At 72.1% G+C, this 56995-nt stretch carries 53 protein-coding genes (2 of these 53 running past the window's edge); 19 read left to right on the top strand and 34 right to left on the bottom strand.

The genetic code is table 11. The features are described from left to right. Positions 1-106, top strand: partial view of a quinone oxidoreductase family protein gene (locus P4R38_RS16675; RefSeq protein WP_277193145.1) — the 3' portion only. It extends 860 nt beyond the left edge of the window; 106 of the gene's 966 nt are visible here — the last part of the coding sequence; the start codon falls outside the window, past its left edge; it ends in the stop codon at positions 104-106. On the opposite strand, the gene P4R38_RS16670 is transcribed toward P4R38_RS16675, so the two are convergent. From P4R38_RS16670 to P4R38_RS16630, 9 genes are all read right to left on the bottom strand, one after another. After that, entirely contained in the window at positions 96-1463 is a 1368-nt protein-coding gene (locus P4R38_RS16670) for a DNA polymerase IV (protein ID WP_409201280.1), read from the bottom strand. The two genes, P4R38_RS16675 and P4R38_RS16670, sit on opposite strands and share 11 nt — an antisense overlap. Positions 1464-1510: 47 nt before the next feature. Beyond that, a complete protein-coding gene (locus P4R38_RS16665; RefSeq protein WP_277193143.1) occupies positions 1511-2557 on the bottom strand; it encodes a glucose 1-dehydrogenase in 1047 nt (348 codons plus the stop codon). Positions 2558-2619: 62 nt separating this feature from the next. Beyond that, positions 2620-4731, bottom strand: coding sequence for a RecQ family ATP-dependent DNA helicase (locus P4R38_RS16660; protein WP_277193142.1), 2112 nt, complete (start codon positions 4729-4731; stop codon positions 2620-2622). 100 nt (positions 4732-4831) lie between these two features. After that, positions 4832-5593 (bottom strand): lysophospholipid acyltransferase family protein, encoded by a 762-nt coding sequence (locus P4R38_RS16655; protein WP_277193141.1) that lies wholly within the window; start codon positions 5591-5593, stop codon positions 4832-4834. Positions 5594-5641: 48 nt separating this feature from the next. After that, a complete protein-coding gene (locus tag P4R38_RS16650) occupies positions 5642-6811 on the bottom strand; it encodes an alpha/beta hydrolase family protein (RefSeq protein WP_277193140.1) in 1170 nt (389 codons plus the stop codon). 19 nt (positions 6812-6830) lie between these two features. Then, positions 6831-7631 (bottom strand): carbohydrate ABC transporter permease, encoded by an 801-nt coding sequence (locus P4R38_RS16645; RefSeq protein ID WP_277193139.1) that lies wholly within the window; start codon positions 7629-7631, stop codon positions 6831-6833. Then, positions 7628-8563 (bottom strand): carbohydrate ABC transporter permease, encoded by a 936-nt coding sequence (locus P4R38_RS16640; RefSeq protein WP_409201279.1) that lies wholly within the window; start codon positions 8561-8563, stop codon positions 7628-7630. The genes P4R38_RS16645 and P4R38_RS16640 overlap by 4 nt, the downstream gene beginning before the upstream one ends. 1 nt (position 8564) lies before the next feature. Continuing rightward, positions 8565-9923, bottom strand: a complete 1359-nt coding sequence (locus P4R38_RS16635) for an ABC transporter substrate-binding protein (protein WP_277193138.1) — start codon at positions 9921-9923, stop codon at positions 8565-8567. Between the two features lie 22 nt (positions 9924-9945). Next, positions 9946-11046 (bottom strand): carbohydrate kinase family protein, encoded by a 1101-nt coding sequence (locus P4R38_RS16630; RefSeq protein ID WP_277193137.1) that lies wholly within the window; start codon positions 11044-11046, stop codon positions 9946-9948. Positions 11047-11191: 145 nt separating this feature from the next. Here P4R38_RS16630 and P4R38_RS16625 point away from each other — a divergent pair, with 145 nt between their 5' ends. Next, positions 11192-12529, top strand: a complete 1338-nt coding sequence (locus tag P4R38_RS16625) for a 6-phospho-beta-glucosidase (RefSeq protein WP_277193136.1) — start codon at positions 11192-11194, stop codon at positions 12527-12529. 4 nt (positions 12530-12533) lie between these two features. Here the strand turns inward: P4R38_RS16625 and P4R38_RS16620 are convergent, their stop codons facing one another. Next, entirely contained in the window at positions 12534-13619 is a 1086-nt protein-coding gene (locus P4R38_RS16620) for an ATP-dependent DNA ligase (protein WP_277193135.1), read from the bottom strand. 88 nt (positions 13620-13707) lie between these two features. Between P4R38_RS16620 and P4R38_RS16615 the strand changes: the two genes are divergently transcribed. Beyond that, positions 13708-14772 (top strand): ATP-dependent DNA ligase, encoded by a 1065-nt coding sequence (locus P4R38_RS16615; protein ID WP_277193134.1) that lies wholly within the window; start codon positions 13708-13710, stop codon positions 14770-14772. Positions 14773-14779: 7 nt separating this feature from the next. Here the strand turns inward: P4R38_RS16615 and P4R38_RS16610 are convergent, their stop codons facing one another. Genes P4R38_RS16610 through ligD form a run of 3 tightly spaced genes read right to left on the bottom strand, consistent with a single transcriptional unit; the run spans position 14780 to position 17257 of the window. Further along, positions 14780-15625 (bottom strand): P-loop NTPase family protein, encoded by an 846-nt coding sequence (locus P4R38_RS16610; RefSeq protein ID WP_275239415.1) that lies wholly within the window; start codon positions 15623-15625, stop codon positions 14780-14782. Further along, complete coding sequence (locus P4R38_RS16605) at positions 15622-16203, bottom strand: GNAT family N-acetyltransferase (protein WP_277193133.1); 582 nt, start codon at positions 16201-16203, stop codon at positions 15622-15624. The genes P4R38_RS16610 and P4R38_RS16605 overlap by 4 nt, the downstream gene beginning before the upstream one ends. A gap of 7 nt (positions 16204-16210) precedes the next feature. Continuing rightward, positions 16211-17257, bottom strand: coding sequence for a non-homologous end-joining DNA ligase (ligD, locus tag P4R38_RS16600; RefSeq protein WP_277193132.1), 1047 nt, complete (start codon positions 17255-17257; stop codon positions 16211-16213). Between the two features lie 146 nt (positions 17258-17403). On the opposite strand from ligD, the gene P4R38_RS16595 reads away from it, so the two are divergent. After that, positions 17404-19806 (top strand): lamin tail domain-containing protein, encoded by a 2403-nt coding sequence (locus tag P4R38_RS16595; RefSeq protein WP_277193131.1) that lies wholly within the window; start codon positions 17404-17406, stop codon positions 19804-19806. A gap of 85 nt (positions 19807-19891) precedes the next feature. Beyond that, positions 19892-20308, top strand: a complete 417-nt coding sequence (msrB, locus tag P4R38_RS16590; protein ID WP_275239410.1) for a peptide-methionine (R)-S-oxide reductase MsrB — start codon at positions 19892-19894, stop codon at positions 20306-20308. Between the two features lie 6 nt (positions 20309-20314). Here the strand turns inward: msrB and hemQ are convergent, their stop codons facing one another. Genes hemQ through P4R38_RS16570 form a run of 4 tightly spaced genes read right to left on the bottom strand, consistent with a single transcriptional unit; the run spans position 20315 to position 23665 of the window. Continuing rightward, positions 20315-21040 (bottom strand): hydrogen peroxide-dependent heme synthase, encoded by a 726-nt coding sequence (gene hemQ, locus P4R38_RS16585; protein WP_275239408.1) that lies wholly within the window; start codon positions 21038-21040, stop codon positions 20315-20317. A gap of 4 nt (positions 21041-21044) precedes the next feature. Next, positions 21045-22442 carry a protoporphyrinogen oxidase gene (gene hemG / locus P4R38_RS16580; protein WP_277193130.1) on the bottom strand — a complete coding sequence of 466 codons (1398 nt, stop codon included), beginning with the start codon at positions 22440-22442 and terminating at the stop codon, positions 21045-21047. 43 nt (positions 22443-22485) lie between these two features. Then, on the bottom strand, positions 22486-22638 hold the full coding sequence (locus P4R38_RS16575) for a hypothetical protein (protein WP_277193129.1): 153 nt from the start codon (positions 22636-22638) through the stop codon (positions 22486-22488). Positions 22639-22648: 10 nt separating this feature from the next. Further along, positions 22649-23665, bottom strand: coding sequence for an ABC transporter permease (locus P4R38_RS16570; RefSeq protein WP_277193128.1), 1017 nt, complete (start codon positions 23663-23665; stop codon positions 22649-22651). Between the two features lie 64 nt (positions 23666-23729). On the opposite strand from P4R38_RS16570, the gene P4R38_RS16565 reads away from it, so the two are divergent. Beyond that, positions 23730-24347: a TetR/AcrR family transcriptional regulator gene (locus P4R38_RS16565; protein ID WP_277193127.1), complete on the top strand. Its 618-nt coding sequence runs from the start codon at positions 23730-23732 to the stop codon at positions 24345-24347. A 26-nt stretch (positions 24348-24373) separates the two neighbouring features. Here the strand turns inward: P4R38_RS16565 and yczR are convergent, their stop codons facing one another. Next, entirely contained in the window at positions 24374-25798 is a 1425-nt protein-coding gene (gene yczR, locus P4R38_RS16560) for a MocR-like transcription factor YczR (RefSeq protein ID WP_277193126.1), read from the bottom strand. Between the two features lie 61 nt (positions 25799-25859). Here yczR and yczE point away from each other — a divergent pair, with 61 nt between their 5' ends. Continuing rightward, positions 25860-26654 carry a membrane protein YczE gene (gene yczE / locus P4R38_RS16555; RefSeq protein WP_277193125.1) on the top strand — a complete coding sequence of 265 codons (795 nt, stop codon included), beginning with the start codon at positions 25860-25862 and terminating at the stop codon, positions 26652-26654. Here yczE and hemE read toward each other — a convergent pair. Then, positions 26547-27596: a uroporphyrinogen decarboxylase gene (gene hemE, locus P4R38_RS16550; protein ID WP_409201282.1), complete on the bottom strand. Its 1050-nt coding sequence runs from the start codon at positions 27594-27596 to the stop codon at positions 26547-26549. The genes yczE and hemE overlap by 108 nt on opposite strands. 131 nt (positions 27597-27727) lie before the next feature. On the opposite strand from hemE, the gene P4R38_RS16545 reads away from it, so the two are divergent. From P4R38_RS16545 to P4R38_RS16520, 6 genes are all read left to right on the top strand, one after another. Continuing rightward, positions 27728-28318, top strand: a complete 591-nt coding sequence (locus P4R38_RS16545) for a DUF3000 domain-containing protein (RefSeq protein ID WP_277193123.1) — start codon at positions 27728-27730, stop codon at positions 28316-28318. Continuing rightward, a complete protein-coding gene (locus P4R38_RS16540; protein ID WP_277193122.1) occupies positions 28315-29610 on the top strand; it encodes an HRDC domain-containing protein in 1296 nt (431 codons plus the stop codon). Before P4R38_RS16545 ends, P4R38_RS16540 begins: the two co-directional genes overlap by 4 nt. Before the next feature lie 52 nt (positions 29611-29662). Beyond that, entirely contained in the window at positions 29663-30904 is a 1242-nt protein-coding gene (locus tag P4R38_RS16535) for a thiolase family protein (protein WP_277193121.1), read from the top strand. Then, positions 30904-33003, top strand: a complete 2100-nt coding sequence (locus P4R38_RS16530; RefSeq protein WP_277193120.1) for a 3-hydroxyacyl-CoA dehydrogenase NAD-binding domain-containing protein — start codon at positions 30904-30906, stop codon at positions 33001-33003. Before P4R38_RS16535 ends, P4R38_RS16530 begins: the two co-directional genes overlap by 1 nt. A 79-nt stretch (positions 33004-33082) precedes the next feature. Beyond that, the gene (locus P4R38_RS16525; protein WP_275239394.1) at positions 33083-34612 is read left to right on the top strand and encodes a helix-turn-helix domain-containing protein; all 1530 of its coding nucleotides are present in this window, start codon (positions 33083-33085) and stop codon (positions 34610-34612) included. A gap of 11 nt (positions 34613-34623) precedes the next feature. Then, complete coding sequence (locus P4R38_RS16520) at positions 34624-35394, top strand: glycerophosphodiester phosphodiesterase (protein WP_277193119.1); 771 nt, start codon at positions 34624-34626, stop codon at positions 35392-35394. Here the strand turns inward: P4R38_RS16520 and P4R38_RS16515 are convergent. The 5 genes from P4R38_RS16515 to P4R38_RS16495 form a co-directional block, all read right to left on the bottom strand. Beyond that, entirely contained in the window at positions 35391-35663 is a 273-nt protein-coding gene (locus P4R38_RS16515; protein WP_277193118.1) for a hypothetical protein, read from the bottom strand. The two genes, P4R38_RS16520 and P4R38_RS16515, sit on opposite strands and share 4 nt — an antisense overlap. Beyond that, positions 35648-35935, bottom strand: a complete 288-nt coding sequence (locus tag P4R38_RS16510; protein ID WP_277193117.1) for a hypothetical protein — start codon at positions 35933-35935, stop codon at positions 35648-35650. Before P4R38_RS16510 ends, P4R38_RS16515 begins: the two co-directional genes overlap by 16 nt. A gap of 42 nt (positions 35936-35977) precedes the next feature. Next, positions 35978-36979, bottom strand: coding sequence for a phosphotransferase (locus tag P4R38_RS16505; RefSeq protein ID WP_277193116.1), 1002 nt, complete (start codon positions 36977-36979; stop codon positions 35978-35980). 14 nt (positions 36980-36993) lie between these two features. Continuing rightward, positions 36994-38892, bottom strand: coding sequence for a 1-deoxy-D-xylulose-5-phosphate synthase (gene dxs / locus P4R38_RS16500; RefSeq protein ID WP_277193115.1), 1899 nt, complete (start codon positions 38890-38892; stop codon positions 36994-36996). Positions 38893-38990: 98 nt separating this feature from the next. Then, on the bottom strand, positions 38991-39383 hold the full coding sequence (locus P4R38_RS16495) for a hypothetical protein (RefSeq protein WP_275239389.1): 393 nt from the start codon (positions 39381-39383) through the stop codon (positions 38991-38993). A gap of 87 nt (positions 39384-39470) precedes the next feature. Here P4R38_RS16495 and P4R38_RS16490 point away from each other — a divergent pair, with 87 nt between their 5' ends. Together P4R38_RS16490 and P4R38_RS16485 are read left to right on the top strand one after the other, a co-directional pair. Beyond that, complete coding sequence (locus P4R38_RS16490) at positions 39471-39800, top strand: ArsR/SmtB family transcription factor (RefSeq protein ID WP_277193114.1); 330 nt, start codon at positions 39471-39473, stop codon at positions 39798-39800. Then, positions 39797-40231: an SRPBCC family protein gene (locus P4R38_RS16485; protein ID WP_277193113.1), complete on the top strand. Its 435-nt coding sequence runs from the start codon at positions 39797-39799 to the stop codon at positions 40229-40231. Before P4R38_RS16490 ends, P4R38_RS16485 begins: the two co-directional genes overlap by 4 nt. Before the next feature lie 22 nt (positions 40232-40253). On the opposite strand, the gene P4R38_RS16480 is transcribed toward P4R38_RS16485, so the two are convergent. The 4 genes from P4R38_RS16480 to P4R38_RS16465 form a co-directional block, all read right to left on the bottom strand. Further along, on the bottom strand, positions 40254-41582 hold the full coding sequence (locus P4R38_RS16480; RefSeq protein WP_277193112.1) for a C39 family peptidase: 1329 nt from the start codon (positions 41580-41582) through the stop codon (positions 40254-40256). Between the two features lie 245 nt (positions 41583-41827). Continuing rightward, positions 41828-44617 carry an aconitate hydratase AcnA gene (acnA, locus tag P4R38_RS16475; protein ID WP_277193111.1) on the bottom strand — a complete coding sequence of 930 codons (2790 nt, stop codon included), beginning with the start codon at positions 44615-44617 and terminating at the stop codon, positions 41828-41830. Between the two features lie 77 nt (positions 44618-44694). Then, complete coding sequence (locus tag P4R38_RS16470; RefSeq protein WP_277193110.1) at positions 44695-46014, bottom strand: class I SAM-dependent RNA methyltransferase; 1320 nt, start codon at positions 46012-46014, stop codon at positions 44695-44697. Then, a complete protein-coding gene (locus P4R38_RS16465) occupies positions 46011-48014 on the bottom strand; it encodes an APC family permease (protein WP_275239434.1) in 2004 nt (667 codons plus the stop codon). Before P4R38_RS16465 ends, P4R38_RS16470 begins: the two co-directional genes overlap by 4 nt. A 72-nt stretch (positions 48015-48086) precedes the next feature. On the opposite strand from P4R38_RS16465, the gene P4R38_RS16460 reads away from it, so the two are divergent. Both P4R38_RS16460 and P4R38_RS16455 read left to right on the top strand, forming a co-directional pair. Beyond that, positions 48087-48752 (top strand): potassium channel family protein, encoded by a 666-nt coding sequence (locus P4R38_RS16460; protein ID WP_275239380.1) that lies wholly within the window; start codon positions 48087-48089, stop codon positions 48750-48752. Positions 48753-48767: 15 nt separating this feature from the next. After that, entirely contained in the window at positions 48768-49460 is a 693-nt protein-coding gene (locus tag P4R38_RS16455; protein WP_275239378.1) for a potassium channel family protein, read from the top strand. An 18-nt stretch (positions 49461-49478) separates the two neighbouring features. On the opposite strand, the gene P4R38_RS16450 is transcribed toward P4R38_RS16455, so the two are convergent. The 3 genes from P4R38_RS16450 to P4R38_RS16440 form a co-directional block, all read right to left on the bottom strand. Beyond that, positions 49479-49883 (bottom strand): OB-fold nucleic acid binding domain-containing protein, encoded by a 405-nt coding sequence (locus P4R38_RS16450; RefSeq protein ID WP_409201278.1) that lies wholly within the window; start codon positions 49881-49883, stop codon positions 49479-49481. 18 nt (positions 49884-49901) lie between these two features. After that, positions 49902-50690: a DUF3710 domain-containing protein gene (locus P4R38_RS16445; RefSeq protein ID WP_277193109.1), complete on the bottom strand. Its 789-nt coding sequence runs from the start codon at positions 50688-50690 to the stop codon at positions 49902-49904. A gap of 306 nt (positions 50691-50996) precedes the next feature. Further along, a complete protein-coding gene (locus P4R38_RS16440; protein WP_275239375.1) occupies positions 50997-51296 on the bottom strand; it encodes a DUF4193 domain-containing protein in 300 nt (99 codons plus the stop codon). A 299-nt stretch (positions 51297-51595) separates the two neighbouring features. Here P4R38_RS16440 and P4R38_RS16435 point away from each other — a divergent pair, with 299 nt between their 5' ends. After that, positions 51596-51787, top strand: a complete 192-nt coding sequence (locus tag P4R38_RS16435; RefSeq protein WP_275239374.1) for a hypothetical protein — start codon at positions 51596-51598, stop codon at positions 51785-51787. Between the two features lie 10 nt (positions 51788-51797). Here P4R38_RS16435 and P4R38_RS16430 read toward each other — a convergent pair whose 3' ends face one another. Together P4R38_RS16430 and P4R38_RS16425 are read right to left on the bottom strand one after the other, a co-directional pair. Beyond that, positions 51798-52634, bottom strand: coding sequence for an inositol monophosphatase family protein (locus P4R38_RS16430; protein WP_277193108.1), 837 nt, complete (start codon positions 52632-52634; stop codon positions 51798-51800). Continuing rightward, a complete protein-coding gene (locus P4R38_RS16425; protein ID WP_277193169.1) occupies positions 52634-53722 on the bottom strand; it encodes a ferrochelatase in 1089 nt (362 codons plus the stop codon). Before P4R38_RS16425 ends, P4R38_RS16430 begins: the two co-directional genes overlap by 1 nt. Before the next feature lie 426 nt (positions 53723-54148). Here P4R38_RS16425 and sepH point away from each other — a divergent pair, with 426 nt between their 5' ends. Next, entirely contained in the window at positions 54149-55333 is a 1185-nt protein-coding gene (sepH, locus tag P4R38_RS16420) for a septation protein SepH (RefSeq protein WP_277193107.1), read from the top strand. Between the two features lie 29 nt (positions 55334-55362). On the opposite strand, the gene P4R38_RS16415 is transcribed toward sepH, so the two are convergent. Then, positions 55363-56995 carry the 3' portion of an MFS transporter gene (locus P4R38_RS16415; RefSeq protein ID WP_277193106.1) on the bottom strand. It continues 197 nt past the right edge of the window, so the window shows 1633 of its 1830 coding nt (coding positions 198-1830); the start codon falls outside the window, past its right edge; the stop codon is at positions 55363-55365.

Below are 56995 nucleotides of genomic sequence, written 5' to 3'. Positions count from 1 at the left end.
CCTGCACCCGCGCGTCGGTCAGGAGGTCGCGATGGAGGACGCGCACACGGCGTTCCGCGCGATGCTGGACGGGCGGACCGCCGGCAAGATCGTCCTCACCCGCTGACGTCCGGGCGCTCGCGCCAGTCGGGCGGGTCCGCCGGGTGCAGGGCGGGGTCGTCCGAGGCGAACGTCCGTACGGCGCCGGGCCCGGTCCGGGGACCCTCGAAGCGCACGCTGACGCGCCCGCGTCCGGCGCCCCAGACCCATCCGGCGCCCAGCTCGTCGTGGCGGACGTCGTGGCCGGTCCGCCACGACGGCGCGCTGGGACGGCTCTCCGGGGCAGGCTCGCGTGACGCGCTCGGTTCCGGGGTGGCCGGGACGTCCGGCTCGTCGACCTCGTCGAAGGCCAGCTGGTCCTGAGCGTGGCTGGTGAACCCCGAGACGCCGACGCCCAGCAGGCGCAGGCCGTCGCTGACGTCGACCTCCGCCAGCAGCCGGCGCGCGGTGTCCAGGACGACCGCCTGCTCCCCCGTCGCGTGGGTCAACGTCGCCGAACGGGTGTGGGTCGTGAAGTCGTGGTGACGCACCTTGATGGTCACCGTCCGCGCGAACGAGGCGCTCTGCCCGAGCCGACCGCCGACGCGCGTCACCATCGCCGCGAGCTCGGAGTCCAGGCGCGCACGGTCGGGGACGTCGACGTCGAAGGTCTCCTCGGCCGAGATGCTCTTGGTCTCCCGCTCCACCTCGACCTCGCGGTCGTCCTGCGCGCGGGCGAGCCGGTGCAGGCCGTGCCCGTGGGACTCACCGAAGATGCTCACCAGGTCCGGCAGCGTCATGCGCTGCAGGTCAGCGACCGTGATGACCCCGAACGACTTCAGCCGCTCGGCCGTCGCCGGACCCACTCCGCCCAGCACCCGCACCGACAGCGGCTCGATGACCTGCAGCTCGCGGCCGGGCTCGACCACCACCAGGCCGTGCGGCTTCTCCAGGTCCGAGCCGATCTTGGCCAGCATCTTCGAGCTCGCGACCCCGGCGGACGCCGTGAGTCCCCCTGTCGCGGAGGCGATCCGGTCGATCAGGTCGGCGACCAGCGCGCGGACCCCGGCGACGCTCAGGTCGTGGGTACCGGGAGCCGCGAGGTCGACGTACGCCTCGTCGACCGAGACCTGCTCCACGACGGGCGACAGGTCGTGCAGCAGATCCATCACCACCCGCGAGGAGGCGCGGTACGCCTGGAACCGGGGGTGGAGGAACGCGGTGCCGGGCGGGCAGCGACGCCGCGCCTCCGAGGTCGGCATCGCCGAGCGTGCGCCGAACGCCCTGGCCTCGTACGACGCCGTCGAGACGACACCGCGCGTCCCGATGCCGCCGACGATGACGGGCCGGCCGCGCAGGGAGGGCTTGTCCCGCTGCTCGACGGCGGCGAAGAAGGCATCCAGGTCCAGGTGGAGGATGCTGGCCCGGGCACGCACACCCACCATTGTGTCCCGGCGTGCCGACAGCCCCCGCCGGGACCCGGCTCCGCCGGTCAGGTGAAGGTCAGCACGACTTTGACGTCGCCGTCCTGCCGCTCGAAGGCGTCGGCGAACTTCTCCAGCGGCACCCGCCGGGTGATCAGCCGCTCCAGCCAGTCGTTGTCGGCCTCCGCGAGAACCTTCGCGCCGGCCTCGTAGTGGCGCATGTTGGCGTTGACCGACCCGACCACCGCTCCGTTGTCGAGCACCAGGTCGCGGTTCACCGCACCCAGGTCGAAGGACACCTTCTCCGGGTTGGAGATACCGGTCAGGACGACGATGCCGTAGGGGACGTTGTCGGCCAGGACCGCCTGGATGACGGGTACGGCGCCCGTCGCCTCGATGATCACGTCGGGCTTGACCTTCTTCATCACCGCGTCGGCCGCTGTCGTGTGGTACGTCCCGCCGAGCTCGCGGACCAGCTTCGGCTTGAGCCCGGTCTTCGTCTGGTCGAGGACGTGCACGTCAAGCCCGCGCTGGGCGCCGATGAGCGCGCCGAGCAGACCGATCGGGCCGGCGCCGGTGACCAGCACGGACTTCGGCTCGAACCAGCCGCGGTCGCCGATCCGGTCGACCTGCTCCCAGGCCTTGGCGACGACCGTGGTCGGCTCCAGCAGCACGCCGACCTCGCGCAGGCCGGGGTCCAGCTTGGTGGCGTGCTGGGCATGCACCCGCCACTGCTCGCTGCCGAAGCCGTGGATCTCCTTGATGCCGTGCTCGGTGTACTTCCCGTTGCGGCACATGTCCCACTCCCCGTGGGCGCACGCGCCGCAGGGCTCCGGGTCGGGCATCCGGACGACGCCGACGATCAGGTCGCCCGCGGCGAAGTCGCTGCCCTTCGGTGCCTCGACCACGGTGCCCAGGGACTCGTGGCCCAGGATCAGACGGTCCGACCCCTCTGGCGCGTCGCCGTAGAGGCCCTCGACGATCTCGTGGTCGGTGCCGCAGACCCCGAGAGCGAGCGCCTGGACCAGGACGTCGCCGTCCTGCTCGGCCGGATCGGGCATGTCAGCGACGTCGAGGGAGTTCTTCTTCTGCGGAGTCACGGTGAGTGCGCGCATACCCCGAAAGTAGACCTGCCGAGGCACGGCGCGTCCAGTGCGACACCCGACGGATCCGCCGCTCACACCCGGCGATGGATCAGCAGCGGCAGGACGCGCCCTGCTCCCGCCTCCCGGAGCGCGGCCGCCGCCACCGTGACGACCCAGCCGGATGCGGAGGCGTCCACGACCAGCAGGACGCACCGGCCGGCCACCGCATCCGCGACCGGTGTGGGGTCCAGGACGCCACGCCACGCGGCCGCCTCGTCCGCTGAGGTCAGGTCGGTGTCGACGTCGCCGGCGGGCGACCAGTCCGCGCGCTCGAGCCGGCCGACCTGTGCGAGGTGGTCGGCGAGCCCACGGACCAGGTGGGTGAGACCCGCCGCCGGCAACGACACGGCGACCTCGGGGCGCTGGGCCCAGTCGTCCTTCCACCCCGCGAGCGCGCGGACGGCCGCGTCGCGCAGCTCCTGCGGTGGCTTTGCGTCGTGGGTGAGCACGCCCTGGACCACCTCGCGCCACTCCGGTGCGTCCGCGTGCACGATGACCCGTCCGGGCTCGGCCGCGAGGTGCGCAGGGATGCGCCCGCGAGCTCCGAAGGCGCCGCCCGGCCACATCTTGCGTGTCTCCAGGACGTGGGTCTCACCGCGCAGCACGCCTCGTACGGCGGCGATCGCGTCGTCGGACGCGGTGGGCCGCAACGGCTCGGGCAGGTGGCCGAGGCACACCGAGCAGCGCCCGCAGGGAGCGGCGTCGGGGTCGTCGAGCGACTCCTGCAGCAGCTGCATCAGGCAGGACGCGCCGTCGACGTAGCGGCGCATGATGTCGGCCTCGCGCCGCCGCACCGCCAGCACCCCGTCGTAGTGCGCCTGGTCGCACTCCCACGGCTGCCCGCTCGCGACCCAGCCGTCCTGCGTCCGCTCGACGGCACCGTCGACGGCCAGCTGCTTGAGCATCAGCTCGACCCTTGTCCGGCGCAGTCCGGTCTCGGCCTCAAGGGCGGGCACGGAGACGGGCTCGTCGTGCTCCCCCAGCGTCGCGAGCAGCTTCTCGACGTGGTCGCGTCGCGGGATGGTCGCTGTCGCGAAGTACTCCCACACACCGTCGTCGCCGGCCGAGGGCAGCAGCACCACGGACGCGTGGTCGATGGCGCGGCCGGCTCGACCCACCTGCTGGTAGTAGGACACCGGCGACGGAGGGGCGCCGACGTGGATGACGAACCCGAGATCCGGCTTGTCGTAACCCATTCCGAGCGCGGACGTCGCGATGAGGGCCTTCACCTGGTTGGCGCGCAGCGCGTCCTCCCACCGCTCCCGCTCCCCCGCGTCGAGCTTGCCGGTGTACGCGGCGACCCGCAGCGCCGGGTCGTCCCCGTGCCGTGCTCGGACCGCCTCGGTGAGTCGCTCGGCGTCGGCCACGGTCAGGGTGTAGACGATGCCGGAGCCGGGCAGCTCGGGCAGGTGCTCCACGACCCAGGCGTAGCGGGACAACGGGTCCATCCGCGGCAGCACGGCGAGCTGCAGGCTGGACCGGGCGAGCGGTCCGCGCAGCACGGTCGTCGACGTGCCGAGCTGGCGGGCGAGGTCGTCGGTGACGCGGGCGTTGGCGGTCGCCGTCGTCGCCAGCACCGGTGTCTGCGGGTTGAGCCGCTGCAGCACGTCCGCCACGCGGCGGTAGTCGGGCCGGAAGTCGTGGCCCCAGTCCGACACGGCGTGGGCCTCGTCGACGACCAGCAGCCCGAGCCGGCCGGCGAGCGACTCCAGCACCCGCCGTCCGAACCCCGGGTTGGCCAGGCGCTCGGGCGAGACGAGCAGCACGTCGACCTCGTCGTTCGCGAGTGAGGCCTCGATGGCCGACCACTCGCCGATGTTGGAGCTGTTCAGAGTCGCGGCGCGCAGGCCGGCGCGCCCCGCCGCCGCGACCTGGTCCCGCATCAGCGACAGCAGCGGCGACACCACCAGCGTCGGACCACCACCCCTGGCCCGGGACCAGGCGGTGGCCACCCAGTAGACCGCCGACTTGCCCCAGCCGGTCGCCTGCACGACGAGCACGCGCGAGCCGGGCTCCGCGAGCGCCCGGACCGCGGTCTCCTGGTCGGGGCGCAGGTGCGCGCCCGGACCCGCGAGCGCGCCGAGCACCCGGTCGGCGACCGCGAGGAGGTCGGCGGACTCGGTCGTGACAGTGGGATCGGTCATGGGCTCGACGGTAGTGAGTGGTCCGGACAGCGAGCCGGCGGCCGCATCGCCGCTGTGGACGACGCAGCCGCCGGGCGCCGGGGTGTGGACAGCCGGCTGGTCAGGCGGACCGCTCGGCCCGGCGAGCCGCTCGCGCGGCGGCTTCCTCCTGGTCCAGCCGGGCCGCGTCCTCGACGGTGGGGGCGGCGCCGCCGATCCGCGCGGGCGCGTACTTCGCGTTCTCGCCGGTCAGCGGCTCGTACTCGTCCTGCGCCCGATGCAGCATCTCCTCCATCACGGCGCGCAGCCGGGCAGTCGCCTCGACCGGGTCGGTGCCGGGTGCGACCTCGACGGGCTCGCCGACGGTCAGCGTGATCGGGGTCCGGCTGCGGCCGAGCTGCTTGGGGTGGTCCTTGGTCCACACCCGGTGGTTGCCCCAGGCGATGGTCGGCAGGATCGGCACGCCGGCCTCCATCGCCATGCGGACGGCGCCGGTCTTGAACTCGCGCAGCTCGTAGGAGCGGGAGATCGTGGTCTCGGGGAAGACCCCGACGATCTCACCGGATCGCAGGGCCGTGACCGCCTCGTCGAACGCCGCCGCACCCGCCTCCCGGTCGACCGGGATGTGCTTCATCCCGCGCATCAGGGGACCCATCACCGCGTGGTCGAAGATCTCCTTCTTGGCCATCCACCGGACCAGCCGCCTGGAGTCGAGCGCGGGCAGGCCGGCGTAGGCGTAGTCGAAGTACGACAGGTGGTTCATGGCCATGACGGCGCCGCCGGTGCGCGGTACGTGGTGTGCGCCGGAGATGGTGAACCGCAGCCCCTGCGCGGCGAACAGCGTCCGGGCGAACCCGATGACTGGCGTGTAGACCGGTTCCATGGACCGCAGGCTAGGCGACCGCACCCCCGGCCCGCCGCCTCGTCCAGATCAGCTGCTGCAGAAGTCGCGGACCGCGCTCTCCCACCGAACCGGGTCGACGTTCCACTCCCGGCAGTGACCCGCGAGCTTCCAGTGCTCGAACGTCACGAGGTCCGGGCGGGCGTCCGCGAGCGCTGCCGAGGGGCCGTACGGGACGAAGTCGTCGTCCTCGGAGTGGATCACCAGCATGGGGTGGGTCAGCTCGTCGGCGCGGGCGACCCAGTTGGTCTCGGCGACGTCGACGGGCTGCGCGACGCCGATCAGCCGGCGGCCCGCCCGTCCGGAGAGCAGGTCGCGGCCGAGCGTGGCGATCGCGTCGGGCACCCGGTTGACCCGGGCCTGGTGCTCGATGACGTCGCCCCAGTCGATGACTGGGGAGTCCAGGACGACGCGGCTGACCCGTTCGGAGGTCCAGGAGCGGTCGAGGGTCTGCAGGACGATCGCGGCGCCCATCGACCAGCCGATCAGGACGACCTCGGTCGCGCCGCGCTCGAGGGCGTGCACGATGGCTGCCTCGACGTCCTGCCACTCCGACAGGCCCAGGTTGTACCGACCGTCGGCGCTCGGTGGTGCGTCCAGGTCGTTGCGGTAGCCGACGACCAGCGAGGTGAGCCCGAGCTCGCGCAGCACCGGCAGGGCGCGCAGGCACTCCTCGCGCAGCGCGCCGCGGCCGTGCACGAGGACGGCCCAGCGCTCGGCGTGCTGACCGTGGCCGGGGACCAGCCACGCGGGGAGTGCACCGACCTCGCTGCGCACGACGATCTCCTGGCACGGCAGCCCGAGGGACTCGCCGGGAGGACCGGCGTAGAAGTACTGGCTCCAGCGCGCCGGACCGGGGCGCAACGTCCCGCTGTCGGGGCCCAGCAGCTCGCGGGTCACCGTACGGGCCCGGTCGTCCTGGGTGATGACCTCGCCGATGCGGGCGTGCCCGGCCCCGCGGTCGAGCCACAGGCCGTACCGGCCGGGCGCGGTGGACGGCTCGTCCGCGGTGAAGGTCACCGTCGCTCCGGTCACCGAGAGGACCTGCGCGTCGTCGGGCTGGTCGCGCTCGGGCGTCACGATCCGGCGCATGAAGTAGGCGGCGGTGCCCAGTCCGGCGAGCCCGGCCGCCAGCGCGGCACCGCCCGTGACGGCCGCACACACCCCGAGAGCCTTGGTCAGCCGCGATGTCCTGAGCACCGGACCATCTTCTCAGGAACTACTCCCGAACGGCGCCTTCGAGCATGCCCGCGATGAAGTGTCGCTGCAGGAACAGGTAGACGAGGACGACGGGGAGCGCGACGAGCACCGCACCGGCAGCCAGCAGGGTGAACCCCTGGGTGTACTGCCCCTGGAAGAAGGCCAGGCCGAGCGGTGCCGTCCGCAGCGAGTCGTCGGTGACCATGACCAGCGGGATGAGGAACTCGTTCCACGTCCACATGAAGGTCAGCACCACCAGCGTCGTGATCGCCGGGCGCGCGGGCGGCACCAGGACCCGCCACAGGATCGTCCAGCTCGACGCGCCGTCCAGCCGGGCCGCCTCGACCATCGAGCGGCTCGAGGTGCGGAAGTACGCGCGCAGCCAGAACGTCCCGAAGGCCACCGTCTGGGCGATCTGCGGCAGCACCACCGCCCAGAGGGTGTCGGTGAGACCGACGCTGCGCAGGTCGAAGTAGAGCGGGACGACGATCGCCTCCGCCGGCATCATGATGCCGAGCAGGAACAGGTAGAACAGCGCCGTCGAGCCGCGGAACCGCAACGCCCCGAGGGCGTACCCGGACGCGATCGAGAGCAGGGTCGCGACGACGACCACGATCGCGGAGACCAGCAGGCTGGTGCGCAGGTAGGTCGCGAAGTGCCCCGCGTCCCAGGCCCGGTGGAAGTTCGCCAGGCCCCCGGGTGCGTCGCCGTCCTTGCCCAGGGCGGACCCGACGATGGTCAGCACCGGCCACACCGCGACGACGGCGAAGGCCAGCAGGATCAGGTAGTTGGCGGTCTGCTCGCCGCGGCCGACCCTCACGGCTCGCTCCGGTCGCCGACGCGGGTGATCAGGAACGAGATCAGGAAGATGACCGCCGTGAGGACGACGCCGATCGCGCACGCGAGCCCGACCCGGCCGAGCTCGAACGCCTGGTGGTAGACCTCGTACGACGGCACGCTCGTCTGGTTGCCCGGGCCGCCCTTGGTCGCGACGTACACCAGGTCGAAGGTCTTCAGCGCGGCGATGACCGTCAGGGTCAGCGCGACCGCGATCTCGCCCCGGATCGCCGGGAGCGTGATGGCGAGCAGCTCGCGCACCGGGCCGGCGCCGTCCAGCCGGGCCGCCTCGTACAGCTGGGTGTCGATCCGGCCCATGCCGGCCAGCAGCAGCACCGTGACCAGACCGGTCTCGAACCACGTCCCGATCAGCCCGACCGCCGGCAGCGCCAGCGTGTAGTCGCCGAGCCAGGCCCGGGCGAGCCCGTCCAGCCCGATCGCGCCGAGCACGTCGTTCAGGGTGCCGTCCGGGGCGTAGATCCGCCGCCAGGACACCGCGACGACGACCATCGCGACGACCTGCGGGAGGAACACCACGGTGCGGAAGAACCCCAGACCCCGCACCCGCGCCCGATTGAGGATCGCGGCCAGCGCCGTGCCGATCACCAGGGGCAGCACGGCGAAGAACAGCATCAGCACGAAGGCGTGCCCGAACGCCTGCCGCAGCCCCTCGTCGCGCAGCACCTCGCGGTAGTTGTCCAGACCGGCCCAGGTCCCGACGCCCAGGCCGTCCCAGTCGTAGAAGGAGAACTGCACCGAGCGCACCAGCGGGTAGAGCAGGAACGCGCCGTAGACGAGCAGGGCCGGAGCGACGTACAGCCAGCCGATGGCACGCGGCTCCCCCGGGGGTCCGGACCGCCGGGCCCGGCCCGTCCGCGTCGTCGGCGCGACCTGCGCCCGTGTCGTCGTGGCCACCTCAGCCCTGGCCGGTGAACGCCGCGTAGTCCTTCTGCAGCCGCTGCAGCGTCTGGTCCGGAGTGGCCTTCTTGGCGAGCAGGTCCTGCAGCGCGGCGCCGATGGTGTCGCTCATCGTCGGTGTGGCCCAGTCCAGGTACGGCAGCAGCGCGTTGTTGCGCGTGGTCGTGTCGAACGCCTGGAAAACCTGCTGCCCCAACGGGTTCGGTGCCTTCTGCGCAGCCGTGTCGACGACCGGGAGGTTCTCAGTGCGGGCGATGACCTTCATCGCCTCCGGGGTGGTGATGAAGTTGATGAACGCCGCCGCGGCGTCGGGGTTCTTGGCCTTGTTGGTGATCGCGAACGGCTGGCCGGACGCGCCGGTGGTGTACGTCGTGCCGCCCGTGCTCGCCGGCGGCGGCACCATGAACTCGACGTCGGACCCCATCGCCTTGGAGATGTCGGCCTGCAGCCAGGTGCCGGCGATCAGGTACACGCCCTGGCCCTTGGTGAAGGACTGCCAGGCGGGGTCGTACCCCTGCCCGTTGAACCCCTTGTTGAAGTAACCCTTGTCGACCCAGTCGACCAGCGTGCTCGCCGCCTTGGTGTTCTCCGGCGTCGTCCAGGAGGCGCCGGGGTTGCCGAACCCGAGGGCGCGCACCTGGTCGGCCTTGACGTACTGGCCCTGGACGACCCCGAACACGTGGACCGCGGGCCACTTGTCCAGGTTGCCGAGGACCAGCGGCGTCTGACCCTTGCCCTTCGCCGCGGCGAGCGAGCTCTCGAAGGACGCCCAGTCCTTCGGCGGCTGCAGACCCAGGCTGGCCAGCTTGGCCTTGTTGACGTAGAGGCCGACCACCTCGCCGACCTGCGGGAGGCCGTACAGGTTGCCCTTGCCGAAGGTCTTGCCGTCCGGGGAGTAGGAGACGACCGAGCGCACCGACGCGGGGTAGCGCTGGTCCCAGCCGTACGCCTTCATCCACGGGTCGAGCGGGATGAGCTGCTTGGCCTTGACGAACTGACCCATCTGGGAGCGGGTGTTGTTGGCCTGCACGATGTCCGGCGCGTCCTTGCCGGACAGCCCCAGCCGCAGCGTCTTGGTCAGGTCGTCGAAGGAGCGGGAGACGCGCTTGATCTTGATGTTCGGGTACTTCTTCTCGAACGCCGCGATCTGCTGGGTGAACTGGGCGTTCCCGCCGCCGCGCACCTCCTGGTCCCACACCGTCAGCGTGACGTTCCCGAGGGCGCTCGCGTCGGTCTTCACGCTGCGCGCCGTGGCAGAGCCGGAGGACCCGCCGTCGTCGTCGCCCGAGCCGGGTGCGCACGCGCTGAGCGCGAGAGCGGCGGTCGCGGTGAGGGCCAGCAGGCCGTGGTGCTTCATGAGCGGACTCCTTCGGTCGGGCTCAGACATCGGAGCGACGGGCGATCGTGGCGGCCGCGCGGCGGACCGCGGACGGCGGGATGGCAGGGACGAGGTCGTCCAGGAACTCGAACCGGCGCCGCACCGCACGCTGCAGCGCGGTCCCCTCCTCGGCCGCGCACTGCGCGTGCCACCAGTCCGCGATGTCCCCCCAGCCCGGCGCCGCCAGCGAGCCCCCGAACTCCTGCACCGCCAGCGAGGAGCACAGAGCCGCGAAGTTCAGCCGGTGGCGCAGCTCCCAGCGCGCGAGCGTGCCGAGCGTCAGGGCCGCGCAGAACACGTCGCCGGCGCCGGTCGGGTCGATGCTCGCGACCCGCAGCGCCGGGACGGTCGCCTCCTCACCGGTGGAGCTGTCGATCGCGAGCGCGCCCTGGGAGCCGTTGGTGACGACCGCCAGCGGCACCAGGTCGGCGAGCGCGTACAGCGCGTCGTACGGGGTGTCGGTCCGGGTGTACGCCATCGCCTCGACGGCGTTCGGGGTGAAGGCGTGGCAGCGGTCCAGCTGCCCGAGCGTGGCGGGGTCCCAGACGCCGCTGCCGTCGAAGCCGACCTCCGCGAACAGCAGGGCGCCCTGGTCGCGGGCGGTCCGGATCCAGGCGACGTCCTCCTCGCGCGGGTTCGGGGTGAGGTCGAACAGCACGGCCCGGCTGCGCGGTGGAGTGCCCATCATCGTCGTGGCGGGCTCGGGTGCCTCGTGGCCGTGCGTGACCATGCGGCGGTCGTCGTCCACCGCGATCGACACGGTGACCGGGGTGTGCCAGTGCTCGAACCGCTGGGAGGTGCTCAGGTCGATGTGCTCCTGCTCGGCGAGGGTGCGCCAGCAGAAGTCGCCGTAGTCGTCGTCACCGAACGCGGCGGACAGCGACGTGCGCAGCCCGAGCCGGGCCGTGGCGACGGCGAGGTTCGCCGCGCCGCCCGGGCAGGACCCCATGCCCTCGGCCCACAGCTCCTCGCCGCTGCCCGGCATCCGCGAGAGCCCGCTGAAGATGATGTCCAGGAACACCATGCCCTGGAGGAGGACGTCCACCTGCGGGTCGCCCGGCGCGCGCAGGTCGGCCAGCGGGTCGAACGGTGGCGCGGGCACGAGCGGCTCCTCGGACGGGTGGAGCCATCATCGACCGCACCGCCGACGGGCACAAGGAGACCTGCGGAGAACGGCACGCCTGTACGCCGGTTGGTAGCGTCCGCGAGGTGAGGCAGACGCATCCCCGACGCCGGACGGTGACCGGATGAGGCTGGCGATCCTCGGCGGCGGCGGCTTCCGGGTGCCGTTGGTGTACTCCGCGCTGCTGCGCGACACCCACGAGCGGCGCGTCGACGAGGTGGTCCTGCACGACGTCGCACCGGACCGGCTGCAAACGGTCGAGCACATCCTGCGGCAGCAGGCGCACGGTCGCCCGGACGCGCCGTCCGTCTCGGCGACGACCGACCTGGACGCCGCCCTCGACGGTGCCGACTTCGTGTTCTCGGCGATCCGGGTCGGCGGGCTGGAGGGTCGGACCCAGGACGAACGGGTCGCGCTCGACCTCGGCGTGCTGGGGCAGGAGACGACCGGCCCGGGTGGGATCGCGTACGGGCTCCGCACGATCCCGGTCGCGCTGGACGTGGCCGAGCGCGTCCGCCGGCTCGCGCCGACCGCGTGGGTCATCAACTTCACCAACCCCGCCGGGATGATCACCCAGGCCATGCAGTCCGTGCTCGGCGACCGGGTGATGGGCATCTGCGACTCCCCCATCGGGCTCGGTCGGCGGGCGGCGACCGCCCTCGGGATCGACGCCGACCGCGTCCGGCTCGGCTACTCCGGGCTGAACCACCTGGGCTGGCTGCAGCGCCTCGTCCACGACGGGCGCGACGTCCTGCCGGACCTGCTGGCCCGGCCGGAGCTGCTGGAGTCCTTCGAGGAGGGACGGCTGTTCGGGGCGCAGTGGCTGCAGACGATCGGGGCGCTGCCGAACGAGTACCTCTACTACTTCTACTTCACCCGGGAGGCGGTCGCGGGCATCCGCGGCAGCGCGGAGACCCGGGGCGAGTACCTCCTGCGCTCGCAGGCCGAGTTCTACCGGGCCGTCGGCGCGGCACCGGAGCAGGCGTACGCCCTCTGGCAGCAGACCCGACGAGCGCGCGACGAGACGTACATGGCCGAGGCCCGCGAGGAGGGCGAGGAGCGCGACGACACCGACGTCGCCGGCGGCGGGTACGAGGGTGTCGCGCTGGCTCTGATGGCGGCGATCGCGCGCAACGAGCGCGCCGGGATGCTGCTCAACGTCCGCAACCGCGGCGCCCTGCCGGGCGTGCCCGAGGACGCCGTCGTCGAGGTGCCGTGCACGGTCGACGCGAGCGGTCCGTCCCCGCTGGCCGCGGAGCCGCTCACCGGTCACGCGCTCGGGCTGGTCCAGCAGGTCAAGGCGGTCGAGGAGCTCACCATCCGTGCGGCGCTCGAGCGGTCACCCCGTCTCGCGCTGGAGGCGTTCGCGCTGCACCCGTTGGTCGACTCCGTCGGGACGGCGCGCGCGCTGCTGGCCGGCTACCGCGAGCGCATCCCGAGCCTGGCCGCCGTCCTGGGCTGACTCCTCACCGGGCGCTGCCGAGGCCGGGGACGATGTCGCCGAGCGCGTACGCCACCGGCTGCTCCAGCTGCTCGTAGGTGCACGACTCGGGCGTACGGTCCTCGCGCCACCGGACGAAGTGCGCGAGGTGGCGGAAGCGGTGGCCCTCCATGTGCTCGTACCTCACCTCGAGGACGCGCTCGGGGCGCAGCGGGACGAACGACAGGTCCTTGCCGGTGTTCCACCGCGACACGGCACCGGTGGGGCGATGGCCCTCGCGGGCCTGCGCCTCCACCCAGTCCGACCACGGGTGCCGGTCGCCCTCGCGCGGCCGCAACGGCTCCAGCTCCTCGACCAGCTCGGCGCGACGTCGAGCGGTGAACGAGCCGACGACGCCGACGTGCTGCAGCCGGTCGCCGTCGTGCAGGCCCAGCAGCAGCGAGCCGACGAGCGGCGCCTCCGGCGTGGACGCCTTGTGCCAGCGGAACCCGGTGAGCACGCAGTCCGCAGTGCGAGTGTGCTTGATCTTGAACATCACTCGCCGGTCCTGCTCGTACATCCCGTCGAGCGGCTTGGCGATCACCCCGTCGAGGCCGGCGCCCTCGAACGTCGTGAACCACTGCTGCGCCTTGTCGCGGTCCCGCGTCGCCGGGCACAGGTGCACCGACGTGCCGGCTCCGGCCAGCGCCTCGACGAGGGCCGCTCGGCGCTCGACGAACGGTCGACCCGTGAGGTCCTGGTCGCCCAGCGCGAGCAGGTCGAAGGCGACGAACGACGCCGGCGTACGCCCCGCCAGCAGCTCGACCCTGGACCGGGCCGGGTGCAGCCGCAGCTGCAACGCCTCGAAGTCCAGGACGCCGCCCGCTGCCACGACGACCTCGCCGTCCACGACACACCGCTGCGGCAGCTCGGCCCGGACCGCGTCGACGATCTCAGGGAAGTAGCGCGTCATCGGCTTGCCGTTGCGGCTGCCCAGCTCGACCTCGTCGCCGTCCCGGAAGACGATCGTGCGAAAGCCGTCCCACTTCGGCTCGTACGACGCCTCGGGCGGGATCGTCGGGACGGCCTTGGCCAGCATGGGAGCGACCGGAGGCGTGACGGGCAGCTGCATCACCCCATTGTCCCGTCGCGGGCGGCTCGGTGGGCCGCACGAGGAACAGGCGCCTGCGGCCGTCACCGGGACTGGCCATGATGGGCGCATGGACCTGCCCCTGGAGCTGCCGATCACGCCGATGCTGGCCAAGGCGGTGAAGAGCGTGCCGGCCGCGGACTCGGTCCCCGGCGGGCTGTCGTACGAGCCGAAGTGGGACGGCTTCCGAGTCCTGGTCCTGCGGGACGGGGACGAGGTCGAGCTCGCGTCTCGCGGGTCCCGCCCCCTCACCCGGTACTTCCCGGAGATCGTCGAGGCGGTCCGGTCGCACCTGCCGAGCCGGTGCGCGCTCGACGGTGAGATCGTCGTGCGCTCCGGCCCGGCGGGCTCGCAACGACTGAGCTGGGAGACGCTCAGCCAGCGCATCCACCCGGCGGCCTCACGGGTCGAGAAGCTCTCGGCGGAGACACCCGCCGAGGTCATCTTCTTCGACGCGCTCGCCCTCGACGGCGACGGGCTGCTCGCCGAGCCGTTCAGCACCCGGCGCGCGCGGCTGGTCGCCTGCCTCGACGGACTCGCCGACGACGCGCCGTTCCACCTCACCCGCGTGACCCAGGACGCCGACCTGGCGACCGACTGGTTCACCCGCTTCGAGGGCGCCGGCCTGGACGGTGTCGTCGCCAAGCCGCTCGACGGCACGTACGAGCCCGGTAAGCGGACCATGCTGAAGATCAAGCACTCCCGAACCGCCGAGGCCGTGCTCGTCGGCTACCGCATCCACAAGAGCGGCGAGGGGGTCGGCTCGCTCCTGCTCGGGATGTACGACTCCGACGGCACGCTGCGCAACGTGGGCGGCATCTCCGCGTTCACCATGGCCCGCCGGCGCGAGCTGGTCGAGGAGCTGGCCGACCTGGTCGTGCGGGGCGACGACGGAGAGGCCGTCACCGGCGAGACCGACCGGTCGCGGTTCAGCTCCAGCAAGGACGTGTCCTTCGTGCGGCTGCGACCGGAGCGGGTGGTGGAGGTGAAGTTCGACCAGCTGGAGGGCGCCCGCTTCCGGCACGCCGTCGGCTTCCTGCGGTGGCGACCGGACCGCGACCCCGAGTCGTGCCTGCTCGAGCAGGTCGAGCGGGCACCGGCGTACGACCTGGACGACGTCCTCGGGGCGCGCTGAGGTCGACTCAGACGGCGACGTGGTCGATGGCGAGCACCGGCCCGCGCAGGGCGGCGCGCTGGTACCCCTCCGGCGTGCCTCGTCGGCTGGCGACGCACCCCGATCGCCCGCACTCGCAGGCGAACTCGGCCGACGGCAGGGTCCGGATGCCCTCGGCCCGCTGCCACAGCAGACCCTGGTGGGCGAGCGCGGCGTTCTCGTACGCCCGCTGCCGCCGTAGGGGCTCGCCGGCCTGGAGCCGAGGCGCTGCGGCGAGCGCCACGGCGAGGGCCTCCTCGACCTGAGCGACGACCAGGCTCCAGTCGGGACGGTCGGCGACCTGGACGTACACGCTCCCGGCGGCCTCCAGCGCGGCGCGCAGCTGACGGAGGACGGCCTCGTCCCGGCGTGCGAGCTGCTCGACCCGTGCCTGCGCCGCGGCGTCCTGCGCCGCGACCGCGCGAGCCCGGCGTACCTGCTGGGTGCGCGCCGGACTGGCCAGCAGCCACACCGCACCCAGCACCGCGAGCGAGCCGGCCGTACTGGGTGTCAGCTGGGGGCCCTCCACCAGCGTCGGCACGCCGCCGACACCGCGACCGTGGATGTCCTCGATCACCAGGGGGACCCGCTCCGCCGAGACCCGGTGCCACATGGCGACGGCGTGGTCGGTGCCGCGGGCGAGCTGGTCGTGCAGCTGCGGCACCGGGTGCATGCGGGGCAGGTGGGCGTAGGTGAACGCGTCGACGTGCTGGCAGGGCAGGTCCCACCGGCGGGCCAGCTGCTCGGCGATGGTCGACTTGCCAGCCCCCTGGATGCCGCCGATCCAGAGCATCGGGGGTACGGGTCGCGCCGGCACCGCTCCGGCCGCGCTCACAGCACCAGCTCCATCACGGGGCGGGTGGGCGAGGTGCGGCCGATCTCCCGGAAGCCTTCGGCGACGAACATCGACATCGTCCCGTGGTAGAGCTCGTCTCCCCCGACACGACCGGTGCGGGCGTCCACGTCGACCGGATGTCCCTCGAGCGACCGCGCCCCGTGCTCGCGCGCGAACCCGATCGCGGACCGCAGCAGCGCGGTCGACACCCCCCGGCGGCGACGCCCGACCTTCACCACGAAGCAGCTGGTGCGCCAGACGTCCTCCACCGGTCGGGAGCCCCGGACGTCGTCGAGGCTCCTGCTCGCGGTCAGTCGCTGGTAGGACCCGAGCGGCCCGAGGGCGACCCACCCGATCGGCACGCCCCCGCCGTACGCCAGCAGGCCGAGGGGACGCTGCGCGCTGACCATCTGGGCGCGCAGCGCGCGCTGGTTGGCGTCCCGGTCCATCGAGAAGTCGCGACCGGTCTGCACGAAGTACTGGCACCAGCACCAGGAGGCGCCGCCACGCGTGCCGAACAGCGCCACCAGGTCCTTCCACCGCTCCTGCGTCAGCGGCTGGATGGTCAGGTCGTCCACGGCAGGCTCACCGGTCGGCCGGGTCGGGGAGGTCGTTCCGCTTCTTGCTGGGCTGCACCCGGCGCGGCTCACCGGGCATCTTCGGGTAGTCCGGCGGGAACGGCATCTCCCCCAGGCCACGCTCCTGCACGTCCTCGTCCCAGAGCGCGAGGGCGGTGGCGACGTCGCCCACCGCGTCGTCCATGCCGGCCCAGGCGTCACCGTCCGCGGCGAGGATCCCGGGCGCGGTCCGTACGGTGTAGTCGCTCACCGCGACGTCCCGCAGGCTCGACCACGGCACCGGCATCGACACCGGTGCGCCGGGCAGCGGCCGCGCGGAGTACGCCCCGGCGATGGTGCGGTCCCGGCACGCCTGGTTGAAGTCGACGAAGATACGCTCGCCCCGCTCCTCCTTCCACCAGGCGGTGGTCACCAGGTCCGGCAGTCGCCGCTCCAGCTCCCGGGCGATGCCGATCACGCCGTGGCGGACCTGCAGGATCTCGTGGGTCCGCTCGATCCGGGCGTACACGTGCAGACCACGGCTGCCGCTGGTCTTGACCCACGGCGTCAGCGAGAGCGACTCCATCAGCTCCCGCAGCGCCAGCGCCGCCTCGACCACGTCGGCGAACGCCCGGCCCGGCTGCGGGTCCAGGTCGATGCGCAGCTCGTCGGGGTTGTCGTTGTCGTCGCTGCGCATCGGCCACGGGTGGAAGGTGATGGTGTTCATCTGCACCATCCACACGGCCGAGGCGATCTCGTCGATGACCAGCTGCGGGTGCTGGCGGCCCGAGGGATAGGTGCACATCGTCGTGCGGGTGTAGTCCGGGACGCCGCGCGGCGGGTTCTTGGAGAAGAACTGCTCGCCGTCGATGCCGCCGGGGAACCGTTGCAGCGCCACGGGCCGGTCGGCGTTGGCCCGCAGGAACGGCTCCGCGACCGCCACGAGGTACTGCGCCAGGTCGAGCTTGGTGACGCCGTCGTCGGGCCACAGCACCCGGTCGGGGCTGGAGACCCGGACCTCGCGCACCCCGTCGGGACCCGGAACCTCGAGGACCTGCGCCTTCGCTGGGCTCATGTCAGGACTGTATAGAGCAGCACCGACCCCGCACGGGCCGTTCGCGGGAGTGAACAGTTGCCAACCGTTACGTACGTTGACCCACTCGGGCCGCTCCTGAGTCCTAGAGTCGCTGAGTCCACCGACGTCACCGCAAGAAGGTCCACATGCAGCCTGCTCCGCGCCGACGGCTGGCCGCGACGATCACCACCTCGTCGCTCGCCCTTGCCGCTCTCGCCCTCACCCCGTCGGCCCACGCCGCATCGCCCGATCTCGTGGTCGCCGAGGCCTACGGCGGCGGCGGCAACTCCGGCGCCCCGTACGCCTCCGACTTCATCGAGGTGTTCAACCGCGGCTCCGCCCCGGTCGACCTCACCGGATGGTCGGTCCAGTACTGGTCGGCGAGCGGCACGACCGCACAGCGCACCCCGCTGACCGGCACGATCGCGCCCGGCCGGCACTACCTGGTCAAGGAGGCGGACGGCGCGAACACCTCGGCCGCGCCGCTGCCGACGCCGGACGCCACCGGCACCATCGCGATGTCCTCCAGCGCGGGCCGCGTCGCCGTCGTCAACCCGGCCGGCCAGGTCGTCGACCTCGTCGGGTACGGCAACGCCAGCGCCTCCGAGGGCGGCACCGCCCCGGCGACCAGCAACACCACCTCGGTGTCGCGCACCAACCCGTGCGTCGACACCGACAACAACGCCGCCGACTTCACCGCCGGCACCCCGGCCCCGCAGACCTCGGCCACCGCCGCCGTCACCTGCACCGACGGCCCGCCGCCCCCCACGGGCGTCGTCGCCACCGTCGCCGAGGTGCAGGGCGCCGCGCACATCTCGCCGCTGAACAACCAGCTGGTCCGGGACGTCGCCGGCGTCGTCACGGCGGTGACCTCGAACGGCTTCTGGATCCAGTCGACCACCCCGGACCAGGACCCCGCGACCAGCGAGGGCGTGTTCGTCTTCAGCCGTACGGCTCCGACCGTGGCCGTCGGCGACGCCGTCACCGTGGCCGGGACCGTCACCGAGTTCCGCTCGGGCGGTTCCGGTGGCAACGACAACCTCACCACGACCGAGATCGCTTCGCCGAAGGTCACGACGACCTCCAGCGGCAACCCGCTGCCGACGGCCGTCGTCCTCGGTGTCGACCGGGTCGCGCCGGCCCAGACCGTCGAGGCCGGCAACCCCGGCTCGGTCGAGAAGCCCGGCGTGCCGTTCGACCCCGCGACCTCCGCGATCGACTTCGACGAGTCGCTGGAGGGCATGCGCGTCGGCGTCCGCGACGCCGTCGCCACCGGCCCGACCAACGAGTCCTACGGCGAGCTGCCCGTCGTTCCGGGCCAGCAGGTGCAAGCGCAGCGCAGCCGCAGCGGTGGCGTGGTGTACGGCGGGTACGACCAGCCGAACTCCCAGCGCATCATCCTGGACGACCCGCTGCTGCCCAAGGGCGCGATGCCGGTCGTGAACGTGGGCGACACGCTGACCGGCGACACCGTCGGCGTCATGGACTACGGCTTCGGCAACTTCAAGCTGCTCGCCACCCAGGTCGGTACGGCTTCCTCCGCGGGTCTGCAGCGGGAGACCACTGCGACCCAGACCAACAACCAGCTGGCCGTCGCGACCTTCAACGTCGAGAACCTCGCCCCGAGCGACCCGGCGACCAAGTACGAGCGGCTCGCCGGCCAGATCACCCACAACCTGGCCTCCCCCGACGTCCTGGCGCTCGAGGAGATCCAGGACAACAGCGGTGCCGCCGACGACGGCACGGTCGACTCCTCGGCCACCGTCGACAAGCTCGTCACCGCGATCAAGGACGCCGGCGGCCCGGCGTACGAGGCGCGCTGGATCGACCCGCAGAACGACACCGACGGCGGGCAGCCGGGCGGCAACATCCGCCAGGTCTTCCTGTACCGCCCGGACCGTGACGTGGAGTTCGTCGACGTCACGGGCGGCGACGCGACCACGCCGACCACCGTGGTCGGCACCGGGAAGGGCACGACGCTGTCGGCCTCGCCCGGCCGCATCGACCCGGCGAACCCGGCGTGGAACAGCTCGCGCAAGCCGCTGGTCGGCCAGTTCCGCTTCCGCGGCAAGTCGGTCTTCGTGATCGCGAACCACTTCGCGTCCAAGGGCGGCGACGACCCGCTGTTCGGTCGCTGGCAGCAGCCGACCCGCTTCTCCGAGGCGCAGCGGCACGAGCAGTCCCGCGCGGTGCGTGGCTTCGTCGACAAGCTCCTCTCGGCGGACGCCCAGGCCAACGTCGTGGTCCTGGGTGACCTGAACGACTTCGAGTTCAGCGAGACCGCGAACATCCTGGTCGGCTCCGGCTCGACGGCGCTGACCGACCTGCCCCGCACGCTGCCGGCGAACGAGCGCTACTCGTACGTGTTCGACGGCAACAGTCAGGTGCTGGACCACATCCTGATCAGCCCGGCTCTGCTCAAGGCGCCGGCCGGGTCGCACGGCCCGGCGTACTCCTACGACATCGTGCACACCAACAGCGAGTTCCACGACCAGGACTCCGACCACGACCCGCAGGTCGTGCGGCTGCAGCTGCGCGGCGGCAGCTGACACCCGACGCAGGGCAGCATGAACGGCCGGGCGGGAACGACCGCCCGGCCGTTCGTGTTGACCACTGTGACGAGAAGGAGGACGCATGACCGAGCAGACGTCGTACCCGGTGACCCGTTCCGAGCAGGAGTGGCGCGAGCAGCTCTCTTCCGAGGAGTTCCACGTGCTGCGTGAGGCGGGCACCGAGCGCCCGTTCACCGGCGAGTACACCGACACCGAGACCGAGGGCGTGTACAGCTGTCGCGCCTGTGGTGCCGAGCTGTTCCGCAGCACCACCAAGTTCCACAGCCACTGCGGCTGGCCGTCGTTCTACGCCCCGTCGGAGGACGACAACGTCGAGCTCATCCAGGACCGTTCGATGGGGATGGTCCGGACGGAGGTGCGCTGCGCCAGCTGCGGGTCGCACCTCGGCCACGTGTTCGAGGGCGAGGGGTACGCCACGCCCACCGACCAGCGCTACTGCATCAACTCCGTCAGCCTGCGGCTCGAGCCGCAGGCCTGAACGGCCTCAGCGCAGGCGGGCGACCAGGTCGGCGAGCTCGACGCGGGGACCGGTGAAGAACGGGATCTCCTCGCGCACGTGCCGCCGGGCCTCGGTCGCCCGCAGGTCGCGCATCAGGTCGACGATGCGGTGCAGCTCGTCGGCCTCGAACGCCAGGATCCACTCGTAGTCGCCCAGCGCGAACGACGCGACCGTGTTGGCCCGCACGTCCGGGTAGTCGCGGGCGGCGACGCCGTGGTCCTTGAGCATGGTGCGCCGCTCCTCCTCCGGCAGGAGGTACCAGTCGTAGGAGCGCACGAACGGGTAGACGCACACGTACTTGCGGGTCCGCTCCTCGGCGAGGAACGCCGGGATGTGCGAGCGGTTGAACTCCGCCGGCCGGTGCAGCGCGGCGTTGGACCAGAACGGCTCGAGGTGACGGCCGAGCTCGGTGGCCAGGAACGCGCGGTACGCGGCCTGCAACGACTCGATGTCCTCGGCGTGCCACCAGATCATCAGGTCGGAGTCGGCCCGCAGGCCACCCACGTCGTAGACGCCACGGACGACCACGCCCTGCTCGGGAAGCCCGTCCAGCAGGCGCTGCGCCTCCTCGAGGAGCGCGCCACGGTCGCGCGGCAGCTCGCGCGCGACCCGGAAGACCGAGTACATCGTGTAGCGGATCGTGTCGTTGATCTCGTTGATCTTCTTCGCGCCCGGCCGCAGTGCGGTGGCCTGCTCGGTGTCCTCGGTCATGCGCTCATTGTCCGACCCGCTCGGCGCGGACCCGCAGGCGGGTGATGGTGCGCTCCGCGGCGGAGCGGCCGGAGGCGATGCACGCGGGGATTCCGACGCCCTCGTACGCCGCACCGGCCAGGGCGAGCCCGTCGACGCGAGCCACGTCCTGCTGCACCGAGGCGATCCGGTCCAGGTGACCCACCGCGTACTGCGGCAGACCGCCGCCCCACCGCTGGACGTGGGTGTCGACGGGGTCGGGCAGCGAGCCGAGCGCGGACCGCAGGTCAGCCAGCCCGAGCCGTACGAGGTCGGCGTCCTCCCGCTGCAGCACCGCCTCCTCGCCCTGCCTCCCGAGCGAGACGCGCAGCACGAACAGGTCGGCGGCGGCGGCGGACAGCCACGGCCACTTGCCCGAGCTGAAGGTCGCGGCCTTGATGGCGTGCCCGTCGACAGGAGGCACCAAGAATCCGGAACCCACCGGGACGGCCCCCAGGGCGGACCGCTCGAACGCCATCGTCACCACGGCCATCGAGGCGTACTCGATCTCTCCCAGCAGCCGCGCGGCGTGAGGCGCGACGTCCGTCAGCAGGCGACTCGCGGGACGGGCCGGCACCGCGACGACGACCGCGTCGGCGGCCACGGCTTCCGGCAGCGGGACGGGTCCGGTGACGACGTCCCATCCGCCCGGCGTCCGCTTGATCTCGCGCACGGTGACTCCCGTACGGACGACGCCGCCGCGCGCGGTGAGCGCATCGGCGAGCAGCTGCGGCAGCCTGCCCACGCCGCCCTCGATACCGGCGAAGACCGGACGCGCAGGGCCGCTGGCCGCTCGCGCGCCCGCCTCGGCTGCGGTGGCCGTCAGGGACCGGCCGTGCCGTGCCGCCTCGAGCAGCGTCGGGACGCAGACCTGGGCGGACAGTCGACGCGCGTGCCCGGCGTAGACCCCGCCGAGCAGGGGCTCGACCAGCCGGTCGACGACGGCCGGTCCGAGCGCGCGGTCCACGAGGTCACCCACCGAGACGTCACCGGTCACGTCGAGTGGCTGCTCGTCGAGCGCTCGCTCGATCTCGTCCGGCAGCAGGACCCCGGTCGCGTCCGTGGGCCGGGACGGGACGCCCATCAACGTTCCTGCCGGCAACGGCACCAGGGCCTCGCGTGACCACAGGCGGGCGCCGCCGGGCGCCGGGTGGGTCGGCGCGACGCCGAGCTCGTCCAGCAGCTCGACGGCCTCGGGCCGGCGGGCGAGCATCGACTCCGCGCCGACGTCCACCTGCACTCCGGCGACCTCGTCGGTCCGCAGCCGGCCGCCGACCGCCGCCGAGCCCTCGAGCACCGTGACCTCGTGCTCGCTGTGGGTGCGCAGGTGCCAGGCCGCGCTGAGTCCCGCAACTCCCCCACCGACCACGACCACCTTCGCCATGCCGGTCAGCGTCTCACCGGAAGCGGGTCAGGTGGGGACGGGGTCAGGCGGAGCAGCCGTTCGGCGGGATCAGCGATGCCGGCTCGTCGAACCACAGCCAGTAGCGGTTGTTGCCGCTGACGTTGCCCGGGTCGGCGATGTACGCGTGCTTGCAGGCGGGGGGCCAGCAGACGCGACGTCTCGGCCCGGCGGGCACGGTGGGTGGGCTAGGCGCTGACGAGGTGTGCGGGGTGCGCATCCGTCACCGAGCGACGAGGAGAGCGCAGGTGCGCGGCCCAGCACGCGACGAGCCCGAGCACCGCCCAGGCGAGCAGGACCAGGAGCGGGCCACCGGACCCAGCACCGTCGAAAGCACTGACCGATCGGAGCAGCGAGACGAAGGCGCCGGGCGGCAGCAGCTGACCCACGGTGGACCAGCCGTCGGGGAGCATCTCGGGAGCGGACGCGGCCGCGGACAGCGGGTTGCCGAGCAGCATCATGGTGGCGGCTCCGACCCCGAGCCCCCGGATCCCGAACAGGCCGTGCAAGCCGGTCAGGGTCAGGGCGATCGCTCCGACGCCGAGCGCCGCGACGGCGCTCAGGACCCAGAAGTCGCCGCCCACGGCGCCCAGCCAGGTGTGCAGGACGAGTGCCATCACCACACCCGCGGACAGCGCCAGGACCACCACGGCCACCGCCCGGCGCAGCTGGTGGCCGGTCAGCAGGTCCAGCACGGTCGTGGCGAGAGTGCCGCCGATGATGAGGGGCAGGACGCTGGTGGACACGGCGGCTCCGCGCGGGTCGTTCGCCGGAGCCGCCACCAGGTCGTGGACGTTCCGGGTCGAGCCCGCCGCGCCGGTCGTCCCGAGCTGCTGGCCGAGCTGGGTCAGGATCTGGGCGACGGCGGGCGAGGCGGCGGACGCCGTCACCACCCGAGGTCCGTCGGTGCCGTCCAGCTCGACGACGCCGTACACCTCCCGGTCTCGCACCGCCTGCTCGGCTGCGGACGCGCTGGCGAAGTGCTCCAGGTCGAAGCCGCCGGGCTGACGTGCGTCCAGACGCTCCTGCACCTGGACGGTCGCCGCGGCCGGCCCCGTCACCGCGACCGGCAGGTCCCTGGGGTGGGAGCGTGCGCTCGGCCAGGAGAACGCGACGAGCACCAGTCCGACGACGAGGGACAGACCCAGGGCTGCCCCGAGCAGCCGGCCCCAGCGTGCCAAAACCGAAGATTCGTTCGTTTTCATGCGCTCACCATGCGCCGCCCCGCGAGTCGCTGTCAAGAACGAACGTTCGGTTTAGGATGGCGACATGCCGAAGGTCACCGAGGAGCACCGCGCGGCTCGGCGCCGCCAGATCATGCGCGCCGCCTGGGTCTGCTTCGCGCGCAACGGGTTTCACGCGACGAGCATGGCCGACGTCATCGGCGAGTCCGGACTGTCGGCCGGCGCCGTCTACGGGTACTTCCGCAACAAGGAGGACCTCATCCAGCAGGCCGCGGAGGCGACCGTCGGCAGCATCGGAGATCCCGTCGCCCGCGACCTGGCCGCGCTCGACCCTCCGGACCTCGGCCGCGCGGTCGTCATCGCCGTCGAGCACGCCACGTCCTTCCTGGTCGAGGAAGGCTTCGACAAGTCCCCGGTAGCCGTGCAGGCGTTCGGGGAGGCGCTGCGGTCGCCGGCCCTGCTCGCGCTGGTCCACGGCGCCCACAGCGCGATCCGGACCGAGCTGACGTCGGTCGCCCGACGGGCGCAGCAGCAGGGCTTGCTGGCCGCAGACGCCGACCCGGAGCACGTGGGCGCCGCGATGTTCGGCCTCCTGCCCGGCCTGCTCATCCAACGAGCCATTCTCGGCGTGGACACCCAGGACTACTGCGACGGCATCCGCGCCCTCGTCGGTCTGCCGGCGCATCCCGCTCCGCCGGCCTGACCGCGAGCGCCGGCCGGGAGGTGGCCTCAGCGCGTCCCGTCGTGCGCGACCACCTCGCGCCACGCGGCCACGATGCGTTCGACCGCCACCTCCAGCTGCTCGGCCGGCAGGGCGTACGGCGTCCGGACCCATCGCTCCAGGCCCTGGCCCTCGACGGCGAACGCAGACCCCGGGGCGAGCAGGACGCCGCGCCGCTCGGCCGCGGCGGACAGTGCGGACGAGCGCGCCACCGGCAGCCGCCACCACAGCGAGAGGCCACCGGAAGGCGACAACGCCCGCCAGCCCGGCAGCTCCCGCGAGATCGCGCCGTGGACGAGGTCACGACGCTCCCGCAGTCCTCGTCGCGTGTCGTCCGACAGGCCGGGCCGCGTCTGCAGCAGGTCGGCGACCACCAGCTGCTCCAGCACCGGCGGCGCGAGGTCGAACGTCGTGCGAGCCCTGGCGACCGCGCCGACCAGGTCGCGCGGCGCCCGTACCCAGCCGATCCGCAGCCCGCCCCAGTGGGACTTGCTCACGCCGCCGACGGTGATCGCACCGGGCGCGTGCGCCGCCATCGGCCGGACGGACGGCTCGTCCTGCAGCCACAGCTCGCAGAGCGTCTCGTCGACCACGCCGACGACGCCGTGCCGCTCCCAGATGCCGGCCAGCCGAGCGCGTTCGTCGTCGTCCATCAGGGTGCCCGTGGGGTTGTGGAAGTCCGGCAGCGCGAGCATCGCCCGCGGGCTCGACGCAGCCGCCCGCTCGGCGATCGCCTCCAGGTCGGTCCGGCCGCTCTCGGCCGGGACGGCCAGCAGCCGGACGGCGTCCTGGCGCAGGCTCGCCAGCGTCCCCGGGTAGCTCGGGCTCTGCAGCAGCACCCGGTCGCCGCGGTGCAGCACCGCCCGGAAGGCGGCGACGCAGCCGGCGAGCGCGCCGGTGGTCACGACGACCTGGTCCGACCGGGTGGGCACGCCCCGCTCGCGGTACCGCTGCGCGACGGCCTCCCGCAGCTCGGGGACGCCGAGCGGGAAGTAGCCCATCCCACCGGTGTACGCCCCCAGCCGCTCGACCGCCCGCTCGAACGCCGCAGCCAGACCGGGCTGCCCGCTGGGCGCGGCGCTGCGCAGGTCGATCACGCCACTCGCGTGTTCACCGAGGTCGTGCAGCGGCAGCGGCTCGGCCGCGCCGGAGACCGGACCGCCCGGGATCTGCACGAGCGTTCCCGACCCGTGCCGGGCGCGGGCGTACCCCCGTTCCCGCAGCTCGGCGTACGCGCGCGAGACCGTCGTCCGGCTCAGCCCGGTGGCGGTGACCAGCTCTCGCTCGCTCGGCAGCCGGGTCCCGTGCAGCAGTCGGCCGTCCGCGACCAGGAGGCGGACCGCGTCGGCGAGCCAGGCGTACGACGGCGTCCGCGCGTCGGGCGGGCCGGCCATGGCGACGAGGCGGTGGGCACTGATCCGAGGTTCGGGCACGAGGCCACTCTGCTCGAAGTGGCACTCGACAGCAAGGCCACTTCGACGCGAGGCTGGTCTGGTGCCTTCACTTCCGCGGACATCCAACCGCTCCGCCACCCCCACGCTGATCCGGCTGACGCCCGGTGAGCAGCTGCGCGCCGGCCGGCTGCCGCAGCGGCTGGTCCGGCTCATGGTCGGCCTGACCCTCTACGGCACGGCGATGGCGATGATGGTCCGCGCCGGGCTCGGCCTCGACCCGTGGGACGTGCTGCACATCGGCATCGCCGAACGGACCGGCCTGTCGATGGGCACGGTCGTCATCGTCGTCGGCTTCGCGGTCCTGCTCCTGTGGATCCCGCTGCGCCAGTGGCCGGGCCTGGGGACGGTGGCCAACGCCGTGTGGATCGGCATCGCCACCGACGTCGGCCTGCGGCTGATCGGCGAGCCGGACCCACTGTGGGCGCGCATCCTGCTGATGATCGCCGCCGTGGTGGTCAACGCCGTCGGCGGTGCCCTCTACATCGGCAGCCAGCTCGGCCCGGGTCCGCGAGACGGTCTGATGACCGGCCTGCACGCGCGTACCGGTCTCAGCCTCCGGCTGGTCCGCACCTCGCTGGAGCTCACGGTGCTCGCCGCCGGCTGGCTTCTCGGCGGCGTGGTCGGCGTCGGGACCGTGCTGTACGCCGTGCTGATCGGACCGCTCGTGCAGCTGTTCCTGCCGTGGTGCACGGTCCGCCTGGACCCCGAGCGCGTCCGGCGCGTGCGCTCAGCCGGCGGACCGCTCGTGGACGCGGGCGACGACCCGGGTGAGGACGTCGGGATCGGTGCTCGGCAGCACGCCGTGCCCCAGGTTGAAGATGTGACCGGGAGCTGAGCGCCCCGACTCCAGGATCTCGTCCACCGCTCGGGCCAGCGGCTCCCAGGGCGCGAAGAGCAGGGCCGGGTCGAGGTTGCCCTGGACGGCGTACCTGCCGCCGGTCCGGGCGACCGCCTCGCTGAGCGGGATCCGGAAGTCGACCCCCACGACCTCTGCACCGGCAGCGCCCATCGCTGCGAGCAGCTCGCCCGTCCCGACGCCGAAGTGGATCCGCGGCACGTCCAGGTCGGCGACCGCGCCGAGCGCCGCCGCGGAATGGGGCTGGACGAAGCGCTCGTAGTCGGCCAGGGACAGCGCCCCGGCCCAGGAGTCGAACAGCTGCAGGGCGGACGCGCCCGCCTGCGCCTGCACCCGCAGGAACTCCCCGGAGATCTGGGCCAGCCGCGCGCACAGGGCGTTCCACAGCTCGGGGTCGCCGTGCATGAGGGCCTTGGTCTTCTCGTGGTTGCGCGACGGGCCGCCCTCGACGAGGTAGGAGGCGAGGGTGAACGGCGCCCCCGCGAACCCGATCAGCGGCGTCCCACCGAGCTCGCGCACCAGCATCCGCACCGACTCGGTGATGTCCGGGACGTGCTCGGGCGTGAGCTCCGGGATCCGATCGAGGTCGGCGCGCGTGGCGACCGGCGACGCCACGACGGGACCGACACCCGGGACGATGTCCAGGTCGATCCCGACGGCGGCCAGCGGCACGACGATGTCGCTGAAGAAGATGGCCGCGTCCACGCCGTGCCGGCGGACCGGCTGCAGGGTGATCTCGGTGACGAGCTCGGGCGTGCGGCACGCGGTGAGCATCGGCACTCCCTCGCGCACCTTCCGGTACTCCGGCAACGAGCGCCCCGCCTGCCGCATGAACCACACCGGCGTGTGCGGGACGGGAAGTCCGCGGGCGGCTCGCACGAGGGCGCTGTCTCGGGGATCGGTCGACGTCACGGCGTCGATCGTAGGTGGCGAGCCGTCCCGAGGCGTGCGGCGGCCACGCGGGCAAGACGCCGATCACAGGTGAACGGTGACGACACACCCGGCGGCGTGGCTGGCCACCGCGGCCTGTCGTGCGACATACCCTGTGGTGAGTGAGCAATCGCAACATCTCCGGCGACCCCTCCTCCGCCGAGTTCGATGCCGTCGTGCAGGCACTGTCGGCGGTGCGGCTGCGCCCGGAGGTCAGGCTCACCGAAGTGCCGGCCCCGAGCCGCATCGCCCCGTACGCCATCGCGATGACCGCGGAGGTCGTCCCGACCCACGGCGACCAGGACGAGGAGCTCGCCTCCGGTCGTTTCGTGCTGCTGCACGACCCCGACCGGCCGGAGCCGTGGGAGGGGACCTGGCGCATCGTGACGTTCGCCCGGGCCGAGCTGGAGCCGGAGACCGCCACCGACCCGATGCTCGGTGCCGTCGGGTGGAGCTGGCTCACCGACTCGCTGAGCACGGCGGGTGCCGAGTACGTCGCCGACGCGGGTACGGTCACCCGCGTGGTCTCGGAGAGCTTCGCCGGGCTGGGTGACCGGCCGTCCAGTGTCGAGATCGAGGTGCGCGCGTCGTGGACCCCGGTCGACGACGACATCACCTCCCACCTGCACGCCTGGGGCGCGCTGCTCTGCACGGTCGCCGGTCTCGAACCGCTGCCGGACGGGGTCGTGGCCCTTCCGGGACAGCGCCGATGACCGAGACCTCCACCCCCGACGCCGGCCAGACCTCGGACCCACCGCAGTACCCGGTCCTGGCGGCGCCCGCCGACGGCGTCCCCGACATCGTCGAGGACGAGCGCCGTCTGGTCGCGGCCGCGGAGGCCATCGCCGCGGGGACCGGCCCGGTCGCGCTGGACGCCGAGCGGGCGTCGGGCTACCGCTACGGCGGGCGCGCCTACCTCGTGCAGATCCGGCGGGAGGGCGCCGGCAGCTGGCTGATCGACCCGATCGCCTGCCCCGACCTCGGGCCCGTCCAGGACGCGATCGGCGAGGCCGAGTGGGTGCTGCACGCCGCGACGCAGGACCTCGCGTGCCTCGCCGAGGTCGGCCTGAGCCCGACCCGGCTGTTCGACACCGAGCTCGGCTCACGGCTGGCGGGTCTGCCGCGGGTCGGGCTCGCGGCCGTCGTGGAGCACTACCTGGGCATCACGCTGGCCAAGGAGCACTCCGCGGTCGACTGGTCGACCCGGCCGCTGCCGGAGCCGTGGCTCACCTACGCCGCGCTCGATGTCGAGGTGCTGGTGCAGGTGCGCGACCTCGTACGGGCCGACCTGGAGCGGCAGGGCAAGCTGCCCTGGGCGCTGGAGGAGTTCGACGCCCTCACCTCCTTCACCGGACCGCCCGTCCGCACCGACCCCTGGCGTCGGACGTCGGGGATGCACCGGGTGCGCGACCGCCGGGCCGTGGCCCGCATCCGCGAGCTGTGGCAGACCCGCGACGACATCGCCCGGCAGCGGGACATCTCCCCCGGCCGGGTGCTGCCTGATGCCCTCCTGGTCGAGATGGCCGTCAAGGCGCCGACGACCCCCGACGGCCTGACCGCCGCGCTGGCCGACGCCTCGGCCGGGACGAGCCGGCGCGGGCGCGCCCGTCCGCCGCACCGGTCGGTGGCGCGCTACCAGCGCGAGTGGCTGGCCGCGATCCGCCGCGTGACGACCCTCCCCGACTCCGAGCTGCCGCCGACGACCGTGCGCAGCGACGCTCCCCCGCCGCCGCGCGCCTGGGCCGACCGCGACCCGGTCGCCGCCGCTCGGCTGCTGCAGGTGCGCGAGCAGCTCACCGCGTACGGCGAGGAGCACCAGGTGCCGGTCGAGAACCTGCTGACGCCCGACTACCTGCGCCGCGTGCTGTGGTCGCCGCCGCAGCCGCTGGACGAGGCGTCGTTGCAGGGCGCGCTGGCCACCCTCGGCGCCCGGCCGTGGCAGCGCGACATCGCCGTCCCGCTCATCCTGGGAGCCGTCGCGGACCACCCGAATACTGACCAGTAACAAAGTCCCGTAGAGTGCGACTCACCTAAACGTCACACCTACGGGAGGCATCGTGCCCCGCACGCTCTCAGAGGTCGTCTTCGTCGACGGCGTCCGTACGCCGTTCGGCAAGGCGGGTGAGAAGGGCATGTACGCCCAGACGCGCGCCGACGACCTGGTCATCAAGTGCATCCGTGAGATCCTGCGCCGCCAGCCCGGCCTGCCGCCGGAGAAGGTCGAGGAGGTCGCGATCGCGGCCACCACGCAGATCGGTGACCAGGGTCTGACCCTCGGTCGCGTGGCCGGCCTGCTCGCCGGCCTGCCCAAGACGACGCCCGGCTACTCCATCGACCGCATGTGCGCCGGTGCCATGACGGCCGTCACCAACACCGCGTCCTCGATCGCGTTCGGTGCGTACGACATCGCCATCGCCGGCGGCGTCGAGCACATGGGCCGGCACCCGATGGGCGAGGGGGTCGACCCCAACCCGCGGATCATCTCCGAGAAGCTGGTCGACCCGTCCGCGCTCGTCATGGGCCAGACCGCCGAGAACCTGCACGACCGGTTCCCGTCGATCACCAAGGAGCGCTGCGACCGCTTCGCCGTCGGCAGCCAGGACAAGCTGGCCAAGGCGTACGCCGACGGCAAGATCCAGCCGGACCTGGTGCCCGTCGCGACCCGTCACGACGAGAAGGGCTTCGGCCTGGCCACCCAGGACGAGCCGCCGCGTCCCGGCACGACGGTCGAGGACCTCGCCCAGCTCAAGACGTCCTTCCGCCCGCACGGCAACGTGACCGCGGGCAACGCGGCCGGCCTCAACGACGGCGCCACCGCCTGCCTGCTCGCCTCCGAGCAGGCGGCCGAGGAGCTCGGTCTCCCGGTCGGCATGCGCATGGTCGGCTACTCCTTCGTCGGCGTCGAGCCCGAGGTCATGGGCATCGGCCCGGTCCCCGCGACCGAGAAGGCCCTGGCCAAGGCGGGCCTGACCATCGAGGACATCGGCCTGTTCGAGCTGAACGAGGCCTTCGCGGTGCAGGTGCTGGCGTTCCTGGACCACTTCGGCATCGACCAGGACGACGAGCGGGTCAACCCGTGGGGCGGCGCCATCGCGACCGGTCACCCGCTGGCCTCCTCGGGCGTGCGCCTGATGACCCAGCTGTCCCGCCAGTTCGCCGAGCACCCCGAGGTCCGCTACGGCCTCACCGCGATGTGCATCGGCATCGGCATGGGCGGCTCGGTCATCTGGGAGAACCCGCATCACGCCGACTACGTCGGCTACCAGGGCACGCAGAACGACGAGAAGGGTGTCGCCTGATGAGCACCGAGCTCCCCTCGCACGACGAGGTCGTGACGCACGCGCGCGTCCAGGACGTCCAGCTGCCAGGCCGTCAGGGCACGTTCGCGCTGATCACCCTCGACAACGGCTTCGACCACACCAAGCCGAACTCCTTCGGCCCGCAGGGTCTGACCGAGCTGGCCGGTGTCCTGGACACCCTGGCCCAGCGCGCCGAGGCCGAGGAGATCGTCGGCGTCGGCATCACCGGCAAGCCGTTCATCTTCGCCGTCGGCGCGGACCTCACCGGGGTCCCGTCGGTCAGCAGCCGCGACCAGGCGCTGGAGATCGCCCGCCTCGGCCACGAGACGTTCCAGAAGATCTCCGACCTGTCCGTCCCGACGTTCGCGTTCATCAACGGCGCGTCCATGGGCGGTGGCGTCGAGATCGCCCTGTACGCCGACTACCGCACGATCGCCTCGGACGTCCCCGCGTACGCCACGCCAGAATGCTTCCTCGGGCTGGTCCCGGGCTGGGGCGGCACGTACCTGCTCCCCCACCTGATCGGTGTGGAGAAGGCGCTGACGCTGATCGTCGCCAACCCGCTCGCCAACAACAAGATGGTGAACGGCAAGCAGGCGTTCGAGCTCGGTGTCGCCGACCGGCTGCTGGAGCCGGTCACCTTCCTGGAGGACTCGCTGCTGTTCGCCGGCAAGGTGATCGCCGGCGAGGAGTCCGTCGAGCGCACGCCGGTCGACACCTCCGCCGAGGCGTGGGACACCGTCGTCGAGGCCGCCCGCGGTCAGGTCGACGCCAAGGTCGGCGGTGCGGCACCCGCGCCGTACCGCGCCCTGGACCTGGTCAAGGCCGCCCGGACGGCGCAGCGCGCGGACGCGTTCGAGGCCGAGAACCAGGCGCTCGCCGACCTGCTCATGACCGACGAGCTGCGCGCGGGGCTGTACTCCTTCGACCTGGTGCAGAAGCGCGCCAAGCGGCCGGCCGGCGCTCCGGACAAGTCGCTGGCCCGCAAGGTCACCAAGGTCGGCATCGTCGGTGCGGGCCTGATGGCCAGCCAGATGGCGCTGCTGTTCGCGCGTCGCCTCGAGGTGCCGGTGGTCCTCACCGACCTCGATCAGGAGCGGGTCGACAAGGGCGTGAAGTACGTCCACGACGAGATCGACAAGCTGCTGCTCAAGGGCCGCGTCAGCCAGGACAAGTCCAACCGGCTCAAGGGTCTGGTCTCCGGCTCGGTCACCAAGGACGCCTTCGCCGACGCCGACTTCGTGATCGAGGCCGTCTTCGAGGAGATGGGCGTCAAGAAGACCGTCTTCGCCGAGGTCGAGGAGTACGTCAGCGCGGAGTGCGTCCTCGCGACGAACACCTCCTCGCTGGACATCACCGAGATGGCGGCCGACCTGAAGCACCCGGAGCGGGTCGTCGGCTTCCACTTCTTCAACCCCGTCGCGATCATGCCGCTGCTGGAGATCATCCGCGGCGAGCGGACCGACGACGCCACCCTGGCGACGGCGTTCGCCACCGGCAAGGGCCTGAAGAAGACCTGCATCCTGGTGAAGAACAGCCCGTCCTTCGTCGTGAACCGGCTGCTCGGCCGGTTCATGGGCGAGGCCGGCCGGATCGCCGACGAGGGCACGCCGTTCGAGACGGTCGAGAAGGCGTTCGCCGGCGTCACCCCGATGCCGCCGTTCATGCTCATCTCGCTGGTCGGCCCGGCGATCGCGCTGCACAACAGCGAGACGCTGCACGGCGCGTTCCCGGAGCGGTTCTACGTCTCCCCGAACCTTGCCAAGGTGGTCGAGGCGCGGATCCCGAGCTTCTACGGCTCGGACGGCAAGCCGGAGCAGCAGGTGCTCGACCTGTTCGAGCCGGCCGCGGAGCCGGTCGAGCTCACCGCGGAGCAGGTGCGCGAGCGGGCCCTGGAGGCGCTGGCCGACGAGACCCGCCGGATGCTCGACGAGGGCGTCGTCGAGGCGCCGATGGACATCGACCTGGCCATGATCACCGGTGCGGGCTTCCCGTTCTGGAACGGCGGCGTCACCCCGCTGCTGGACCGTACGGGCATCGCCGAGAAGGTCACCGGCAAGAGGTTCCTGCCGAAGGGTGCGGCCTCCGTCCCCGCCTGATCGTCCACATGGTGAACCCTGCGACGCGCCGCGCGTCGCGGGGTTCGTCATATCTCATATGTGATCTACACTCGCTCGCATGACCGATGACTACCTGGTCCGAGTCGGCACGCTCATCCGCGACGCGCGCCGGCATCGCAAGCTCACCCAGACCGAGCTCGCCGAGGCTCTCCAGACGAGCCAGAGCGCGGTCGCCCGCATCGAGCAGGGCAAGCAGAACCTGAGCCTGGAGACGCTCGCCCGCATCAGCGAGGCACTGGACTCCGAGATCGTCGCCGTCGCCTCCTCCACGCCGCTGAACCTGCGCATCGAGGGCGGCCGCAAGCTGTCCGGTGAGATCGACGTCCGCACCAGCAAGAACGCCGCCGTCGCGTGCCTGTGCGCCTCCCTGCTGAACAAGGGCAAGACCACCCTGCGCAACCTCGCTCGCATCGAGGAGGTCAACCGCATCACCGAGGTGCTCAACTCCATCGGGGTCAAGACGCGCTGGCTGCCGGACTCCAGCGACCTGGAGATCACTCCCCCGGAGCAGTTCGACCTGGCGGCCATGGACGAGACGGCCGCCCGGCGTACCCGGACGATCCTGATGTTCCTCGGGCCGCTGCTGCACGAGTTCGACTCCTTCCAGCTGCCGAACGCCGGCGGCTGCGACCTCGGCTCGCGCACCGTCGAGCCGCACCTGCACGCGCTGCGGGCGTTCGGGCTCGGCGTGGTGGCCTCGCACGGCTACTACCACGCGACGGTCGACCCCACCGTCCACCCGACCCGGCCGATCATCCTCACCGAGCGCGGCGACACCGTCACCGAGAACGCACTCTTCGCGGCGGCCCGGTACGACGGGACGACGATCATCCGCAACGCCAGCCCGAACTACATGGTCCAGGACCTGTGCTTCTTCCTGCAGAAGCTGGGTGTCGAGATCGACGGCATCGGCTCCACGACGCTCACCGTGCGCGGCGTCAAGGAGATCAACATGGACGTGGAGTACCACCCGTCCGAGGACCCGATCGAGGCGATGACGCTGGTCGCCGCCGCCGTGGTGACCGAGTCCGAGATCACCATCAAGCGGGTGCCGATCGAGTTCATGGAGATCGAGCTCACGCTGCTGGAGAGCATGGGCATGAAGTACGAGACGAGCCAGGAGTACGTCTCGGCGAACGGCCACACCCGCCTGGTCGACCTGCGGACCGTGCCCGGCCCGCTGACGGCGCCCAAGGACAAGATCCACCCGATGCCGTTCCCCGGCCTCAACATCGACAACCTGCCGTTCTTCGCGGTCATCGCCGCGTTCGCGCAGGGCTCCACGACGCTGCACGACTGGGTGTACGAGAATCGGGCGATCTACCTCACCGAGCTCACGGCGCTGGGCGCCAAGGTGCAGCTGATGGACCCGCACCGGGTGCTCATCGAGGGCCCGACCCGCTGGCGCGCGGCCGAGGTCATGAGCCCACCGGCCCTGCGTCCCGCGGTCGTCATCCTGCTGGCGATGCTCGCCGCGCCGGGAGTCTCGGTGCTGCGCAACATCTACGTCATCGACCGCGGGTACGAGGAGCTGGACTCGCGGCTGAACCGCCTGGGCGCGAACATCCAGACGTTCCGCGACATCTGAGCGGACCGACGGTGGCCCGGACCGCCTACCTGGAGCACGACGGCACGGTCGCGATGGCGCACCGTGGTTTCTCCCGCGAGGGTCTGGAGAACACCATGGTCGCCTTCGCGGCCGCCGTCGAGCTCGGGTACGCCTACGTCGAGACCGACGTCCACGCGACCTCGGACGGGGTGCTGCTCGCCTTCCACGACAGCACGCTGGACCGGGTGACCGACGGTACAGGCGCGATCCACGACCAGCCGTACCACCGGGTGCGGACGGCGCGGATCGGTGGCCGCGAGCCGATCCCCACGCTGGAGGACCTGCTCGGCGCCTGGCCGGACCTGAAGGTCAACATCGACATCAAGGCCGCGCCGGCGATCACGCCCCTCGTGGAGACCATCGAGCGGCACCGTGCCCACGAGCGGGTGTGCGTGACCTCGTTCTCGGACCGACGGCGGCGTACGGCGCTGCGCCGGCTCTCCCGTCCGGTCGCGACCTCGGCCGGTCAGGTCCGGACGGCGGCGTTCGTCGCGGCCCGCAGCGCCGGTCTCGGCGGCGCCGCCGTGACCGCCCTGCGCGGCATCGACTGCCTGCAGGTACCCGTCCGCAGCGGCCGCGTGCCGATCGTGACGCGCTCCGCCCTGAGGGCCGCTCACGCGGCGGGTGCGCAGGTGCACGTGTGGACCATCAACGAGCCGGACGAGATGGAGCGACTGCTCGACCTCGGCGTCAACGGCCTCATCACCGACCGCGCCGATCTGTTGAAAGACGTGCTGCAGCAACGGGGTTCGTGGTCCTAACGGACCTTCCAGAACCACGGCTGCGTGACCTCGATGGTCCGCGCGACCGCCTCCTTCACCCGGTCGCGGTGCACGATCTGGACGGGCTCATCATCGTGCAGGATCTCGTGGTCGAGGCCGACGTGCAGAGCGTGCAGCACGCGCAGAGTGTTGCTGCTCCACGCCGGTGGCGGTCCGGGCTCGATCGCCGTCAGCGCCGTGCGTACCTCCTCCAGCCACGTGGTCGCCTCGGTCGCCGTGAGCCTCGGGTCGCTCAGCGCCTGAGCCACAGCGCGCGCGACGCGGACCTCTCGAACCAGACGTCCTCCCAGCCGCCGGTCTCCACGAGCACGTCGACGACCAGGGGTGCGAACGACGGCGCCTGGATCTCGTTCATCCGCAGGTGTTTCCGTGCGCGCTCGGCCGCCTGTGACCGCTGGTCCTCGGTGAGCTGGTGGGCCATGACCGCCTCCGCCACCGTGGACCACGCCTTCTCGTCGCGCAGCGCCGGGTCCGGAGAGGTCAGGTCGTCCAGCAGCTGGGTCAGCGTCGCGTCATCCACGCGTCCACCCCATCAGACACGCGCCGGCGCGCGCTCCGCGGGTCAGCCGTCGGCAGTCAGCGCGAGGATCTCGGCGGTCCACTGGTCCGGATGCTCCTGCCACTGGGCGCGTTCCGCCTCGGTGGCGCGGGCGAGCGCGCGGTCCCAGCCGATCAGGCGGGCGACCCGCGCGAGCAGCAAGGCATCGGGAGCGACCCGTCGCGCGTCCTGCGTGGAGAAGACGTCGCTCCAGCCGCTGAGGTACGCGCGCAGCAGCCGGTCGTCCCGCTCGGGGTCGTCGGGCAGACCGAAGTGGTAGCCCGGGCCGCGCAGGGCGATCAGCAGCGATCCCAACGGATTCCCCACGTACGCGTCGTCCCAGTCGAAGAAACGGGCGTTGTGGGCCGCCGTGCTGGAGCCGTCCGCGCAGAAGACGTTGCCCGCGTGCAGGTCGCCGTGCTCGATGGTGAGCGGCAGGCCGACCTTGAGGAGTCGCTCGGCAGCGGCGAGCAGCCTCGCGTCGGCGGCACGCTCGTGGCCGTAGCCGCGGGCGACCCACGCCTGCACCAGGTCCAGCGGCCCGAGCAGCGGCACTCCTGCGTCGACGAGCCGGTCGACGACGCTCACAGACGCGCGCTGCAACCGGGCGTAGCGCCGCAGCACACCGGACCACAGGCTGGTGATCGTCTCCGGAGTGGCGACGTCGCGCAGCTGCGGACCCTGGTCCGGCCCGAGGATCCAGCCCCGCTCGGCGTCGACCGCCCACTGCGGCGCGAGCAGATCAGGGGCGACGTCGCCGAGCAGCCGATGGATGGCGGCCTCGGGAGCGACCTCCGGCACGGCAGCCTTGAACCAGGCCCGCCCGTGATCGGTGTCGATCACCAGCTGGGTCGACCACGGGCGGATCCGGGGCTGTCGTGGTGACACGGGTACCCGGGTGATGCCGCGACGCGGGAGGACGGCATCGATCCATCGGGTCGCCTCCCAGCGCCACCGGTCCGAGGCCCAGACCTGCGTCGCCGGACCGGCCCGGGTCGCCCCGGGCAGCCCGGCGCTCTGCGTCATCGTCGGCGCGCAGGTCAGGCGTGCGGACGCAGCCGATCGATGCTGCTCGGCCGCAGTCGTTCGATCAGAGCCGAGGAGACCACGTCCGGGGTCAGGCCGATCTGCTCCAGGACCTGGCCGCGCGAGGCGTGCTCGAGGAACTCCTTCGGGATGCCGAAGCAGTGGACCGGCTGCTGCTGCCCGTCGGCGCGCAGCGCTGCCGTGACGGCGGCACCCACTCCCCCGGACACCAGGTTGTCCTCGATGACGGCGACCTGCGGCGCGACGCCGGTGATCGCCAGCACGTCCTCGGACACCGGCAGCACCCAGCGCGGGTCGATGACCGTGACCGAGATCCCCTGCGCCTCGAGCTTCTCCGCGACACCGAGCGCCGTGGCGGCCATGACTCCCACACCGATCAGGACGAGGTCCGGGGCGTCGCTGGACTCGCGCAGCACGTCGACGGTGCCGGCACGGCGTACGGCGGTCAGCGGCTCGGCGACGTCACCCTTCGGGAAGCGGATGACCGTCGGCGCGTCGTCGACCTCGACGGCCTCGCGCAGCTGCTGCTTGACCTGCTCGCCGTCGCGGGGCGCGGCCAGGTGCAGGCCCGGGACGATCGAGCTGATCGTCATGTCCCACATGCCGTTGTGCGACGGGCCGTCGCTGCCGGTGACACCGGCGCGGTCGAGGACGAAGGTGATGCCCTGGCGGTGCAGCGCGCAGTCCATCAGCAGCTGGTCGAACGCGCGGTTGAGGAACGTCGCGTACACCGCGACCACCGGGTGCATGCCGCCGTACGCGAGGCCAGAGGCCATCGTGACCGCGTGCTGCTCGGCGATACCGACGTCGAAGACGCGGTTCGGGTACGCCTTGGCGAAGCCGTCCAGGCCGACCGGGATGAGCATCGCGGCGGTGATCGCGACGATGTCCTCGCGCTCGGCGCCGAGGCGGACCATCTCGTCGCTGAACTCATCGGTCCAGATCCGGCCGGACACCTCGAACGGCAGACCGGTCTCGGGGTTGAACTTCCCGATACCGTGCCACTGGTCGTTCTGGTCCTCGAAGGCCGGCTGGTAGCCCCGGCCCTTCTGGGTCAGCACGTGGACGATCACCGGGCCGCCGAACGCCTTCGCCCGGCGCAGCGCCGCCTCCAGCGCCTCGTGGTCGTGGCCGTCGACCGGCCCGAGGTACTTGATGCCGAGGTCCTCGAACATGCCCTGCGGGGCGAGGATGTCCTTGACGCCCTTCTTGACGCCGTGCAGCGTCTCGTACATGGCGCTGCCGACCACCGGCGTCCGGTGCAGGGTCGACTTGCCCCAGTCGAGCATCCGCTCGTACGTCCGGGTGGCGCGCATCGCGGCGAGGTGGTCGGCGAGACCACCGATCGTCGGGGCGTACGACCGCTCGTTGTCGTTGACCACGATCACCAGCGGCAGGTCCTTGTCGACCGCGATGTTGTTGAGCGCCTCCCAGGCCATGCCGCCGGTCAGCGCGCCGTCACCGATCACGGCGACGGTGTGCCGGTCGGTCTCGCCGGCGAGCCGGCGGGCCTTGGCGATGCCCTCGGCCCAGGACAGCGAGGTGGAGGCGTGGGAGTTCTCGACGACGTCGTGGTCGGACTCCGCGCGGCTGGGGTAGCCGGACAGGCCGCCCTGCTTCTTGAGCTTGCTGAAGTCGTGCCGCCCGGTCAGCAGCTTGTGGACGTACGACTGGTGGCCGGTGTCGAAGACCAGTGTGTCGCGCGGAGAGTCGAACACGCGGTGCAGCGCGACCGTGAGCTCGACGACGCCGAGGTTCGGGCCGAGATGACCACCGGTGCGCGACACCGAGTCGACCAGGAAGTCTCTGATCTCCTGCGCGAGATCGTCCAGCTGGTCCGCTGGTATCGCCTTCACATCGGCCGGGCTCGAGATCGTCTTGAGCAGTCCCACGGTCGTGATCGTCCTTCCGTCCAGGTCGGTCGAGTCTACGTGGGTGGACGCATGCCCACCTCCCCAGGTTGAGGGACCTCTCGTCGTTCCCAGGGATCTCACAGCCGCGGGACGAACGTGGTCCCGCGCAGCGCCTGCTGGACCAGCCCGGCGGCACGTTCCGCGGCGCGCAGTCGCCGTCCCTCGGCCGCCAGCTGGTCCATGACGGCCGGCATGGCTCCCTCGGGCAGCTGCTCGCCCAGCTCGACCCGCGCCTTGCGATAGCACTCGCGCATGGCGCGCAGCTGGGCGTCGATGTGGTGCGTCGCCACCCACGCCAGGGCCGACGGGTGACGCTGCCACGCGTCGTACGCGCGGAAGTCGGCCGGGCACTGGTCGAGCAGCCAGCTCGTCGCCGCGCGCTCCCAGCCCGGCGCCCGCGGCGGCGGCACGCCGGGCGGCCAGCCGGGTGGCGTGGCGGCCGGTCGTGCTGCTCCTGGTCCTCGCGGCACCGCTGCTCCTTTCCTCGACGCGTCGCCATAGTAGTACAGGTGTTCGAATCGTTGACGGACTGCTGGCCCGCCGCAATACTTCACGACATGGTGAAGTATGAGGACGGGCTGGACGACCTCGCGGCCGCGCTGGCCGGCACGGGGCGCCGGCAGATCGTCGCCCTCCTCTGCGAGCGACCGGCGTCCACGAGCGAGCTCGCGGACGCCCTCGGGCTGGGCCTGCCCGGCGTCACCCGGCACCTGGACGTCCTGCGCGACGCCGGGATCGTGCGGTCGAGCAAGAGCGGCCGTGTCGTCACCTACGCGCTCGACCCCGAGAGCCTGCGGCCGATGTCGGACTGGATCGACCGGCGCCGCTCGTTCTGGACCCACCAGCTCGACGCCCTGCACGACGACCTGACCCAGGAGAACTCATGACCGAGGAGCTGCGCCTGTCGCGCACCTATCCCGTCGACGCAGACCGCCTGTGGGCCGCGTGGACCGTCCCTGACCGGCTCGTGCGCTGGTGGTGGCGGCACTGGCCCGGAACCACGTGCACCATCGACCTGCGCGTCGGTGGCCGGTGGCGCATCGACGCGCCGCAGCAGGGCATCGCGGTCCACGGCGAGTACGTCACGCTCGAGGAGCCGAGCCTGCTGGCCTTCACCTGGATCTGGCGCGAGGACGGTACGGACGGGCCGGTCGAGCACGTCGAGGTCAGGTTCACCCCGACACCGGAAGGCACCCTCCTGGACCTGCACCACACCGGGATCGCCGACGCGGCCGGCGTCGCCGACTACCGGCAGGGCTGGACGTTCGTCCTGGACCAGCTGGCCGACACGACGTCGGCGACGCCCGCGACCGGCTGAGGCCGGACGCTGGGCGACGGCCTCACCAGGCGCCGGTGCCCTTCGGGAGCGCCATGCCCTCGGGGTGGATGACGTAGACCGTGCCGCCCGAGTGCGGCACCCAGGCGTTCTCGAACTGGCCACGGTTGTAGGTCACCGGCACCTGGGCGTTGTCCGCGATCAGGTGGCTCGCCGGGTCGTTCATGATCGGGTTGCCGGCCCGGTCGAAGCCGCGCAGCACCATCAGGTGGCCGTTCGTGGAGTAGCCCGCGCCGTCCAGCTCGGCCGCCTTGAACGACACCGAGGTGATGATCGGGATGCCGGCCACGATGAGGTCTTCGGCCTCGCGCAGGCTGCGCAGCCGGGTGACGAAGCCGCGCAGGCCGTTGCGGGCCGCGTACGCGGTGTTGAACGGCCAGTTGCCGCAGCCGTCGTAGGCGTTGTCGAAGGTGTTGCGCGCGGCGTAGGCGACCTGCGGGTCCTTCATCGGCGTGACCCACGACAGCTCGGCGGCCGACGGACCGCGGCGCCAGTAGTCCAGCACCATCGCGGTCGAGGTCGGCGAGCACCACGCCTCTCCCCCGTTGTCCCACTGCGGGTACTGCCCCTTGTGCAGCTCCTGCGAGTACGGCGGTACGGCCAGCACGCGCCCGGCACCCGGCCCCGGCACGCTGGTGGGCACCGTCGCGTCGCTCGGCAGCGCGGTGCAGACCGCGGTGACCTGGCGCAGCACCGGGGTCTCCTGGCCGCCGTGCGGTCGCATCAGGCGGACCCGCAGCTGCAGGTCGTTCAGCGTGTGAGTCCCTCGCGTCGCCAGCGTGTCGGTCCACACCGTCGCGATGTCGGTGCCCTGGTCGTCGACACTGGTCCGGAAGATGGCACCGCCCTGGTCCGGATCGGTGCGGCACCACCGGCCGAGCACGAACCATCCGGTCCGCGTGCCGTCCTCGGCCGTGCCACGCACCTCGACCTCGATCCAGCTGCGCTGCGGGGTGTCGGCGTTCCAGGAGGCGATCAGCTCGGTGAGCCGGAAGGTGTTCCTGAGGACCGGCGAGACCCAGGTCCCGACGTCGTACGTCGCGCTCGCCCCGCCGGCGAACGGATCGGCGTACACCCGGGTCGCCGTGGGATGGTGCAGGACGAGTCCCGCTCCGGCCGGGCGCACACCGTCGCGGGCGCCGCGGGCGAAGGCGGCCGGACCGCTGAAACGGACGAGTGCGATCCGGCGGCTGCTCGAGGCGACGTCCGCCACGGCGCGCGAAGCAGCGCCCGTGACGAGCGCGCCTCCGAGGGCGAGGCCGCTCCCGAGGAACGCGCGCCGGCTGAGCCGCACGTCGTCCGGATGAGGCAGATGACGAGAACGATCACTCATCCCGGGCTCCCTGTCCGATGAGGTCTGCTCCGCAGTGGTACGCAGCCGCACCAGGTCCTCCCCGTGCGGTTCGTTCGAACGTAACACCGGGCCCGATGCCGACGGCCGTTCGCGACGCATACTTTCGCCGAACGTCCGAGCAGACCATCTCTTGACCATCGCGGCCCGGAGCCGGGCCGCAGACGCGACGGCGCCCGGTCGTCCCCCCGCGGGGACGACCGGGCGCCGTCTGAGCGTCCGAGGGACTACTTCGCCTCGCCCACCAGCGAGCGGAGGACGTACTGCAGGATGCCGTCGTTGCGGAAGTACTCCGCCTCACCGGGGGTGTCGATGCGGACGACCGCATCGAACTCCACCTTCTCGCCGCCGTCCTTGGTGGCGGTGACGTGGACGGTCTTCGGCGTGGTGCCCTCGTTCAGCGCCGTGATGCCGGAGATGTCGAACGTCTCGGTGCCGTCCAGGCCCAGCGAGTCGGCGTTCTGCCCCTGCGGGAACTGCAGCGGCAGCACGCCCATGCCGATCAGGTTCGAGCGGTGGATGCGCTCGAACGACTCGGTGATGACCGCCTTCACGCCGAGCAGCCGGGTGCCCTTGGCCGCCCAGTCGCGGGAGGAGCCGGAGCCGTACTCCTTGCCGCCGAGGACGACCAGCGGGATGCCGGCCTCCTGGTAGCTCGCCGAAGCGTCGAAGATCGCCACCTGCTCGCCGTCCTGGGTGAAGTCACGGGTGAAACCGCCCTCGACGCCGTCCAGCAGCTGGTTGCGCAGCCGGATGTTGGCGAAGGTGCCGCGCACCATGACCTCGTGGTTGCCGCGACGCGAGCCGTAGGAGTTGAAGTCCTTGCGGTCGACACCGTGCTCGGTGAGGTAGCGGCCCGCCGGGCTGTCGGCCTTGATCGCGCCGGCCGGGCTGATGTGGTCGGTCGTGACCGAGTCACCCAGCTTGGCGAGCACGCGGGCGCCGGCGATGTCCTGCACCGGGGACGGCGTGGACTGCATGCCCTCGAAGTAGGGGGGCTTGCGCACGTACGTCGACTCGCCGTCCCAGTCGAAGGTGTCACCCTCCGGCGTCGGCAGCGACTGCCAGCGCTCGTCACCGGCGAACACGTCGGCGTAGTCCTTGGTGAACATCTCCTGGTTGATCGAGGACGCGATGGTCGCCTCGACGTCCGCCGGAGACGGCCACAGGTCCTTCAGGAAGACGTCGTTGCCATCGGCGTCCTGACCGAGGGCGTCGGCCTCGAAGTCGAAGTCCATCGTGCCGGCGAGGGCGTAGGCGATGACCAGCGGCGGTGAGGCCAGGTAGTTCATCTTGACGTCCGGGTTGATCCGGCCCTCGAAGTTGCGGTTACCGGACAGCACCGAGGTGACGGCCAGGTCGTTGTCCTGGATCGCCTGGGAGATCTCCTCCAGCAGCGGACCGGAGTTGCCGATGCAGGTGGTGCAGCCGTAGCCCACGAGGTGGAAGCCGAGCTTCTCCAGGTACGGCCACAGGCCGGCCTTCTCGTAGTAGTCGGTGACGACCTTCGAGCCCGGCGCCATGGACGTCTTGACCCACGGCTTGGACTCCAGGCCCCTCTCGACGGCGTTCTTGGCCAGCAGCGCGGCCGCGAGCATCACCGAGGGGTTGGAGGTGTTGGTGCAGCTGGTGATCGAGCTGATCGCCACGATGCCGTGGTCGATCTCGAACGTCCGGCCGTCGGCGAGCGTGACCGGGACCTTCTTCGACGCGCGCTGCGAGCCGTCGGCCTCGGCCGGCTTGGACCCGCCGTTGAGGCCGTCCGGGCTGCCCGCCGGGTTCGGGTCGCTGGCCGGGAAGCTGGTCGCCGCGCCGGCGTCACCCTCCTCGTGCGCGACGTACGTCGGCAGCACCTTGCGGAAGGACTCCTTGGCCGCGGAGAGCTCGATGCGGTCCTGGGGGCGCTTCGGGCCGGCGATGGACGGCACGACGGAGCCGAGGTCAAGCTCGAGGTACTCGGAGTACCGCGCCTCGGTGCTCGGGTCGTGCCAGAGGCCCTGCTCCTTGCAGTACGCCTCGACCAGGGCGACCTGCTCGTCGGAGCGACCGGTCAGGCGCAGGTAGTCGAGCGTGACGTCGTCGATCGGGAAGATCGCGCAGGTGGAGCCGAACTCCGGGCTCATGTTGCCGATGGTGGCGCGGTTGGCCAGCGGCACCGAGGTGACACCGTCGCCGTAGAACTCGACGAACTTGCCCACGACACCGTGCTTGCGCAGCATCTCGGTGATCGTGAGCACCACGTCCGTCGCGGTCGCGCCCGAGGGGATCTCACCGGTCAGCTTGAAACCGACCACGCGCGGGATGAGCATCGAGACTGGCTGGCCGAGCATCGCGGCCTCGGCCTCGATGCCGCCGACGCCCCAGCCGAGCACGCCCAGGCCGTTGACCATGGTGGTGTGGCTGTCGGTGCCGACGCAGGAGTCGGGGTACGCCTTGCCGTCGCGGACCATGACCGTACGGGCGAGGTGCTCGATGTTGACCTGGTGCACGATGCCGGTGCCCGGGGGGACGACCTTGAAGTCGTCGAACGCCGTCTGACCCCAGCGCAGGAACTGGTAGCGCTCCTTGTTGCGGCCGTACTCGATCTCGACGTTCTTCTCGAACGCGTCGGGGCGGCCGAACACGTCGATGATGACGGAGTGGTCGATGACCATCTCGGCCGGAGCGAGCGGGTTGATCTTCTTGGCGTCGCCACCGAGCTCGGCGACGGCCTCACGCATCGTCGCGAGGTCGACGACGCAGGGCACGCCGGTGAAGTCCTGCATGATCACGCGCGCGGGCGTGAACTGGATCTCGGTGTCGGGCTCGGCCTTCTCGTCCCACCCACCGAGGGCGCGGATCTGGTCGGCGGTGATGTTGGCGCCGTCCTCGGTGCGCAGCAGGTTCTCCAGCAGCACCTTGAGGCTGAACGGCAGGGTCTCACTGCCCTCGACCGACTTCAGCCGGTAGATCTCGTACGACTGGTCACCCACGGAGAGGGTGCCCTGTGCACCGAAGCTGTTGGTGCTGGAACTCACGGCGACTCCTTCGTTGGTCCTGAACCGTGTATTTATCTTGACGTCAAGATAATCAAACCACACCGTCATGGCGGCGCTCAGCCCAGGTCCGCCTCACCGGCGGCGGCGCCGGCTGTCGGGACGAGTACCGCCACACACTCAACATGGTGGGTCATGGGGAAGGCGTCAAAGGCCCGCAGGGTGCGAACCTCGTAACCCGCCTCCGCGCCGTACGCGAGATCACGTCCGAGCGCGGAGGGATCGCAGGCGACGTACGCCACCGCGCGGGGTCCGCGGGCGAGCACGCGCTCCATCACCGTGCGGCCGGCACCGGACCGCGGTGGGTCCAGGACCACCAGGTCGACCGGCTCGGTCGGGCCCGTCTCGACCCAGCGCCCCACCTCGGCGCGCTCGACCTGCACGTGTGCCAGGCGCTCGACGTTGCGCTGTCCGTCCTCCACCGCCCGACGGTCGCCCTCGATGCCGAGCACCGAACCGGAGGGACCGACACGCTCGCCGAGGGAGGCGGCGAACAGACCGACGCCGCAGTAGAGGTCCAGGACGGACTCGCCCGGCCGGGCGTCCAGCTCGTCGAGCACGTGCTGGACGAACGTGCGAGCCGCCCCGGGGTGCACCTGCCAGAAGCCGCGGGCACTGACCTCCAGGCGCAGGGGGCTCGCGTCGACGCGGACCTCCTCGGTGAGGGTCGGCACCTCCCCCGTCTCCGGCAGGGTCACGACGGCGAGCTCGCCGGTCGAGCTGTGCGCGACGTCGACACCGTGCACGCCGACCCCGAACCGCTCCTGCAGGACGCCGGAGCCGGCCACCTGCTCGTCGGCGATGAGGCAGTCGTCCACGGGCAGCACCTCGTGGGAGCGGTGCCGCCGCATGCCCGCGCGGCCGTCGGGCCCGACCGCCAGCTCGACGCGCGTCCGCCAGCGCAGCCCGTCCTCGTCCCCGGGCACCGGCTCGACCACGACCGGCAGGTCGAGGCCCGCCAGGCGGGAGAGCTGCTCGCGCACCACGCGGGCCTTGAGCTCGCGGCCGTACGCGGCGGAGGTGTGCTGCCAGTCGCAGCCGCCGCACTGCCCCGGACCGGCGTACGGGCACGGCGCCTCCCGTCGCTGCGGAGACGCCGTGAGGATCTCCACGGCGTCGGCGCGCAGGAAGGAGGAGCGGGTGGTGCCGGAGGTGACGACCGCGACGACGCGCTCACCGGGGAGGGCGTGGCGGACGAAGACGACCTGGCCCTCGTGCCGGGCGACGCAGTGGCCGCCGTGCGCGACCTCGCCGACGTCGAGGGTGAACCTCTCCCCCGTGCGCGGGTCGCCCTGCGGCGCACGGCCGCGGGGGGCCTGGCCGCCGCGCGGCCGCCCCCGTCCGCGGCGCCGACGCGACCGCTCCGGTGACGGGCTCATCCGCCGCCCCGCCGGACCGAACCGACCGACGGGCCGTCGTAACGGCCCTCGGCGCCCTCGGCGGAGCGCAGCTGCCACGGGACGCTGGCGACCATCACGCCGGGCGTGAACAGCAGCCGGCCCTTGAGCCGCAGCGCCGACTGGTTGTGCAGCAGCTGTTCGAACCAGCGGCCGACGACGTACTCCGGGATGTAGACCATGACGACGTCCCGCGGGCTGTCCCGGCGGATCGACTTCACGTAGCTGACGACCGGCCGGGTGATCTCGCGGTACGGGCTCGCCAGGGTCTTGAGGGTGACCGGGATCTCGCGCCGCTCCCACTCGGCCAGCAGCGCGGCGGTCTCCTCCTCGTCGACGTCGACCGTCACCGCCTCCAGCATCGAGGGGCGCGTCGCCCGGGCGTACGCGAGCGCACGCAGCGTCGGCTTGTGGATCTTGGAGACCAGCACGATGGCGTGGACCCGGGACGGCAGGATGCTGTCGTCGATGTCCTCGTCCAGGGCGAGCTCCTCGCGCACCCGCTGGTAGTGCTTGCGGATCGCCAGCATGATCACGAACAGCACGCACATCGCCGCGATGGCCAGGCCGGCGCCGTGGATGAACTTGGTCAGCAGGACGACGACCAGGACGGTGCCCGACATCGCCGCGCCGACGCCGTTGATCACCCGGGACCGTTGCATCCGCCGCCGGTGTGCGGGGTCCTGCTCGGTCAGCAGGTGGCGGTTCCAGTGCCGGATCATCCCGACCTGGCTGACGGTGAAGGAGACGAACACCCCGACGATGTAGAGCTGGATCAGCCGCGTCGTCTCCGCGTCGTACGCAACGATCAGGAAGATCGCGGCGCCGGCGAGGATCAGGATGCCGTTGGAGTAGGCGAGCCGGTCGCCGCGCGTGTGCAGCTGCCGAGGCAGGAAGCCGTCCTTGGCCAGGATCGAGGCCAGCACCGGGAAGCCGTTGAAGGCGGTGTTCGCGGCCAGCACCAGGATCAGCGCGGCGACGATCGAGATGTAGACGATCCCCGGGGTGAAGCCCTGGAAGACCGAGTGGGCCAGCTGGCCGAGGACGGTGTCCTCCTCGTACCCCGGACCGACCGGAACGCCATTGTCGGTGAGCTGGTCCGGGTGCTCCGGATCGACCATCTGGATGCCGGTCCAGCGCGCGAGCGTGATGATCGAGAACAGCATCACCACGGCGATGCCGCCCATCAGCAACAGGGTCGAGGCGGCGTTGCGGCTCTTGGGCTTGCGGAACGCCGGCACACCGTTGGAGATGGCCTCCACACCGGTCAGCGCCGCACAGCCGCTGGAGAACGCGCGCAGCAGCAGGAAGACCATTGCCGCCGAGCCGATCGTCTCCATCCCGTCCTGGGGTACCAGCTCGAACTTGGCGCTCTCCGCCATCGGCAGGTGCCCGGTGCTCTTGCGGATGAACCCGACGACCGCGAGCGCGAGCACGCCGAACATGAACAGGTAGACCGGCAGCGCGAACAGGGAGCCGGACTCGCGCACGCCGCGCAGGTTCATCGCCGTCAGGAGCACGACGAGCACGACGGCGACCAGGGCCTCGTGCCCGCGGATGAAGCCCAGCGCCGCACCGGCGTTCTGCACGCCGGAGGACACCGAGACGGCCACCGTCAGCGTGTAGTCGACCAGGAGCGCGCTCGCGACGGTCAGGCCCGCCTTGGGCCCGAGGTTGACCGTGGCCACCTCGTAGTCGCCGCCGCCGGAGGGGTATGCGTGGACGTTCTGCCGGTAGGACGCGACGACCACCGCCATCACCGCGATCACCGCGAGGGCGATCTGCCAGGAGTGGGTGAGCGCGAGGGCGCCACCACCCATGCCGAGGGTGATGAAGATCTCGTCGGGCGCGTAGGCCACGGACGACAGCGCGTCGCTGGCGAAGATCGGCAGGGCGAGCTTCTTCGGCAGCAGGGTCTCGCCCAGCTTGTCGCTGCTCATCTTCCTGCCGACCAGGAGCCGCTTGAGGATCCGACCGGTCATGGGCACGAGTCGAGAGTGTAGGTCGCGCAGGCTCACGCTTGGTAACGACGGCGTTGGGGTACGGTCGCGGGCGTGCACTTCGTGATCATGGGCTGTGGCCGTGTCGGCTCGACCCTCGCGCGCAGCCTCGAGCAGCAGGGCCACTCCGTCGCCGTGATCGATCGCGACGAGGCCGCGTTCCGCCGGCTCGGCAGCGGGTTCGAGGGACGCCGTGTCGTGGGCATCGGGTTCGACCGGCAGACCCTGGTCCAGGCCGGCATCGACGAGGCGTACGCGTTCGCGGCCGTGAGCAGCGGTGACAACTCCAACATCCTCGCCGCCCGGGTCGCCAGGGAGACCTTCGACGTCGAGCACGTCGTCGCCCGCATCTACGACCCGGGCCGCGCCGAGATCTACCAGCGGCTCGGCATCCCCACGGTCGCGACCGTGCGCTGGACCTCCGACCAGGTGCTGCGCCGGCTGCTGCCCCAGGGCGCCGTCCCGGTGCACACCGACCCCAGCGGTCGGGTCGTCGTCGCCGAGGTCCCGGTCCACCTGGGCTGGGTCGGCCACCGGCTCTCCCGGATCGTCACCGAGGCCGGGACCCGGGTCGCCTACGTGACGCGGCTCGGCGAGAGCTTCCTCCCCGCCGACGACACCGCCTACCAGGAGGGCGACATCGTCTACGTCCTGACGACGACCGACCGGCTGGAGCAGGTCGGGTCCGTGCTGTCCGCACAGCCGCCTGCGGATCTGTGAGCGAGGGAGCCTGACATGCGAGTCGTCGTCGTCGGAGCCGGCAGTGTGGGCCGGTCCATCGCCCGAGAGCTGATCTACAACGAGCACCAGGTGCTGCTGATCGACAAGTACGCCGAGGAGTCCCGCACCCGTTCGGTGCCGGAGGCCTCCTGGCTGCTGGCCGACGCGTGCGAGATCACCACCCTGCAGGAGGCGGGGCTGTCCGAGGCGGACGTCGTCGTGTGCGCGACCGGTGACGACAAGGTCAACCTGGTCGTCTCGCTGCTGGCCAAGACCGAGTTCGGCGTCGCCCGCACCGTGGCGCGGGTGAGCAACCCCAAGAACGAGTGGATGTTCGACGAGGCCTGGGGTGTCGACGTCGCCGTCTCGACGCCGCGTCTGATGACGGCGCTGGTCGAGGAGGCCGTCAGCATCGGCGACCTGGTCCGGTTGTTCGAGTTCCAGCAGGGCAAGGCCACGATGGTCGAGGTCACGCTGCCGTCGACGAGTCCGTACGTCGGCCGCCGGGTCGCCGACCTGAACCTTCCGCCCGAGTGCGTGCTGGTCGGCATCATCCGCGAGGAGAAGCCGATCGCCCCGACCGACGACGACGCCATCGAGGCGCTGGACGAGCTGCTCTTCCTGGCGACGCCGGCCGCCGAGCTCGAGCTGGCGACCAGCCTCACCGGCCGGGACCCGCAGGAGATCCGGATCCGCCGGGAGGACTGAGCCGGCCGGCGGCTCGGCTCAGCGGGCCTTGAGCTCGTACGAGGGGTTGAAGATCGTGGGGACGCCGCCCTTCATCGCCACGCGCCCCGTCGCCTTCAGGTACGTCCCCGGAGCGATGCCGGCGATCTTGCGACGACCGAGCCAGACCAGTCGCATGCTGCGGCTGCCGTCGTCCAGGTCGACGACCAGGGCCGGCACGTGGTCGGCGCGCGGACGGAGGCTGACGCTGCGGACCGTCCCGCACACCTGGGCCATCTCGCGGTCGCACACGTCGCAGATCGGGGTCCCGCCCATCGCGGAGGTCCGCTCGCGCAGCTCCTCCGCCTCGATCTGACTCTGCGGGCGGGTCAGCCGGTGCGCCATGCGCTCCAGCAGCCGCTCCCGGCGGCTACCGGACTCCTCGGGCGAGGGTAGACGGCTCATCGCGGATCTCCCTGCGCCTCAGCGGACTTCGGTGATCTCGGGGCCGCGCTCGAACGGGCGCAGGTCGTCGCCGGTCTGCGGCTCCTCGGCCTGCTGCTGAGCGGCCAGCAGATCCTGCGGGATGGTCAGCTCCAGCAGCTCGCGCGGTGCGCGCGCCTCGGTGCCCCGGGTGACGACGACGCTGCGGACGACCTCGAGCATCTGCTCGGCCGCCTGGTCCTCCACGGCCGCCCGGCCGGACAGCACCGCGCGCAGGAACCAGCGAGGACCGTCGACGCCGACGAACCGCACCGGCGAGTACGTCGTGCGCCCGTCGGCCCCGCGGGAGGGCATCCGGGCGTGCAGCTCGGTACCCAGCTCGCCCTCGTACTCATCGGCGGTGCCGCCGGCGCTGATCAGGTTGTCGGCGATCTCGTGCCGGATGTCCTTCCAGACACCGCTGGTCTTCGGCGCGGCGAAGACCTGCATCTGCACGGCGGACTCCCCCTGGACGGCCGTGACGCCCGTGATCTGCTGACCCTGCTCGTCGACGTCCAGGCGCAGCTCGGTACCGGCGCTCGGGCGCAGGGCGAGCGCGCCGAGGTCGAGGTGCTCGTCCACCTCGTCGGTCTCGGACCGGTCGAACGGGCCGCGGCTGCGGTCGACCCGCTCGGCGGGCGTGCGCTCCACGGGCTGCTCCTGCTCGGTCGCGCGGTCGGACGGGACGTCCGCGGAGTCGGCGCTGTCGTCGATCGCCACCTCGTCGGTCGGCTCGATGTCGACCTCGACCTCGCGGTCCGATGCGTTCTTACGGCTGAAGATGCCCACTGCGGTCAGTCCCTCGTCGTGCTGTAGGTGAGATCGCCGTCGGTCGACGTCCGATCCGGTAGGCCGGCTCCGATGTCGCCGAAGCCGCCGCTGTCTTCGTGCCCAGTCTCCCCCCGAACCCTGCCCGGGAGCGAGCCGACCTCGACCACCGCCGGGTGGCCCGGCCCGCGGACGCACGCACGCGCGTACAGGTCCGCTCCCGCGTCGCCCGGACGGGCGTACGTGGGCGACGGGAGGCCGGCGTGGAGCCGGCGCACCTGCACGCGCGTGGTCGGATTCATCGGTGCTGCAAGAGGTCCGTCGTGCTCAGGCAGCGCACTCGGTGCAGACCGGCAGGCCGCCGACCTCCTTGGCGAGCTGGCTGCGGTGATGGACGAGGAAGCACTTGGAGCAGGTGAACTCGTCCGCCTGTCGCGGCATGACCGTGACCGAGAGCTCCTCCCCGGACAAGTCCGCCCCCGGGAGCTCGAAGCCCTCGGCCTGCTCCGTCTCGTCCACGTCGACGCTGCTCGCGCTCTTGTCGACCCGACGGGACTTCAGCTCCTCGATGGAGTCCTCGTTGAGATCGTCGTCCGTCTTGCGCGGGGCGTCGTAGTCGGTCGCCATTGATCCACTCCTCACGTCGTCATACCCAAACCGACCGCCGCACTGGCCGGTCCCGCGCGTCAACGCCAGGGAGTTCGGTTTTGTGCCCGGTTCGGCGGGGATTGTGCCTCATCGCCGAACATGATGCGAGCCCCGGTCATTCCCGCGTGTCCTCCGGCGTGTCGAAGACGGGGTCCGGGCAGGTTCTTTGCCCAGCCTTGACCGAGTCGGCACCCGGCGTGCCCGGTCCACCCCATATGGTCATCGCGGCCCGGCGACCGCCGGGCGGACGGAGCCAGTGCCACACAGGAGGTGCCGACATGATCGCGCTGCGCGAACAGCTGATTGTCCGCTTGCAGGACGCCACGGCCCGCCTCGAGGACGCTCGGGGTCGTCGGGACGAGTACGACAGCATGCTGGCCACCGGCGAGGTGGAGTCGCTTCTGCGGATCGCGGAGGACCACGGCCTGCACCTCCCGGAAGCCGACCGCTTCCGGGCGCGCCCGGCCTGAGCCGACGCCGCTACTCGATCAGCTGCTGAACCCGGGTGACCAGGGCGGTCGGTCCGGCCACGACGAGGACGTCCGTCGGTGCCGCACCGCCCGGGCCGACCACCACGCCGCCGGCCTCCTCGACCACGAGGCGGCCGGCGGCGAGGTCCCACGGGTTGAGGCCGGACTCGTAGTAGACGTCCAGCCGCCCGGCTGCGACGGCACACAGGTCCAGCGCCGCGCTCCCCGCCCGCCGGATGTCGCGCACCCGCGGCAGGACCCGCGCGACGAGCTCGCCCTGACGGCCGCGCTTGTCCGCGTCGTAGCCGAAACCGGTGCCGAGCAGCGCGTCGTCCAGGTCTGTGACATTGCTCACGGCGAGGGCGTGCACCCCGCTCGGCGCGCGCAGGAACGCGCCGGAACCCGCTCGGGCGTGGAACATCTCGCCGAGCACCGGGTGGTAGACCGCTCCCGCGATCGGGCGCCACGCCCCCGGGGTGGACGTGTCCCCGACGCACGCCGCGACCGAGACGGCGTACTGCGGGATGTCGTACAGGTAGTTGACGGTGCCATCGATGGGGTCCAGGACCCAGGTGATCCCCGAGGACCCCTCGATGCTGTCGCCCTCCTCGCCGAGGATGCCGTCGTCCGGGCGGCGGGCGGCGATCCGCTCGCGCAGCAGGTCCTCGCTGCGGGTGTCCATGACCGTCACGACGTCGGTGCGGCTGGACTTGGTCGCGGCGACACCCAGGCCGCTCGGACGTTCGTCGACGATGAGCCGCCCGGCCTCGCGGGCGAGGTCTGCGGCCATCGTCTCCAGGGTGCCGAGGTCGGCGGCCGACAGGCTCGGCTCGTGCGGCGTGGCCATCAGTCGGCTCCGCACGCGGCCGGACGGGCGACCCGTAGGTTCGGGCAGCACCCGGGCCGGCAGATCGACGGCATCGCCGCCCCTGGCCACGCCGGGTGGGCGACAGTCTCGCCGCGAGCCTCGGCCGCTCGCTCCTCCACCAGGTCGATCAGGCCGCTGACGAACTCGGCGTCGACGCCGACCGTCGGGACCCGGGTCATCCGCAGGCCGAGCTCGTCCGCCGTCTCGGCTGCCTCGACGTCCAGGTCGTACCGGACCTCCATGTGGTCGGAGACGAAGCCGATCGGTGCAACCACGACGTCCGTGACGCCCTGGCCCGCGAGCTGCCTCAGGTGGTCGTTGATGTCCGGCTCCAGCCACGGCTGGCTGGGCGGGCCGGAGCGCGAGCAGAAGACGAGTGCGCCGTGCAGGTTGCGGTCCAGGGTGATGCCGGCCTCGTCCAGGATCACGTGCCCGAGCTCGTCGTGCTGGTGCCAGTAGAGGTTGCCCTCCCCGTCGCCCGGCCCGGAGGTGTCGTCCATCCCCATCGGGATCGAGTGGGTGACGAACGCCACGCGCAGCCGGTCGTCGTCGGGCTGCCCGGCCTCGCGGATCGCATCGGTCACCAGCCGGGTGTTGGCCCGCGCGAACCCGGGGTGGGTCGCGTACGGGCGCACCTTGTCGACGACGACCTCCAGGCCCTCGTCGGCGAGCGAGGCGACCGCGGCCGCGATGTCCTCGCGGTACTGCCGGCAGGAGCTGTAGGAGGAGTACGCGCTCGTGGTGACGACCAGGAACCGCCGCAGCCCGCGCCCGTGGGCCTCCCGCAGGGTGTCGGCGAGGAACGGCTCGGCGTTGCGGTTGCCCCAGAGCACGGGGACGGCCGATCCACGGCGCCGCAGCTCGGCGTGCAAGGCGTCCAGCAGCGCGCGGTTCTGGTCGTTGATGGGGCTACGGCCACCCATCAGGTAGTAGTGATGGGCGACCTCCTCCAGCCGCTCGTCCGGGATGTCCCGCCCGGCGGTCACGCGTCGCAGGAACGGCATGACCTCCTCGCGCGACTCGGGGCCGCCGAAGGACAGGAGCAGGACGGCGTCGTACGGCCGCACCGTGTCCTCGTCCCCCTCCGGCACCGGCTCCGGCTCGACCGGGTCGAACTCCCGCTCGGTCGGGGTCGCAGCGGTGGCCTCCGGGTCCGGTGGGTCCGCGATGGGCGAGGTCACGTCGGGTCTCCTGTTCGCAGGGGGCAGGCGTCGGGTCCGGGAGCGGGGCGACCACGCGGCCGACGAGCACCAGGACGACTGCTGCCCAGCCTACGAGGCCGGTCCCGCGTCCTGTCCCGGTAGCAGGACGATCGTCGGTGCTCCGACCCACGCGGGGCGGCGTGGCCTGCACCCTTAGGACGGCGCGGGGTGGCAGAGTTGAGCCGCGTGGGCGGTGCGGGCTCCGTACGCTCGGGTGGTGGGAGCCGCGGGTGACCGGACGTCGGCACCGCCGGTGGACGGTTCGGGCGGACCGGAGGAAGGACGAGACTGATGCAGGACCTGCGACTGGTGGGTGTCCACGAGGACGGCGCGCACGTGCTGCTCGCCGGCCCCGACGGGACCCGCTACCGGGTACTCGTCGACGATGCGCTGCGCGAGGCCACCCGCCGGGAACGCGGCGCCGCACGGACGGACTCCGCTCTGACCGACGAGCCGATGGAGCCGCTGCGTCCCCGCGACGTGCAGGCCATGATCAGGGCCGGTGTGGGCGTGCCGGAGGTTGCCGAGCGCTCCGGCTGGAGCGAGGAGAAGGTCCGCAAGTACGAGCCGCCGATCCGCGCAGAGCGGGAGTACGTCGCCGGTCTCGCGCGGGCCGTGCAGCTGCGCGGACGCGGTCGCGACGGCGACCAGCCCACGCTGGGGTCCCGGGCCGCCGCGCGGCTGGACGAGCGCGGGGTCGAGTCCGAGCGGGTGTCCTGGGACTCCTGGAAGACCGAGAACGGCACGTGGACGGTCGTGTGCGAGTTCCCCGCCGGCGGACGGGAGCGCCGGGCGACCTGGCGCTTCGACCCGCGCGACCGCACCCTGGCCGCCTCGGACGACGAGGCGCGCTGGCTGGGCGAGGACGAGCAGGCTCCGAGCACGGCGCCGAGCGCACCGGGGCGCGGGTCCGGCCGTCCGGCACGGGTGTACGACGTCGAGGCCGAGGGCGGCGTCAACGCCCAGGACCGGCACCCGGCCGGCAAGGCACGCTCCGGGGCTCGGGCGCGTCCCGGTCAGGAGGTCCCGGCCGAGGCCGAGCAGGAGCCCCTGGACCTGATGTCGGCGATGCGGCAGCGCTCCGCCGAGCGCCGTAAGCGTCCTCCACGCCGCGCTCCCTCCCCCACCGACACCCCCGTGGCGCCGGAGGAGATGCCGGACGACGCCCGACCGCTCGAGCGCCTCCACCTGGCCGACGTGGCACCGCCGATGGGCTCCCACCCCGCGGCGCACGAGCTGGAGGACCAGGGCCACCAGGGCCCCGACGACACCGACCTCGAGGACGAGGACGCCCACGAGGACCTCGAGGACGACGGCGCCGATGGCACGGCCCCCGTCGAGCCGGTCGCGCAGGAGCGTGAGAACCCGGAGGTGACCCGCGTGCCCGCACGGCAGAGCGGTTCACGGCGCGGACGTCCGGCCGTGCCCAGCTGGGACGACATCATGTTCGGCACCCGCCCCAGCAGCGACCACTGACGGCCCGGGCGCCGGGCGCCGGGCGGCGCTCAGTCGCGGAAGCGCGAGCTCCAGCGGTCCCTGCGGTCGTCGTCCTGCGGGCCTCGCGGGGACGGCGGGCGCCGGCCGGTGTCGGAGCGGTCCATCGGGATCGTCCGTTCCACGTCGTCCTCGGCGTCGGGCCGCGCGTCCGCATCCTCGTACCGGTCGTGCGGGAGGGGCCGGCCGGCCTCGGGGACCCGACCGGACGAGGCCGGCTCGAAGGCCGGACGCGAGCGTCGGCGCCCGGAACCCGAGCGCCCGCGTCTGCGGGCCAACCCGGAGCGGGCAGCCGCGGGAACGGGGATGCGGCGGCCCGTGTGCCAGATGATCACGGCGCTGGTCCACAGCACGAGCAGGACGGCGGCGGTGACCATGCCGACCGTGGCGTTCGTCGGCAGCAGGACCGCGAGGATGCCCCCGAGCACCCAGGACAGCTGCAGCAGCGTCTCGGACCGGGCGAACACGCTGGTGCGCACCTCCTCCGGCACGGTGTCCTGGATCTGAGCGTCCAGCGCGAGCTTGCCCATCTGCTGGGAGATGCCCGCGACCAGACCGACCGCGACCGCGGTGACGACCCCGAAGTGGACGGCCGCGACCACGACCAGGACCGCGTCCGCGAGCAGCGCGCCGAGGACGACGACCCGGGGCGAGCTCACCCGTAGCAGCGCGCCGGTCATCGTGCCGACGGCGTTGCCGACCCCGGCCGCGCCCACCACCAGGGCGAGCAGCAGGGAGGCTCGGTCCTCCCAGCCGGGCAGCGGGTGCTCGCGCACCACGAAGGCCAGGAACAGCGTCAGGAACCCCGACAGCCAGCGCAGCCCGGAGTTCGCTCGCAGCGCCGTGACGACATCGCCGGAGATGCCTCGTCGGGCACCACCGGTGGACGCCGCCGCGAGGTCGCGGATGGGTGCCTGCTCCTCGCCGATGGCGGAGTCGACCCGGGCGGGCAGCATGATCGCGAGGACGGTGCCGGCGGCGAACAGCACGAACCCGACGCGCAGGGCCCACTCGGAGCCGAACGTCGCCGCGGCGGCGGCGAGACCGCCACCGATGCCGGCGCCCACCGTGCCGGCGAGCGACAGCCGGCCGTTGGCCTTGACCAGGGTGAGCGCGTCGGGCAGCAGGCGGGGCGTGGCGGCCGACCGCGTCACCAGGTAGGCCTTGGAGGAGACCAGCACCACGAGGGCGACGGGGAACTGCCAGCTGGAGTGGTCGCTGACCGTCTGCGCGAGCACCCAGCACAGGAACGCCCGCAACGCGAGGGTCGCCCCGATGGACCAGCGCCGACCGTGCCGGAACCGGTCGAGCAGCGGCCCGATCAGCGGCGCCACGATCGCGAACGGCAGCATGGTGAGCAGCAGGAACAGCAAAACCTGGGTCTTGGCCTGCCCCGGCTCCAGGGAGAAGAACATGGTGCCGGCCAGCCCGACCGTCACCGCCGTGTCACCCGCCGTGCTGAACGCGTGGACCTGGATGAGACGGGCCAGCCCGGACTCGCCGGCGCCCTCGGCCTCGCTCGCCCGCCTGGCCGCTCGTACGGTCGACCGGCCGGCCGTGGCCGTCAGCCGGAAGGCTGCTCGCCCACCGCGCGCGACACCCCGGCCGGCGGCGGCAGCGGCCCGGCGACGCGGCGCGGGTCGC

Origin of the sequence: Luteipulveratus flavus, from assembly GCF_029439465.1 — a bacterium.
Lineage (GTDB): Bacteria > Actinomycetota > Actinomycetes > Actinomycetales > Dermatophilaceae > Luteipulveratus > Luteipulveratus flavus.
This window is presented reverse-complemented; position numbering and strand designations above follow the sequence as displayed.

Bases quoted from the DNA above. Each gene is read 5' to 3' on its own strand.
- P4R38_RS16670 (WP_409201280.1), bottom strand. From the start codon at position 1,463: ATGGTGGGTGTGCGTGCCCGGGCCAGCATCCTCCACCTGGACCTGGAT.
- P4R38_RS16665 (WP_277193143.1), bottom strand. From the start codon at position 2,557: ATGCGCGCACTCACCGTGACTCCGCAGAAGAAGAACTCCCTCGACGTC.
- P4R38_RS16660 (WP_277193142.1), bottom strand. From the start codon at position 4,731: ATGACCGATCCCACTGTCACGACCGAGTCCGCCGACCTCCTCGCGGTC.
- P4R38_RS16655 (WP_277193141.1), bottom strand. From the start codon at position 5,593: ATGGAACCGGTCTACACGCCAGTCATCGGGTTCGCCCGGACGCTGTTC.
- P4R38_RS16635 (WP_277193138.1), bottom strand. From the start codon at position 9,923: ATGAAGCACCACGGCCTGCTGGCCCTCACCGCGACCGCCGCTCTCGCG.
- P4R38_RS16625 (WP_277193136.1), top strand. From the start codon at position 11,192: ATGAGGCTGGCGATCCTCGGCGGCGGCGGCTTCCGGGTGCCGTTGGTG.
- P4R38_RS16620 (WP_277193135.1), bottom strand. From the start codon at position 13,619: ATGCAGCTGCCCGTCACGCCTCCGGTCGCTCCCATGCTGGCCAAGGCC.
- P4R38_RS16615 (WP_277193134.1), top strand. From the start codon at position 13,708: ATGGACCTGCCCCTGGAGCTGCCGATCACGCCGATGCTGGCCAAGGCG.
- ligD (WP_277193132.1), bottom strand. From the start codon at position 17,257: ATGAGCCCAGCGAAGGCGCAGGTCCTCGAGGTTCCGGGTCCCGACGGG.
- P4R38_RS16595 (WP_277193131.1), top strand. From the start codon at position 17,404: ATGCAGCCTGCTCCGCGCCGACGGCTGGCCGCGACGATCACCACCTCG.
- msrB (WP_275239410.1), top strand. From the start codon at position 19,892: ATGACCGAGCAGACGTCGTACCCGGTGACCCGTTCCGAGCAGGAGTGG.
- hemQ (WP_275239408.1), bottom strand. From the start codon at position 21,040: ATGACCGAGGACACCGAGCAGGCCACCGCACTGCGGCCGGGCGCGAAG.
- hemG (WP_277193130.1), bottom strand. From the start codon at position 22,442: ATGGCGAAGGTGGTCGTGGTCGGTGGGGGAGTTGCGGGACTCAGCGCG.
- P4R38_RS16570 (WP_277193128.1), bottom strand. From the start codon at position 23,665: ATGAAAACGAACGAATCTTCGGTTTTGGCACGCTGGGGCCGGCTGCTC.
- P4R38_RS16565 (WP_277193127.1), top strand. From the start codon at position 23,730: ATGCCGAAGGTCACCGAGGAGCACCGCGCGGCTCGGCGCCGCCAGATC.
- P4R38_RS16540 (WP_277193122.1), top strand. From the start codon at position 28,315: ATGACCGAGACCTCCACCCCCGACGCCGGCCAGACCTCGGACCCACCG.
- P4R38_RS16530 (WP_277193120.1), top strand. From the start codon at position 30,904: ATGAGCACCGAGCTCCCCTCGCACGACGAGGTCGTGACGCACGCGCGC.
- P4R38_RS16525 (WP_275239394.1), top strand. From the start codon at position 33,083: ATGACCGATGACTACCTGGTCCGAGTCGGCACGCTCATCCGCGACGCG.
- P4R38_RS16505 (WP_277193116.1), bottom strand. From the start codon at position 36,979: ATGACGCAGAGCGCCGGGCTGCCCGGGGCGACCCGGGCCGGTCCGGCG.
- P4R38_RS16490 (WP_277193114.1), top strand. From the start codon at position 39,471: ATGGTGAAGTATGAGGACGGGCTGGACGACCTCGCGGCCGCGCTGGCC.
- P4R38_RS16485 (WP_277193113.1), top strand. From the start codon at position 39,797: ATGACCGAGGAGCTGCGCCTGTCGCGCACCTATCCCGTCGACGCAGAC.
- P4R38_RS16480 (WP_277193112.1), bottom strand. From the start codon at position 41,582: ATGAGTGATCGTTCTCGTCATCTGCCTCATCCGGACGACGTGCGGCTC.
- P4R38_RS16470 (WP_277193110.1), bottom strand. From the start codon at position 46,014: ATGAGCCCGTCACCGGAGCGGTCGCGTCGGCGCCGCGGACGGGGGCGG.
- P4R38_RS16465 (WP_275239434.1), bottom strand. From the start codon at position 48,014: ATGACCGGTCGGATCCTCAAGCGGCTCCTGGTCGGCAGGAAGATGAGC.
- P4R38_RS16455 (WP_275239378.1), top strand. From the start codon at position 48,768: ATGCGAGTCGTCGTCGTCGGAGCCGGCAGTGTGGGCCGGTCCATCGCC.
- P4R38_RS16450 (WP_409201278.1), bottom strand. From the start codon at position 49,883: ATGAGCCGTCTACCCTCGCCCGAGGAGTCCGGTAGCCGCCGGGAGCGG.
- P4R38_RS16440 (WP_275239375.1), bottom strand. From the start codon at position 51,296: ATGGCGACCGACTACGACGCCCCGCGCAAGACGGACGACGATCTCAAC.
- P4R38_RS16435 (WP_275239374.1), top strand. From the start codon at position 51,596: ATGATCGCGCTGCGCGAACAGCTGATTGTCCGCTTGCAGGACGCCACG.
- P4R38_RS16430 (WP_277193108.1), bottom strand. From the start codon at position 52,634: ATGGCCACGCCGCACGAGCCGAGCCTGTCGGCCGCCGACCTCGGCACC.
- sepH (WP_277193107.1), top strand. From the start codon at position 54,149: ATGCAGGACCTGCGACTGGTGGGTGTCCACGAGGACGGCGCGCACGTG.